The 56,730-nt window shown below is 66.0% G+C and carries 55 protein-coding genes (1 of these 55 only partly in view); 24 read left to right on the top strand and 31 right to left on the bottom strand.

Annotated features, from left to right (window positions below; all coding sequences use genetic code 11):
• Positions 1–816: the 5' portion of an AAA family ATPase gene (locus tag ACQP1G_RS45630; RefSeq protein ID WP_433196927.1), read on the bottom strand. 366 nt of this gene lie to the left of the window's left edge; 816 of the gene's 1,182 nt are visible here — the first part of the coding sequence; its start codon is at positions 814–816; its stop codon lies beyond the left edge, outside the window.
• 207 nt (positions 817–1,023) lie between these two features.
• Between ACQP1G_RS45630 and ACQP1G_RS45625 the strand changes: the two genes are divergently transcribed.
• The 3 genes from ACQP1G_RS45625 to ACQP1G_RS45615 all read left to right on the top strand — a co-directional run bounded on the left by ACQP1G_RS45625 (position 1,024) and on the right by ACQP1G_RS45615 (position 2,767).
• Entirely contained in the window at positions 1,024–1,293 is a 270-nt protein-coding gene (locus ACQP1G_RS45625) for a hypothetical protein (RefSeq protein WP_433196925.1), read from the top strand.
• A gap of 458 nt (positions 1,294–1,751) precedes the next feature.
• Positions 1,752–2,357 (top strand): C40 family peptidase, encoded by a 606-nt coding sequence (locus tag ACQP1G_RS45620; protein ID WP_433196923.1) that lies wholly within the window; start codon positions 1,752–1,754, stop codon positions 2,355–2,357.
• A 2-nt stretch (positions 2,358–2,359) separates the two neighbouring features.
• Positions 2,360–2,767 carry an RNA-binding S4 domain-containing protein gene (locus ACQP1G_RS45615; protein WP_433196921.1) on the top strand — a complete coding sequence of 136 codons (408 nt, stop codon included), beginning with the start codon at positions 2,360–2,362 and terminating at the stop codon, positions 2,765–2,767.
• A 108-nt stretch (positions 2,768–2,875) separates the two neighbouring features.
• Here ACQP1G_RS45615 and ACQP1G_RS45610 read toward each other — a convergent pair whose 3' ends face one another.
• The 5 genes from ACQP1G_RS45610 to ACQP1G_RS45590 form a co-directional block, all read right to left on the bottom strand.
• Positions 2,876–4,012, bottom strand: coding sequence for a cation:proton antiporter (locus ACQP1G_RS45610; RefSeq protein ID WP_433196919.1), 1,137 nt, complete (start codon positions 4,010–4,012; stop codon positions 2,876–2,878).
• On the bottom strand, positions 4,009–4,425 hold the full coding sequence (locus tag ACQP1G_RS45605; protein ID WP_433196917.1) for a hypothetical protein: 417 nt from the start codon (positions 4,423–4,425) through the stop codon (positions 4,009–4,011). The genes ACQP1G_RS45610 and ACQP1G_RS45605 overlap by 4 nt, the downstream gene beginning before the upstream one ends.
• 65 nt (positions 4,426–4,490) lie before the next feature.
• A complete protein-coding gene (locus ACQP1G_RS45600) occupies positions 4,491–6,176 on the bottom strand; it encodes a fatty acyl-AMP ligase (protein ID WP_433196915.1) in 1,686 nt (561 codons plus the stop codon).
• On the bottom strand, positions 6,173–11,536 hold the full coding sequence (locus tag ACQP1G_RS45595) for an SDR family NAD(P)-dependent oxidoreductase (RefSeq protein WP_433196913.1): 5,364 nt from the start codon (positions 11,534–11,536) through the stop codon (positions 6,173–6,175). Before ACQP1G_RS45595 ends, ACQP1G_RS45600 begins: the two co-directional genes overlap by 4 nt.
• Positions 11,533–11,802, bottom strand: a complete 270-nt coding sequence (locus ACQP1G_RS45590) for an acyl carrier protein (protein ID WP_433196911.1) — start codon at positions 11,800–11,802, stop codon at positions 11,533–11,535. Before ACQP1G_RS45590 ends, ACQP1G_RS45595 begins: the two co-directional genes overlap by 4 nt.
• A 190-nt stretch (positions 11,803–11,992) precedes the next feature.
• Here ACQP1G_RS45590 and ACQP1G_RS45585 point away from each other — a divergent pair, with 190 nt between their 5' ends.
• The gene (locus ACQP1G_RS45585; RefSeq protein WP_433196909.1) at positions 11,993–12,946 is read left to right on the top strand and encodes an MBL fold metallo-hydrolase; all 954 of its coding nucleotides are present in this window, start codon (positions 11,993–11,995) and stop codon (positions 12,944–12,946) included.
• 146 nt (positions 12,947–13,092) lie between these two features.
• Here the strand turns inward: ACQP1G_RS45585 and ACQP1G_RS45580 are convergent, their stop codons facing one another.
• Positions 13,093–13,731, bottom strand: a complete 639-nt coding sequence (locus ACQP1G_RS45580; RefSeq protein WP_433196907.1) for a Uma2 family endonuclease — start codon at positions 13,729–13,731, stop codon at positions 13,093–13,095.
• An 88-nt stretch (positions 13,732–13,819) separates the two neighbouring features.
• Entirely contained in the window at positions 13,820–14,797 is a 978-nt protein-coding gene (locus ACQP1G_RS45575; protein ID WP_433196905.1) for an NAD(P)H-dependent flavin oxidoreductase, read from the bottom strand.
• Positions 14,798–15,136: 339 nt separating this feature from the next.
• Between ACQP1G_RS45575 and fadD5 the strand changes: the two genes are divergently transcribed.
• Positions 15,137–16,708: a fatty-acid--CoA ligase FadD5 gene (gene fadD5 / locus ACQP1G_RS45570; protein WP_433196903.1), complete on the top strand. Its 1,572-nt coding sequence runs from the start codon at positions 15,137–15,139 to the stop codon at positions 16,706–16,708.
• Positions 16,709–16,766: 58 nt separating this feature from the next.
• Positions 16,767–17,372, top strand: a complete 606-nt coding sequence (locus ACQP1G_RS45565; protein WP_433196901.1) for a cysteine hydrolase — start codon at positions 16,767–16,769, stop codon at positions 17,370–17,372.
• A 17-nt stretch (positions 17,373–17,389) separates the two neighbouring features.
• Here ACQP1G_RS45565 and ACQP1G_RS45560 read toward each other — a convergent pair whose 3' ends face one another.
• Entirely contained in the window at positions 17,390–18,064 is a 675-nt protein-coding gene (locus ACQP1G_RS45560) for a TetR/AcrR family transcriptional regulator (RefSeq protein WP_433196899.1), read from the bottom strand.
• Positions 18,065–18,169: 105 nt separating this feature from the next.
• Between ACQP1G_RS45560 and ACQP1G_RS45555 the strand changes: the two genes are divergently transcribed.
• Positions 18,170–18,880, top strand: coding sequence for a methyltransferase domain-containing protein (locus tag ACQP1G_RS45555; protein ID WP_433196897.1), 711 nt, complete (start codon positions 18,170–18,172; stop codon positions 18,878–18,880).
• Here the strand turns inward: ACQP1G_RS45555 and ACQP1G_RS45550 are convergent.
• Positions 18,877–21,249: a flippase-like domain-containing protein gene (locus tag ACQP1G_RS45550; RefSeq protein WP_433196895.1), complete on the bottom strand. Its 2,373-nt coding sequence runs from the start codon at positions 21,247–21,249 to the stop codon at positions 18,877–18,879. The genes ACQP1G_RS45555 and ACQP1G_RS45550 overlap by 4 nt on opposite strands.
• A gap of 324 nt (positions 21,250–21,573) precedes the next feature.
• On the opposite strand from ACQP1G_RS45550, the gene ACQP1G_RS45545 reads away from it, so the two are divergent.
• Entirely contained in the window at positions 21,574–22,422 is an 849-nt protein-coding gene (locus ACQP1G_RS45545; protein WP_433196893.1) for an SDR family NAD(P)-dependent oxidoreductase, read from the top strand.
• 1 nt (position 22,423) lies between these two features.
• On the opposite strand, the gene ACQP1G_RS45540 is transcribed toward ACQP1G_RS45545, so the two are convergent.
• The 3 genes from ACQP1G_RS45540 to ACQP1G_RS45530 form a co-directional block, all read right to left on the bottom strand.
• Positions 22,424–23,200, bottom strand: coding sequence for an SDR family NAD(P)-dependent oxidoreductase (locus ACQP1G_RS45540; protein ID WP_433196891.1), 777 nt, complete (start codon positions 23,198–23,200; stop codon positions 22,424–22,426).
• Positions 23,184–23,963, bottom strand: a complete 780-nt coding sequence (locus tag ACQP1G_RS45535) for a 2OG-Fe(II) oxygenase family protein (RefSeq protein ID WP_433196889.1) — start codon at positions 23,961–23,963, stop codon at positions 23,184–23,186. Before ACQP1G_RS45535 ends, ACQP1G_RS45540 begins: the two co-directional genes overlap by 17 nt.
• A 238-nt stretch (positions 23,964–24,201) precedes the next feature.
• Entirely contained in the window at positions 24,202–25,686 is a 1,485-nt protein-coding gene (locus ACQP1G_RS45530) for an ABC1 kinase family protein (protein ID WP_433196887.1), read from the bottom strand.
• A gap of 109 nt (positions 25,687–25,795) precedes the next feature.
• Between ACQP1G_RS45530 and ACQP1G_RS45525 the strand changes: the two genes are divergently transcribed.
• A complete protein-coding gene (locus ACQP1G_RS45525) occupies positions 25,796–26,575 on the top strand; it encodes a FadR/GntR family transcriptional regulator (protein WP_433196885.1) in 780 nt (259 codons plus the stop codon).
• A 249-nt stretch (positions 26,576–26,824) separates the two neighbouring features.
• Positions 26,825–27,775 (top strand): oxidoreductase, encoded by a 951-nt coding sequence (locus tag ACQP1G_RS45520; protein ID WP_433196883.1) that lies wholly within the window; start codon positions 26,825–26,827, stop codon positions 27,773–27,775.
• 69 nt (positions 27,776–27,844) lie between these two features.
• Here ACQP1G_RS45520 and ACQP1G_RS45515 read toward each other — a convergent pair whose 3' ends face one another.
• The 4 genes from ACQP1G_RS45515 to ACQP1G_RS45500 form a co-directional block, all read right to left on the bottom strand.
• Positions 27,845–28,969, bottom strand: a complete 1,125-nt coding sequence (locus ACQP1G_RS45515; RefSeq protein WP_433196881.1) for an NAD(P)H-dependent flavin oxidoreductase — start codon at positions 28,967–28,969, stop codon at positions 27,845–27,847.
• Between the two features lie 205 nt (positions 28,970–29,174).
• Positions 29,175–30,530 carry a WS/DGAT/MGAT family O-acyltransferase gene (locus ACQP1G_RS45510; protein ID WP_433196879.1) on the bottom strand — a complete coding sequence of 452 codons (1,356 nt, stop codon included), beginning with the start codon at positions 30,528–30,530 and terminating at the stop codon, positions 29,175–29,177.
• A 142-nt stretch (positions 30,531–30,672) separates the two neighbouring features.
• Positions 30,673–31,326, bottom strand: a complete 654-nt coding sequence (locus ACQP1G_RS45505; protein ID WP_433196877.1) for a class I SAM-dependent DNA methyltransferase — start codon at positions 31,324–31,326, stop codon at positions 30,673–30,675.
• 7 nt (positions 31,327–31,333) lie between these two features.
• Complete coding sequence (locus ACQP1G_RS45500; protein WP_433196875.1) at positions 31,334–31,927, bottom strand: TQO small subunit DoxD; 594 nt, start codon at positions 31,925–31,927, stop codon at positions 31,334–31,336.
• A gap of 55 nt (positions 31,928–31,982) precedes the next feature.
• On the opposite strand from ACQP1G_RS45500, the gene ACQP1G_RS45495 reads away from it, so the two are divergent.
• On the top strand, positions 31,983–32,477 hold the full coding sequence (locus ACQP1G_RS45495) for a MarR family winged helix-turn-helix transcriptional regulator (protein ID WP_433196873.1): 495 nt from the start codon (positions 31,983–31,985) through the stop codon (positions 32,475–32,477).
• 9 nt (positions 32,478–32,486) lie between these two features.
• Here the strand turns inward: ACQP1G_RS45495 and ACQP1G_RS45490 are convergent, their stop codons facing one another.
• Positions 32,487–33,386, bottom strand: coding sequence for a DMT family transporter (locus ACQP1G_RS45490; protein ID WP_433196871.1), 900 nt, complete (start codon positions 33,384–33,386; stop codon positions 32,487–32,489).
• 282 nt (positions 33,387–33,668) lie between these two features.
• Between ACQP1G_RS45490 and ACQP1G_RS45485 the strand changes: the two genes are divergently transcribed.
• Complete coding sequence (locus ACQP1G_RS45485; protein ID WP_433209426.1) at positions 33,669–34,697, top strand: alpha/beta hydrolase; 1,029 nt, start codon at positions 33,669–33,671, stop codon at positions 34,695–34,697.
• 129 nt (positions 34,698–34,826) lie between these two features.
• Complete coding sequence (locus ACQP1G_RS45480; protein WP_433209423.1) at positions 34,827–35,471, top strand: arsenate reductase ArsC; 645 nt, start codon at positions 34,827–34,829, stop codon at positions 35,469–35,471.
• Positions 35,472–35,579: 108 nt separating this feature from the next.
• Here the strand turns inward: ACQP1G_RS45480 and ACQP1G_RS45475 are convergent, their stop codons facing one another.
• A complete protein-coding gene (locus ACQP1G_RS45475) occupies positions 35,580–36,020 on the bottom strand; it encodes a MarR family winged helix-turn-helix transcriptional regulator (RefSeq protein ID WP_433196869.1) in 441 nt (146 codons plus the stop codon).
• A 90-nt stretch (positions 36,021–36,110) separates the two neighbouring features.
• On the opposite strand from ACQP1G_RS45475, the gene ACQP1G_RS45470 reads away from it, so the two are divergent.
• Entirely contained in the window at positions 36,111–37,058 is a 948-nt protein-coding gene (locus tag ACQP1G_RS45470; RefSeq protein WP_433196867.1) for a quinone oxidoreductase family protein, read from the top strand.
• Between the two features lie 41 nt (positions 37,059–37,099).
• Here ACQP1G_RS45470 and ACQP1G_RS45465 read toward each other — a convergent pair whose 3' ends face one another.
• On the bottom strand, positions 37,100–37,240 hold the full coding sequence (locus ACQP1G_RS45465; RefSeq protein WP_433196865.1) for a hypothetical protein: 141 nt from the start codon (positions 37,238–37,240) through the stop codon (positions 37,100–37,102).
• 66 nt (positions 37,241–37,306) lie between these two features.
• On the opposite strand from ACQP1G_RS45465, the gene ACQP1G_RS45460 reads away from it, so the two are divergent.
• Positions 37,307–37,435 (top strand): hypothetical protein, encoded by a 129-nt coding sequence (locus ACQP1G_RS45460; RefSeq protein ID WP_433196863.1) that lies wholly within the window; start codon positions 37,307–37,309, stop codon positions 37,433–37,435.
• Between the two features lie 4 nt (positions 37,436–37,439).
• On the opposite strand, the gene ACQP1G_RS45455 is transcribed toward ACQP1G_RS45460, so the two are convergent.
• Together ACQP1G_RS45455 and ACQP1G_RS45450 are read right to left on the bottom strand one after the other, a co-directional pair.
• Positions 37,440–39,119 carry a cutinase family protein gene (locus ACQP1G_RS45455; RefSeq protein ID WP_433196861.1) on the bottom strand — a complete coding sequence of 560 codons (1,680 nt, stop codon included), beginning with the start codon at positions 39,117–39,119 and terminating at the stop codon, positions 37,440–37,442.
• Between the two features lie 93 nt (positions 39,120–39,212).
• Positions 39,213–39,524, bottom strand: a complete 312-nt coding sequence (locus ACQP1G_RS45450; protein WP_433196859.1) for a hypothetical protein — start codon at positions 39,522–39,524, stop codon at positions 39,213–39,215.
• 45 nt (positions 39,525–39,569) lie between these two features.
• On the opposite strand from ACQP1G_RS45450, the gene ACQP1G_RS45445 reads away from it, so the two are divergent.
• From ACQP1G_RS45445 to ACQP1G_RS45435, 3 genes are all read left to right on the top strand, one after another.
• Positions 39,570–40,415: a helix-turn-helix domain-containing protein gene (locus ACQP1G_RS45445; protein WP_433196857.1), complete on the top strand. Its 846-nt coding sequence runs from the start codon at positions 39,570–39,572 to the stop codon at positions 40,413–40,415.
• Positions 40,416–40,576: 161 nt separating this feature from the next.
• Positions 40,577–41,602 carry an alpha/beta hydrolase fold domain-containing protein gene (locus tag ACQP1G_RS45440; protein ID WP_433196855.1) on the top strand — a complete coding sequence of 342 codons (1,026 nt, stop codon included), beginning with the start codon at positions 40,577–40,579 and terminating at the stop codon, positions 41,600–41,602.
• The gene (locus tag ACQP1G_RS45435; RefSeq protein WP_433196853.1) at positions 41,599–42,369 is read left to right on the top strand and encodes a class I SAM-dependent methyltransferase; all 771 of its coding nucleotides are present in this window, start codon (positions 41,599–41,601) and stop codon (positions 42,367–42,369) included. Before ACQP1G_RS45440 ends, ACQP1G_RS45435 begins: the two co-directional genes overlap by 4 nt.
• A gap of 107 nt (positions 42,370–42,476) precedes the next feature.
• Here the strand turns inward: ACQP1G_RS45435 and ACQP1G_RS45430 are convergent, their stop codons facing one another.
• The 4 genes from ACQP1G_RS45430 to ACQP1G_RS45415 all read right to left on the bottom strand — a co-directional run bounded on the left by ACQP1G_RS45430 (position 42,477) and on the right by ACQP1G_RS45415 (position 45,063).
• The gene (locus ACQP1G_RS45430; protein WP_433209420.1) at positions 42,477–43,655 is read right to left on the bottom strand and encodes an RNA polymerase sigma factor; all 1,179 of its coding nucleotides are present in this window, start codon (positions 43,653–43,655) and stop codon (positions 42,477–42,479) included.
• On the bottom strand, positions 43,655–44,062 hold the full coding sequence (locus tag ACQP1G_RS45425) for a YciI family protein (protein WP_433196851.1): 408 nt from the start codon (positions 44,060–44,062) through the stop codon (positions 43,655–43,657). Before ACQP1G_RS45425 ends, ACQP1G_RS45430 begins: the two co-directional genes overlap by 1 nt.
• A 201-nt stretch (positions 44,063–44,263) precedes the next feature.
• Complete coding sequence (locus ACQP1G_RS45420; protein WP_433196849.1) at positions 44,264–44,704, bottom strand: hypothetical protein; 441 nt, start codon at positions 44,702–44,704, stop codon at positions 44,264–44,266.
• 95 nt (positions 44,705–44,799) lie between these two features.
• Positions 44,800–45,063, bottom strand: coding sequence for a hypothetical protein (locus ACQP1G_RS45415; protein ID WP_433196847.1), 264 nt, complete (start codon positions 45,061–45,063; stop codon positions 44,800–44,802).
• Positions 45,064–45,442: 379 nt separating this feature from the next.
• Here ACQP1G_RS45415 and ACQP1G_RS45410 point away from each other — a divergent pair, with 379 nt between their 5' ends.
• The 6 genes from ACQP1G_RS45410 to ACQP1G_RS45385 all read left to right on the top strand — a co-directional run bounded on the left by ACQP1G_RS45410 (position 45,443) and on the right by ACQP1G_RS45385 (position 50,932).
• On the top strand, positions 45,443–46,138 hold the full coding sequence (locus ACQP1G_RS45410) for an alpha/beta fold hydrolase (RefSeq protein WP_433196845.1): 696 nt from the start codon (positions 45,443–45,445) through the stop codon (positions 46,136–46,138).
• A 660-nt stretch (positions 46,139–46,798) separates the two neighbouring features.
• Positions 46,799–47,371 carry an NADPH-dependent FMN reductase gene (locus ACQP1G_RS45405; protein ID WP_433196843.1) on the top strand — a complete coding sequence of 191 codons (573 nt, stop codon included), beginning with the start codon at positions 46,799–46,801 and terminating at the stop codon, positions 47,369–47,371.
• Between the two features lie 27 nt (positions 47,372–47,398).
• Entirely contained in the window at positions 47,399–47,584 is a 186-nt protein-coding gene (locus ACQP1G_RS45400) for a hypothetical protein (RefSeq protein ID WP_433196841.1), read from the top strand.
• Positions 47,585–47,621: 37 nt separating this feature from the next.
• Positions 47,622–49,010, top strand: a complete 1,389-nt coding sequence (locus ACQP1G_RS45395) for a mercuric reductase (protein ID WP_433196840.1) — start codon at positions 47,622–47,624, stop codon at positions 49,008–49,010.
• Positions 49,011–49,459: 449 nt separating this feature from the next.
• Positions 49,460–50,221 carry an SDR family NAD(P)-dependent oxidoreductase gene (locus ACQP1G_RS45390; RefSeq protein ID WP_433196839.1) on the top strand — a complete coding sequence of 254 codons (762 nt, stop codon included), beginning with the start codon at positions 49,460–49,462 and terminating at the stop codon, positions 50,219–50,221.
• Positions 50,222–50,401: 180 nt separating this feature from the next.
• The gene (locus tag ACQP1G_RS45385; RefSeq protein ID WP_433196837.1) at positions 50,402–50,932 is read left to right on the top strand and encodes a dihydrofolate reductase family protein; all 531 of its coding nucleotides are present in this window, start codon (positions 50,402–50,404) and stop codon (positions 50,930–50,932) included.
• Between the two features lie 91 nt (positions 50,933–51,023).
• Here ACQP1G_RS45385 and ACQP1G_RS45380 read toward each other — a convergent pair whose 3' ends face one another.
• The 5 genes from ACQP1G_RS45380 to rpsF form a co-directional block, all read right to left on the bottom strand.
• Positions 51,024–54,122, bottom strand: a complete 3,099-nt coding sequence (locus tag ACQP1G_RS45380) for a replicative DNA helicase (protein ID WP_433196835.1) — start codon at positions 54,120–54,122, stop codon at positions 51,024–51,026.
• Positions 54,123–54,844: 722 nt separating this feature from the next.
• Positions 54,845–55,297, bottom strand: a complete 453-nt coding sequence (gene rplI / locus ACQP1G_RS45375) for a 50S ribosomal protein L9 (protein ID WP_433196833.1) — start codon at positions 55,295–55,297, stop codon at positions 54,845–54,847.
• A 16-nt stretch (positions 55,298–55,313) separates the two neighbouring features.
• Entirely contained in the window at positions 55,314–55,565 is a 252-nt protein-coding gene (gene rpsR / locus ACQP1G_RS45370) for a 30S ribosomal protein S18 (protein ID WP_040697505.1), read from the bottom strand.
• 88 nt (positions 55,566–55,653) lie between these two features.
• Positions 55,654–56,193 carry a single-stranded DNA-binding protein gene (locus ACQP1G_RS45365; protein WP_433196831.1) on the bottom strand — a complete coding sequence of 180 codons (540 nt, stop codon included), beginning with the start codon at positions 56,191–56,193 and terminating at the stop codon, positions 55,654–55,656.
• 86 nt (positions 56,194–56,279) lie between these two features.
• A complete protein-coding gene (rpsF, locus tag ACQP1G_RS45360; RefSeq protein WP_433196829.1) occupies positions 56,280–56,567 on the bottom strand; it encodes a 30S ribosomal protein S6 in 288 nt (95 codons plus the stop codon).
• Positions 56,568–56,730 lie beyond the last annotated feature (163 nt).

The following is a 56,730-nucleotide window of genomic DNA, read 5'->3' as shown; positions in this document are numbered from 1 at the left end:
GCCATCGGCCCTCTGGTACAAGGCATCCAGGGCTTCCTCGGTGAATTTCACCTCCTCGCGCTCGGCGGGCGCGATGAGGGCGAGGTCAGCGGATTCGCGGTCCAGCCGGTCGATACGGTGGTAGCTGAACAGTCGCTCGGAGTAGCTCTTCGAGGCCGACAGCACGGCGGGCAAATGCGGCAGTCCGGCGCCGACCACGATCAAAGGTGCGGCGTCCTGGCTCAATTCGTGACAGGCGCCGCAGATCGCGGAGATATCGGCGGGACCGAGATCCTGCATCTCGTCGATGAAGACCGCGATGCCGACGCCGATATCGCTGGCCAGTGCGGCCGCCTCCTTCAGCAGTTCGATCAGATCGATCTCGATATCGCCGGAGTCGGCGCGACCGGTCACCGCGGGTACGTCGATACCGGGCTGCCAGCGCTCTCGCATGCCCTTATCGGCGGTGGAGCGCAGCGCGAAAGCCTTGAGTATGCCGAGGAAGTCGTCGACGCGCTCCTGGTTGCGGTGCGCCATGGCGATGGCACGCACGGCCATATGCAGTGCCGAGGACAGCGGGCGGCGCAGTTCCTGATCCGGTCGCGCCTCGATTTTGCCGGTGCCCCAACCGCGGGAGATGGCGGCGGAACGAAGTTGGTTGAGCAGCACGGTCTTTCCGACCCCGCGCAGTCCGGTGAGCATTACGCTGCGCTCCGGCCGGCCTCGCGCGACCCGCTCCAGCACGATGTCGAAGGCGTTGAGTTGCTTATCGCGCCCGGCCAGTTCGGGTGGGCGCTGTCCGGCTCCGGGAGCATACGGATTCCGCACGGGGTCCATGCCCAGACACCGTAGCGCGTCTCCTCAGCCGAATCTGGCCGTATATACGGCGTGTCCTAGATATTGCTAGCGAACTATCGCAGTGTTGAATGGAGACCTGCGAGTAGTCGCTCGCGACATCGTTATTGCACTATTGCTATCGCCACGAAAATCTCTACGCTGGTGGCGGTTCGGTGAACCGTCCGGTGTTGGATGGAACGGAGGGGCATGTCCGAGGAATCCACCCCAGCGACCACCGCCGAGGTGGTCGAGTCGTGGAACGTTCCCGCCGGGGCTACCGTGGCCGGACGCATCCGCTCCAACATTCTGGTCGCGATCGAACGTGGCTATGACGATCCGCAACTCGTCGCCGATCTCGCGGTCGGGCCGCTGGTGATGGCGCTCGGTCAGCTAGAGGTCGACTTGGCCGATGCGCAACGCCGGATCGATGAACTCGAGCGCGCGCTGGCGCAGCGGGACGCCGGGTCCGGCGAATAGTCGGGTGCGAATCCCGTGGGCGCGGCGTCGGATCCGGTCGGCACTCTCGATCGGATAACTCGCACGGCGCCGCCGAGACCGTGTCGTGACCATCTGGGCGTGTCGCAATTCCGCCCGCTCGTCCTGGGGTTTTCCGATCATCTGAGAACAAGCTGGTCTGTGCGCTGGACAACACCGCGTCCGGGTCGTAATCTCTTCGTGACTTAGTGGAGTCTGTCGGTTCGTCAGAGAAGCGGCGCCACTGAGTCACCGTCAAACGGCCGTCGGGGCCAACAGATCTCGACTGTCGTGACCGGGACCCAGAGATTCAACTGGGAGTCGGGGCCGATCTGCCGGACCCGACCGACAGCTGACCCGGTCGACGGAAAGAGCAGAAAGATCGGAGATACGGCTCGGTGGGTAAACACAGCTTGCAGCGGGAATCGCGGCTCCCCAATTCAGTCAAGGGTGCTCTCGTCATGGGCGCAGTGGCCGCATCTACCGGTGCGATGCCCGCGATCCCCGCGATGGCAGCCACCATCAACATCCCCGGTATCGGTGACTTCGACGTGCCGGTTCCGCAGGAATTCGAACAGCAGGCACAGGATCTGGGCCAGCAGCTCACGCAGGCACTCGCCTCGATGCCCGCCGCGCCCGCGCCGCAGGCCGCCCCGCAGGCTGGCGTGCCGCAGGTCCCCGGCTTCTTCACTCCGGGCGTGCCGCAGATGTTCCACCAGAACACCGTCAGTGACGTCGCGCTGGATGCCGCCAAGACCAAGGTCGGCGCGCAGTACTCCTGGGGTGCCTCCGGTCCGTTCAGCTTCGACTGCTCGGGTCTGGTCCAGTGGGCCTACAAGCAGGCCGGTATCGAACTGCCGCGCACCAGCTTCGAACAGTCGCACGTCGGTGCACCGGTCGCCTTCGAGAACCTGCAGCCCGGCGATATCGTCGTGACCAACGGCGGCGGCCACGTCGGCCTGTACGCGGGCGACGGCAAGCTGCTCAATGCGGTCCAGTCCGGTCAGCCGGTGTCCTACACCTCGCTGCGTCCCGACATGGTTGTGACGGCACGCCGTATGGTCTAAGGGTGGCACCCGCCCAACCGACTACCAAGAACACCGCCCCGACACAAGCCCGTGTGGACTCGTGGACGTGGGCGGTGCGTCTTTTCAAGACCAGGTCCGCCGCCGCGGAAGCCTGTCGCGGCGGGCATGTCCGGGTGAACGGCGTTGCGGCCAAACCGGCCCAGCATGTTCGCCCGGGTGACGAGGTGCGGATTCGCGCCGGTGGTATCGAGCGCATCGTCATCGTGGAGCGCATCGTCGTCAAACGCGTCGGCCCGCCGATCGCCGCACTCTGTTTGATCGACCGCAGCCCGCCGCCGCCGTCCCGGGAGATCCTTGCGACCATGCCGCGCCGCGACCGCGGCTCCGGTCGGCCGACCAAACGCGAGCGCCGCGACACCGACCGTCTGCTCGGACGCACGGAAGACTGAGGCTGCACCCGAGTCTCGCCGGTACCGTAACGCGCTGATTTGATTCCGGCTCTATCCAGGTGCTCGCGAAATCAGCTGTTGCCTCGCGGAGCTGGTGGATGTGTGGCGCTATTCGGTGTGGGCGCTCGCGGCCGCGATTCGGCTGGCCGCGAACGCTGCCGCCGTGATGGTGCACAGTGCGCCGAGCATCATGGCCGATGCCTCGCCCGGCACCAGGACGTGCAGTTGCGAGCCGACCGTGACGGCTGCGACCGGGACGCCGACCTGTGCGGCGGCCAGGGTGCCGAAGGCGATCGGCTGTCCTGCGACGCGGGTCGTGAAGTGCACCAGTACCGCCCCGATGCCGAGCACCAGGCCGAGCAGGATGAGTCGCGGATGCTCGCCGAACTCGCGCAGGTTGAGCCTGGCACCCAGCCAGACGAAGAACAGTGGGCCGAGGAAGCCGTCGTTGATGGCGAAGAGTTGGCGGGCGACGCGCCGCGGCTCGCCGATCCCGGCGACAGCGAGTCCGGCGGCGAATCCGGCGAGCATGATCGACACCCGGGTCTGAGTCGCCAATGCGCACAAGGTGAACAACACCGCGAGACTGACTCGCAGCTCCAATGCGAACGCCCGATCCTCGGACAACCGATGCACCCGACGCCGCCGACCCGACGACTCCAGTTTGCGCAGCACGAAGAACAGGACCGTCGCTGCCGCCGCCACCGCGACGGCGCCGAGTGCCGCACGACCGGCGTTCGCTGGATCGATCACCAGTGGCAGCGACAGTACGCACGCGGTGTCGGCGATCGCGACTTGGGCGGTCAGCGCGAGCACCGGATTACCCCGCAGCCCCAGCGAGTCGATGATCGGCAGCACCAGCGCCGCCGACGAGGATGCCATCAGCACCGCGTAGACCGCGCCGTGTCCGGTATCGAACCAGCGGGCTATGCCGAAACCGGCTGCGGTCGCGAGTAGTCCGACCAGTACGGCTCGCACCGCACCGCGGCCGAGTGCGGTGCGGACCGCCGGATCACGTACCGGGACGTGGGTACCGGCGACGAACATGACCAGGGCGAAACCCATATCGGCGAGGAAGGTGAAGATCGGGTCGGAGGGGTGCAGGACGCCGAATCCGGTGGTGCCGAAGATGATGCCCGCGATCAGTTCGCCGAGGATCACCGGGATGTGCCAGGTCTGTGGAAGCGCGAGTAGCGGGCCGCTCAGTCCGAGCACGATGACCAGGGCGAGGGTGGAGAAGGTCATCGGTGGCGACTGCTCCCGGGCCACTCGGGCATGGGGGCGATCTTCGCCGGAATGGCAATATTCTCATCCGCCCAGTGCACAGCGCAGACGCGGTGGTAGCCGTCGGCGATCACCATCGGCACACCGGTGCGGAAGTCGCCCCGTACCAGCAGGATCGGCGAGAGCGCCTTGCGGGTAATGATCTTGATCAGATCGCGGCGGACATACGGATTCTCGGCCGAGACCAGCTCCAATCCGGCGGCCCGCAGGATGTCCTTGGCCTTCTTGTGCACGATCGGAGCGGTGCGCAGATCCGCGACCACCGCGTCGACCACATCTGGTTCGGCAAGAAGTTCCAGATAGTCCGCGGCCGCCGGGTAGTCGTGCTCCTCCGGCTCGTCCTTCCAGGTCACGGGGATGATGTCGGTCGCCATCCGCCCATCATCGCGCTCGATGCGCGCGAGCAGGGGGACATCGGCGGGTGTTTCCGGTATGAGCCCTAGACCAGGCGGCCGGCGCCGTAGAGCGCCCGGCATTCGCCACGGCGCAGTTTGCCGCTGGAGGTCTTGGGGATTCGGCCCGGTCCCACCAGGACGACGTCGCCCGGTGTCACCTCGTGCGCGGTCGCGATGGCATTTCGGATCCGGCGGGTCAGCGCGGCCAGCTCCGGTGATCCGGTGGCCGTCGGATCGGCGAGTTCGGCGACCACCACCAGATCCTCGCGGCGGCCGTCATCGTGCCCGAACGCGGTCACGTGCCCGACCCGGACCTCTGGTGCGCAGTCGGCCACCGTGGTCTCGATATCGGCCGGATAGTGGTTGCGGCCGTCGATGACGATGAGGTCCTTGAGTCTGCCAGCGATATAGAGCTGGCCCTGGTACCAGAAGCCGAGATCGCCGGTGCGCAACCATGATTCGTGGCTATCGGACAGTGTGGCACCGAAGCTCGCCGCGGTCGCGACCGGATTGCCGTAGTACCCGGCGCAGATATTGGGGCCGCTGACCCAGATCTCGCCGACCGCGCCTGCCGCAACCTCGATCCGCTGGGTCGGCTCCACCACCGCAACCTGCTGGCCAGCGGGAACGCCGCAGCCGACGAGTGGAACACCTTCTTGCGCGGGCTGTGCCCTGCCCTGCGCCAAGGCCGCTCGATCGAATCGGTGGGAGACGGGCTCGTCGAGCACACCGCAGATGGTGACCGGCAACGTGGCCTCGGCCAGACCGTATCCCGGGGTGTGGGCCCGATGCCGGAATCCGTGGACGGCACAGGTTTCGGTGAAAGTGGTCAGTACATCGGCGCGGATCGGTTCCGCACCGTTGAGCAGTGCGTCGAGACCGGACAGGTCCAAGCCTTCGCGCTCCTTGGATGTGGTCGCCGAGATCGCCAGGGCCAAGCCGAAATTGGGGCTGCCGCTGGTACCAGCGCGGTAGTCGCTGAGCGCGCGCAGCCAGCGGATAGGGCGCTTCACGAATTCCGCGGGTGCCATCGTCACACCGTGCACCCCCGAATAGAGCGGTAGCGACAGGGCGAGCACCAGACCCATATCGTGGAAGAACGGCAGCCACGACACCACCGGTTTGGTGCGTACCGCGGGCACGGCTGTCCACAATTGATCCAGTGCCGCGGCGAGATTCGCGTGGGTCACCTCGACTCCGGCCGGAGCCTTGGTCGATCCGGAGGTGTACTGCAGGTAAGCGGGATCCGTTCGGATGGCATCGACAATCGGTTCGCCCGATCCGGTGGCACCTGGTCCGACCTCCAGCACTCGGCCCAGTGACCGGCCCAAGATATCGCCGGTCGTGGTGTCGGCGGCCGAGATCAGGCTGACTGTCGGGCGGGCATCGGCGAGCACTCCGTCGAGCCGGGACCGATTTCTACCTGCGGTGGGTGGAAACAGCGGTACCGCAATGCGGTTGCTGTAGAGGCAAGCGAGAAACGCTAGGACATAGTCGATTCCATGGGCGCAGAGGATTGCCACCCGATCGCCGGGATCGCTGGCAGCCCTGAGTGTTCGGGCCAGTGTGCCCGCCGCGATGTGCAGTTGTCCGTAGGTCAGTGTGACCGGCTCGCATTGCTGTCCGCGGTAGCGCAACTCGGTATACGCAGCGCCGTCGGGCCGAGTCCGTGCCCACCCGGCGATGCGGTTGGCGAGTTCGTCGGGTGGGGTGACGTGCGGTGCAGTCACGGCAGCTCGGCGGATTTCGCGGCGACACGGTCGGCCAGCGCCGCACCGAGTGCGGTGATGGTCGGGTGTTGGAACAGTTCGGCGGTGGAGATCCGGATATCGAGGCGGGATTCGAGGTGGCGCCGCATCTCTATGCCGAGCAGCGAACTCAGGCCCAAATCGTTGAAATCGGCTTCGGGATCCAGATGTTCGGAGGCCAGGTGGAGGGTAGCGGCGAGAACAGTGCGGATGGTCGTGGTGAGCGGTTCGGCCGGATGATGTTGCGGGGGTGTTGGGCTCGGCTGTGTAGGGGAGGTTGTCGACCGGTCGGTGAGCAGGTTGCGCAGGCGGGTAGCGACCGGAGCCGGATCGGTGGTCGGTGTGTAATCGAGGGCGAGCAGGTACGGCTGGTCGTAATGCATTGTCTGGGCCAGCAATTCGATGCCGCGCGGGACAGTGAACGCGGTAATTCCGGCGCGTCGCAAATGGCGGGCGCCACCTGCGACTTCGGCGAGTCCCGAATCCCAGACGCCCCAGCCGATGCTCAGTACCCGCCGATCCGGATGTGCGCGGGCGAGCGCGTCCATCGCGGCATTGGCGCTGGCATACGCGGCTTGACCCGGCGCGCCGAGTGCGCCGGTGGCCGAGGAGAACAGCAGCACGAAGTCGGTCGGATCGGTAGCGGTGAGCTCGATGAGGTTGCCAGCGGCGATCAGTTTGGGCGCGAACATGCGGGCGAGCTGACGCACGGTGACGGCGTCGAAGGTGGCATCCTCGAGTGCCCCCGCGGCGTGGACGACGCCACGGATGGTGGATCCGCACTCCCGAACGTCATCGAGCGCGTTGGCGAGATCGCTGCGGTCGGCGGCGTCGCAGCGCACCACGACGATTCGGTCCTCCAGTCCTTCCAATAGCGCGGGCACCGGGCGGGGTGCGCGGGTGAGTACCACCACATCATGGGCACCGGCATCGAGCAGCCAGCGCACCACGACCGAACCGAGCGCACCCAGGCCGCCGGTGACCACATAGGTGCCGTTGGGGTCGATGGGTGTCGGGGTGGTCGACCGGGGTCGGGCGGGGACGAAACGGCGTACGGCCAGGGTGCCGTCGGAGATGCGGATCTCATCAGGAAGCACCTGGGCGGCGGACGCCGTCGTGGCCGTGTCGACGATGAGGTCGCTTAGGCGGGGCACGGCGGTCTCCACCGCATCGGTCCACACCAGCCGCACCGCACGGCCCGACTCGAGCTGCATCGATCGCACCAGTCCGGCCACCGCCATCGGCACGGTGCCCGGCGGTTTCGACCCGAGCTGTCGGCTTGCCGACGGTGTCGTGCGGTCGCCGAGTCGGTGATCGGTGCGGCCGTCGTGGGGGAGCACGACCGTCAAAGATGCTGTGGCGTCTTCGGAATGCACGCGTTGCAGCAGATCCAGCACGCGCGCGGTAATGGTCACGGTGTCGTTCGCGGGCCCGGCGTCGCGGTCGGATTCGTCGGTCGAGTCGACCTCGGCGGGCCAGACCACGACCACCGCGGTGCGGGCGGAGTCGGTGCGTGCGGCGAGGACGGCGGAGACGATCGGACCGGCGGCATCCGGTTGGCGGGCGACCCGTTCGGTGGGCAGGGTGCGGTCCAGTGCCGTGGCCAGCCGGACGGCGATCGGAGATTCGCCGATCACCAAGGCGCGCTGTGCATCAGGGTGGCGCTGTGCTCGGTCGCCGTTGTCAACCGAGAAACGGTACGCGAACGGTATCCACATTTCGTGGTGGAAAGAACCGACGTGCGTGGTGGATTCGGGCCGCGTGGGCAAGGCCGCGAAAGCGATCTGGACACCCGACAGCGCGAGGACCGGGACGCCGTGCTGATCGGTGCCGATGATGTCACCGGTCAGACCGTCGGCCGATCGATCGTGTACGAACGCATGGGCTTCCAGCAGTACTAGCTCCGGTTCGGCGGACAGCCAGGCGGATTCGATGCCGATCGGCAGCGGGATGGCGTCGTCGGGCAGGTGGCCGTGGCTCGCGGCGGCCAGCAGGTGTAGGCAGCCGTCGAGGGTCGCCGCGCTGTGCGGTGATGCGGAGTCGAACGACCCCACCGCACAATCGGGCCCGGCCTCGATCCCGCGCAGCGTCCGGAAGCCGGGACCGTATTCGAGGTGACGTGCGCGCAGCGAGTCGTAGAAATCCGCTGGTGCGAGCACCCGCATCCGTCTGCGCGCGGCCCGATTTGCGTCGACCACCCGCATCCATGCGACGATATCCCCGGGTGTGGGGTCACCGGCCAGCCGTGCCGAAGCCAGCGTCCCGGCGCCTGTGACCTCCGCCTGTAGCTTTCCACCTCCGGTGTTCCGGTAGGTGACCGTGGCCAGCGCCGCGAGATCGGTCCGCTCGTGCACCACGAAATCGGCGATCGCGGTCGATATGTGCCCCGCCCGCGCCAGCTCGAGCAGTCTGAGCAGCCAAAAGACCGCGGGGACGGTCGGTATGCCCTGCACCACGTGATCATCGAGATCATCGGTGGGGAACTCGGATTCGGCGAGGGAGACCTTGGATGCGCTCGCATCGTCGGTATCTCGGCTGTCCGCGATATGGATATCGGCGGCGAGCCGGTCGGTATCAGGATCCGTAGCGGTGCCGTGGTTGGCGTTCATGCCAGGAGCGGTGCCGCTGTTGACACCGGGACCGATTGCGGTGCGCCGGTATCCGGCACCTCGAGCATCGAGTGTGGTGACCAGAGGAAACTGGCGTCTGGCCCATTGTCTCGGTGGCGGTGCTGCCGTGAACGGTCCGTTCGCAGCCCAATTCAGCTGTCGGCCTTCGAGGTAGAGCTTGCCGATGCAGGTCAGGAATGCACCGGGCTCGTCGTCGCGGGTGGCCACCGCATAGGCCGCATCCGCGAAATCGGGATACTCCCGAATCGCGGCTATCAGCACGGGATGTGGGGCGATCTCCACTACCGATGCGAAGCCGTCCTGAGCGGCTTGCTTCAATGCCGCGGCCAGTTCAACGGCCCCCGAAGCGTTGTCGGCCCAATAGGCGGCGTCCATCGCGGCCGTGGTGATGGTTTCGCCGCGCCGCGCTGTGGAATACACCGGCACGGATGGCACCCGAGTGGTGAGTGCGTCGAGCGTATCGAGGAATTCCGGACGCAGCGCGCCGACCTGTGGACTGTGGGCGGCGAAGTCCACGGCGATCCGCTGCGCGAACATCTGTCGCCGTCTGGCCCGCCGGATCAGCGCGTCGATATAGCGCGGCGCGCCGGAGATCACGACCGAACGCGGGCCGTTGATCGCGGCGATCCGCACCGTCGCGTGCAGTGGTTCCACCAGCCGTGCCGCCTCATCCGGTGTCGCCTCCAGCACCGCCATCGCGCCGTGTCCGTCCAGACGCGCCAGAATCCTGCTGCGCTGCACCGCGACTCGCGCCGCATCCGCGAGCGATAACGAACCACTCACCGCCGCACCGGCGACCTCGCCGAGACTGTGCCCGACCACCGCATCCGCCTCGACGCCCCATGAGGCGAGCAGTTCGGCCAGCGCCACCTGGAACGCGAAGATCGCCGGTTGTACGAGTTCCGTGGCGCTGGTGGCGTTGCTCGCGGCACCACTGAGCGCGAATCCGTTGCGCGGGGTCCACACCCGGGCTCCGCCCGCCGCGACGATCGCGTCGGCGGCCTCGGTCACGGCCTCGGCGAATACCGGATAGCGGGCTGCCAGTGCCCGTCCCATCTTCGGATACTGTCCACCCTGCCCGGAGAACACGAACAGCACCCCGCCCCGTCGCCGCACCGAACTCGTACCGATTACCCCGGCAGCGGAGTCGCCGTCCGCGAGTGCCCGCAAGTGAGCCACCGCATCGCTCGGGCTGTGGGCGAGGACCGCGGCTCGGGCGGACTCCGGTGTCAATCGTGCGGTGGCAGCGGCGAATTGCCGAAGGATGTCTCTGTCCTCGACGGAGTTCGTCGCAACCGCGCCGACATCTGAGTCCGCGCCATCCCGCGATACGTTGCTCGTCTCAGCGCCGTCTAGCAACTCGGCCCACTGCCGTGCCCGCGTTCGCAGCTCCGCGACGTCGCGGCCGGTAACCGGAATCAATACCGGCGGTTCATAACCGCGATGACGTTCGGGTTCGATCCCGCGCAGCACCACATGCGCATTCGTCCCCCCGAATCCGAATGAGCTGACTCCGGCGCACCGCGCACCCACCGGCGTCCCGGTCCAGTCGATCGGCTCGGTCGGCACCCGCAGTCCATGTTCGTCGAGCCGCAACAATGGATTTTCGGTGTGGAAATTGATGGTCGGGGCGATCACACCGTGCCGGATGGACAGCGCGGCCTTGACCATTCCGGTGACACCAGCGGCCGCCTCCAGATGGCCGATATTGGATTTGATCGAGCCGATCCAGGTCGGGGCGGCGCCGTCTCCGACGACGGCTGCGAGCGCGCCGACCTCCACGGCATCACCCAATGGCGTTCCGGTGCCGTGGCATTCGATATATCCGCCACTGCGCGGCTCGAGTCCGGCTCTGGCCCATGCGGTTCGGATGATGTCCTGCTGGGCGCGGCCATTCGGCGCGTACAGACCATTGGAGCGTCCGTCCGAACCGACCGCAGCGCCGAGTATCTCCGCATACACCCGCTGCCCGTCCCGCAGGGCATCGGCGGTGCGCCGCAGCACCACCACGGTGCAACCGTCACTGCGGGTATAGCCGTCCGCCGTGGCGTCGAATGGTTTACAGCGCCCGTCCGGTGCGAGAAAACCACTCTCCGCCAGGTACTCGGAGGTATGCGGCAGCAGTGTGAGATTCACCCCGCCGACGATCGCGAAGGGCACCGCGTCATCGGCGAGCAGACGCAGTGCGAGATCCACCGCGGCCAGCGAGGACGAGCACGCGCTGTCCACCACCAAACTCGGTCCGTGCAGGTCCAGGACATAGGAGAGCCGATTGGCGATGATGCTGAGCGCCGATCCGGTGACCGCGTACGGCGCATCGTGCCCGCCGCCGCTCAGTACCGCGATCCCGTGATCGTAGGCGCAGGCGCCGAACACCACCGCGGCCCCGGAACCCCTGGTGCGGTAGCCGATTCCGGCGTCGTCGATGGCCTCGACCGCGACTTCGAGCGCCAGCCGCTGCTGGGGATCCATCAACGCGGCCTCTCGGCCGGAGATGGCGAACCAGTCGTTATCGAACGCGTCGACATCCGCGAGGTAACCGGCATGCCGAGTGCCGAGCCGCCCAGGCGGGGGTGCGCCGGTGGCGTCCCGGCCCGCTAGAAGCATGCGCCAGAATTCGGTCACTCCCGCCGCGCCGGGCACCCGGCAGCCGATTCCCACGATCGATACCGGCGGATACGGCCGGACTGAGGCGGTATCGGTGGTGGTCATCGCATCGCGAGATGCTCGACAAGCTGCTCGATGTCCGGATGGTCGTAGAGGGCGGTGAGCGAAACCTCAACTCCCATGGCATCTTCTAGATGCGCCGTCAGCCGGGCCAATTGCAGCGAGCTCAGGCCGAGGTCGCTGAACGGCGCGTCGGTGGATACCGTGGCGGCGTCGACATCTAGTAGTTCGGCGACGGCGGTGACGGCAGCGCTCAACAGCGCCGCGTGCCGCGGGACAACACTCTGCCCGTGCGGAAGACCAAGCCCCATCTGTCCTCCTACCCCGTTGCCCGAGGGCTGGTGCCCCCGCGCGGTACCCCCTGCGATTATGCCGTAGATATCGACGCGAGCAAGGTCTCTGCGCCGACCACGATAGGCGGGTGAATTGTCCTGATTTGTCCGGAACTGTGCTGGTTGCCCGGTTCTTTCGCCAACCGCCGTGATCGCTTACGGTGACACCGTGCCCGAATCAGGAACCGAGCGGACGCCGACCCTGCCCACCGTGCTGCGATGCTGCGCCGCATTGGCGGCCACTCCGGGACGGTTGCTGCGCCCGCGTCGCCCCGATGCCGCGCTGCTGGCCGGACTCGACCCGGCGCCGCTACCACGGGCCGAGGCGAGCGTCGGGCTCACCGTGCTGATGCAGGCCCGCATGGCCGTCCCGACCACGATCGTCGCGGAGGGTGTGCGCAGCCTGCGCGAACTGCCGATGACCATGGCCGCCTATCTGATCGAGCATCCGAAGGCGCGATTCCTGGTCGATCCCGCCCTGTGTTCGGGTGTGCACGATCGCGTACTGCCGGAGCTGCCGTTTCCGATTCCGCTGCTGGTTGCGCCGGATAAGCCGGTGCTCGGCCTCTCCGATGCGCTCGCCGCCCGCGATATCGCCGTCGAGGCCATCGATTTCGTACTGCCGACCCACCTGCACTGGGATCACATCTCCGGCCTGCTGGAACTGCCCGATTCCGTGACGGTTCGGCTGCCCGCGGCCGAACGCGCGTGGGCACTCGACGGTCCACACGCCCCCGTCGGCGTTGCTCGTGGGCCCCTGCACGGGCGCACCTTCGACACCTTCGAACTCGACGGTCCTCCGGTGCTCACGTTCCCACGCAGCCTGGACTTGTTCGGTGACGGCTCAGTGCTCCTGGTCGACCTCGCCGGACATACGCCGGGCAGCATCGGCGTCCTACTCGCGCTGGACGACGGCACTCGCGTCCTACTCGCGGGCGACGCGGTATGGAACAAACTGCAGGTGCAGCTGATCCGCGAGAAGGCCCCCATGCCCGGCCAGTTGTTCGACGCCGATCGCGATGCCGCATTCGCCGTCATCCACCGACTACACGCCCTGCCCGAAGGCATCGAGATCGTCGCGGCCCACGACTACGCGGCGGTCGAAGCCCTGGCGGCCCGTTAGCCGTCCGGAACGCGGCTCCGCCCGCGAGGTCCGATTTCCTCTTGCCGATCTTCGGTGCCGGAACCGAGCGTGTCCGGGCAGCGTGCGCGGTTCGAGCGGCGGCTGTGCGGGTTCGGTGTTCAGGGCCCCGCCTGATCGGGCGGAATTCAGTCGATACCCTCGTCGAGTTGCTGCCAAGTGGCGTGAACTTCGAACGGAACCAGCGAATCGATCGCGGGAGCAGAACTGTCCGATCGGGTGCGATGCCCGGCCGAGACGTATTCTCCGGCAGAGTTGAGCGTCAGCATCTCGATCGAAACCGCAGGACCGTCCTCATTGGCCATCCGAACGATCCAGTAGTTCTGGATCCCGAACCGGGCATATTCGGCACGTTTGTCGACCAGGTCAGCGGTGATCGTGGTCGGCGAGACGACCTCGACTACCAGCACGGCGTCCGCGGCCATCGGCTTCCTCCGCCATTTCGGTCGAGGCTCATCGATGCAGCGGTAGACAATGACATCAGGCCGCTTGTAGTGGAAGGGGACCTCCGAGACCAACATGTCCACATCCCGGTTGACCCGCAGGCACAGCTCCGCCGAGCCGCGTTTGGCATGCCCATCCAACAGCGCACGTTCGATATTGCGCGCTATCGCGTTGTGATTTGGCGACGCAGATTCGCAATGGATGATCATTCCGTCTCTGATCTCGACATTGCGCGCCATGTCCTCTGGCATGGACAGGTAATCGTCTATATCCACCGGCAGGATGTAAGTCTTCGGTAGAGACCAGTCGAACGCTTCCGACACGATGACCGTCCTTCGGTTGGTAGTCGAGGTCATCGTAGGTCAGCCGGTCGCTGGGCGGCAGGCTGACCTACGACGATCGCCGCCTGCGTTAGCCGACGACCACCGCGTCGGCCAGGCGGGCGGTGATCAGTTCCGTGGCCTCGGAAACCATTCGGTCGATGAGTTCGGCACAGGACGGAATGTCGTGGATCAAACCCTGGGCCAGGCCGGCGGACCAGATGCCCGCGTCGAGATCGCCCTCATCGAAGACGCGGCGCCCGCGCGCGCCAGCGACCAGATCCCGGACATCATCGAAAGTGCCTCCGGCCTTCTCGATTTCGACGACCTTGCGGCTGATCTCGTTATCCGCGACGCGCGCGGTATTGCGCATGGTCCGGAAGATCAGCTGGGTGTCGAGTTCGGAGTTGGCGACGATCTGCTCCTTGACCTTCTGATCGATCGTCGACTCCTGGGTGCACAGGAAGCGCGTGCCCATATTGACGCCGTCGGCGCCGAGGGCGAGCGCGGCCACCAGACCGCGGGCATCGGCGATACCGCCGGAGGCGATCATCGGAATATCGAGTACCCGCGCGGCGGCCGGAATCAGGATCAGGCCGGGAATATCGTCTTCACCCGGATGTCCCGCGCATTCGAAACCATCGATGCTGACGCCGTCGACGCCGATCTTCTGCGCCTTCAACGCATGCCGCACGCTGGTGCACTTGTGCAGCACCTTGATTCCGGCCTCCCGGTAGTACGGCAGGAAGGGCTCTGGATTGCTGCCCGCGGTTTCGACGATCTCGACGCCGCTGTCGATGATCGCCTGCACGTATTCGGCGTACGGCGGCGGGTTGATCGACGGCAGGATCGTGACGTTGACGCCGAACGGTTTATCGGTCAGCTCTCTGGTGCGCGCGATCTCCTTGCGCAGGTCCTCGGGGGTGGGCTGGGTCAGTGCGGTGATGAAGCCGAGGCCGCCCGCATTGGCGACCGCCGCGACGAGTCCGGCCCGGCCGACATGCATCATGCCGCCCTGCACGATCGGGTGTTCGACGCCGAACATCTCGGTGAACCTGGTACGCAGCATTGCGCTTCTCCTATGCGTTGCGGGGCGAGCCGGTCCGCCCTTACGCAGTGATGGTGACACGAGAATCACCCGCGGTTCAACTCGTAAGTAAGCCGGGATTCGCATTATAAGGCCGGGTTTGCGCAATCGAATCGTCGGAGTAATCGTTGCGATCATCGGTAAATGTGCAGCTAGAAGATCTTTTTGACCGCCAAACCCTCCGCTGGGGCAATTAACAGCGATTCATATCTTGGTCTCTTGCCCGCCGAAGAAGTTAGTTGTTATTCTGCTCTCGAGTCAGCCCGTCGACGCCGTCGGATACACCGGCGCACGCTTGGCGGTCCGAGAGGAGTTCGTGGCATGACCACCGGTGCAGAGGCGCTCGATGAGCCGCTCAGGTCGCGGCGCAACCATTGGAACAACCAGATCGCGTCGCATGCGCAGATGCGCCCGGATGCGGTCGCCGTGCGGTTCCGTGGTGGGGACACCACCTGGCGACAGTTGCACGAGCGTTCGCTGAAATTCGCCGACGCACTCGCCCGGCGCGGTATCGGCTTCGGTGATCGGGTGCTGATCCTGGCGCTGAACTATCCCGAATACCTCGAGGCCGTCTTCGGCATCAACGCACTCGGCGCCATCGCGGTCCCGGTGAACTTCCGACTCACGCCACCCGAGGTCGGCTATATCGTCAGCGACTCCGGCGCCAAAGCAATCGTCACCGACACCATGCTGCAGCCGCTGGCCACGGCCGTACAGGGCCAGGCACCCGAACTGGCGACCTGCATCGTGATCGGCGGCCAGAGCGCCGACGGCGTACTCGGCTACGACGATGTGCTGGCCGAGGGCGGTGCACCGCATACACCCCTCGACATTCCCGAAGACACTCCCGCGCTGATCATGTACACCTCGGGCACCACCGGCAGTCCGAAAGGCGCGGTGCTCTCGCACGCGAATATGAATGCCCAAGCGCTGACCTGTATTCGGGCCACGGATATTGCTCCGGACTCGGTCGGCTTCTGCACCTCGCCGCTGTTCCACATCGCCGGAATCGGCAGCCTCGCACCGTATTTCCTGCTCGGCGGCAAGACGGTACTGCATCCGCTCGGCGCGTTCGACCCCACCGAATTCCTCGATGCCGTCGAGCGCGAGCAGGCGACCACCGCCTTCTGCGTGCCCGCGCAGTGGCAGATGATCTGCGAGGAGCCGACGGTCAAACAGCGCGAACTCGCGCTGAAGATGCTCAGCTGGGGTGCCGCACCCGCCTCCGATACCGTGCTGCGGGCCATGGCCGACTGCTTCCCGGACGCGGTCAATGTCGCGGTCTTCGGCCAAACCGAGATGTCGCCCATCACCTGTGTGCTGGAGGGCAAGGACGCGATCCGCAAGCTCGGCTCGGTCGGCAAACCCATCCCGACCATCCAGGCCCGCGTCGTCGACGATGAGATGAACGATGTCGCGCCCGGTGAGATCGGCGAAATCGTCTATCGCGGACCGACTCTCATGCAGGGCTACTGGAATAAGCCGGAGGCCACCGCCGACGCCTTCGCCGGCGGCTGGTTCCACTCCGGTGATCTGGTCCGCGCCGACGAGGAGGGCTTCCTCTGGGTGGTCGACCGCAAGAAGGACATGATCATCTCCGGCGGCGAGAACATCTACTGTGCCGAGGTGGAGAATGTGCTCTTCGCGCATCCGAAGATCCGCGAGGCCGCGGTGGTCGGCCGGGCACACGAGAAGTGGGGTGAGGTGCCGGTTGCCGTTGTCGCCCTTGACGATCCGGACACAGAACTCACCCTGGACGAGCTGACGCCGTTCCTCAACGAGAATCTGGCGCGCTACAAGCACCCCAAGGATCTGGTGATCGTGGCCGAACTGCCGCGCAATGCCAGCGGCAAGGTCGTGAAAGTCCAACTGCGCAAGGACTATTCATCCTGAGTGCGGGTTTGCGACGAAATCGTGGACAGCGGCGGCGCGAATGCGTGAAGATCACTGCATGGCGATCCCACGCATCCGCGCCGCCGTCCTTGCGCTGCATTGGCAGGTAAATGTGATTCGGCCCGAAGGGTTCTTCGGGCCGATGCTGGCCGGTCCGGTCGCGGCCAGCGGCGTCGTACCGCGAGCGGTGCGCTTCCACGCTGCGGTGGCCGAGCGGGGACTGCCGGTGGCGTTCCTGCGGTTCACGATTCCGGTCGGCGAGGGTGGTCTGGTCCGCAATACCGGATTCATGCGGTCGGTGGCCGCGGCGCAGACCGAGTTCCGGCCGGATTCGCCGGGCACCCAGCTGATCCCGGAGATGATCGAGCAGCCGACCGCGGTATTCGACAATCAGAAGCTGTCCGGGTTGGCGGGTTGCCTGCTGCCGGAATGGCTCGACGAGCACGGCATCGACACAGTATTCGTGACCGGTGTCGCGACCAACCTCGTCGTCGAGCAAACCGCGAGGAACGCAACCGATCTGGGTTTCACCGTCTATCCGATCTCGGACTGCGTCGCTGCCGTGAGTCCCGAAACGTCTGCGGCATCGTTGGCGAATCTCGAACTGACCACGGCCGGTTGCCGCACCGCCGACCAAGCGCTCGAACTGATCGGTCCGCGATGACGTGATTCGGACCCTGGTTATCGGCCCGCGCGCCAACTGACTTCGCCCGCACCGAAGGCCGCCTTTCCGCCCGTGGGAAGGCGGCCTCCCATGCGTGACGGGTCCGCTGGTCGCACGACCCGGATTTCCAGCCCGGGGCCGACCAGATCCGTCAGCCGCCGGTAGGTCTCGGCTGCGGGCAGCGGTGGCTCCGCGTCCGCGATCGAGCCGAGCAGGCCGACCACACCCCAGGACAGGAATGTCATCGTCACCGCGAATTCTTCGTCGTCCATATCCAGCCGACCCGAGAGCTGTTCGGTGAGAATCTCTTCCACCATTCGCCGCGTCGAACGCAACAACACCCCGGTCGCCCTTCGCCCCAGCAGTGCCCGATAGACCTCGGGATTCGCCGATGCCAACCGGAACAGCGTGTACAGCGGCGCGAGTGGTGCCGAGTACTCCGGTGCGTCCGGGTCACCGGCCGCCGAACCGGCATCGGCAACTGCGGCGCGCAGATATTCGGTGCTGCTGACCAGCAGCAGATCGTCTTTATCGCGGAAATGCGCGTAGAACGTCGAGCGACCGACATCGGCGCGATTCAGGATGTCCTGCAAGGTGATCCGGTCGTAGCCACATTCGATCATCAGCTCGATCAAAGCCCGATGCAGCAGACTCTTGGTTCGCCGGACCCGGCGATCGGTGCTGCCGCTCATCTCGTCCTCACGTTTCCGTACAGATGGTGCGAATCCGTCCCCAACGGTACAGATTCCGCTGATTTGCTTCTGGTTGTTCCGGGTACCGAGTCCGATTGTGAACACATGACCGGAAACAGACAACAGTCCATTGCCGCACATGCTGACCCGAACTCCGAGATCGGCATCCTCATCACCAAACCGCGTGGCTATCTCGCGGTCAAATCGGCCTTCCTGCTCGGCCGGGTCGGTGCACTGAATACTCGGCTCGTCGAGCTGACCGGTGCCGCCGCAGGCGAGCAAGCCGTCGATATCGGTTGCGGTCCAGGCCAGCTCGTCCGAGCGCTCGCCGAACGAGTCGGTCCGTCCGGTCGCGTGCTCGGCATCGACCCGTCGGCGCAGATGATCGACTATGCGACCGGCCGCGCCGAGACCCTGCCCAATTGTCGATTCGAGGTGGGCGCGGCGCAGTCGCTGAATCTGCCCGATGCCTCGGTCGATGTGGTGACCTCGACCTTCGTCATGCATCACATTCCGGAGGCCGAGCGCGCCTCATCCCTGGCGCATATGTTCCGTGTGCTCCGTCCCGGCGGCAGACTGCTGCTCGCCGATACCCACCCGACCGGGCTGGTGCTGCCCGCGGTGGTCCGGATCATGTCCCGATTCGCGGCACACCGCACCGATGACCCGCACGCGGCCGGACACCAGGCGGACCCGTTATCGGCCATCGACATCCGCCGTTATCGAGAAGCGTTGCGGGAAGCCGGATTCAGGACGGTCGATTTCACGGCGATCGCGCCGACGACCGGCGTGCTGCTGGCGACCAAGGGCGCCTAGATCATGTCCTTCGCGGTCATCCAGCGCATGGTGAACCAGCCGCAGAACACCGGCAGCCAGCAGGTGAGCACGCGGTAGAGCAGCACCGACGGCACCGCGATAGTCGCGGGCAGGCCGAAAGCCCCCAGACCACCGATCAGCGCCGCCTCGACCGCGCCGACGCCGCCGGGTGTGGGCGCGGCCGAGGCGAGGGTGCCACCGATCATCGTGACGATGGTGACGGTGATGAACGACGCGCCCCCACCGAACGCCTCGACGCTGCCCCACAGCGCCAGCGCCTGGCCGAGCGTGATGGCGCCACATCCGAGCACGATCACCAGGAAGCGCTTGGGATCCCGGGCCAGATTGCCGAGTTCGCCGAGCACCTCCTGCAATTGCGGGCGCACCGAATTGTGCAGCCAGCGGCGCAGTTTCGGCACGAACATGAAGGTGCCGATGATGCCGACACCCACACCGGCCGCCAGATAGAGCACGGTGGCGTCGGGCACGAAATGCGAAAGATTCGCCGAGGTGCCCGCCGCCACGCTGAACAGGATCAACAGGCTGATGTGGGTGATCACCTGCACCGCCTGCTGCAGTGCGACCGCGGCGGTGGCCCGCACCGCGCCGAGTCCGCCCTTCTGCAGGAACCGCACGCTCAGGGCCAGACCGCCGACCCTGGCCGGTGTCGTCGTCGCGGCGAAGGTATTGGCGATCTGCATGATCACCAGATTGCGGAAGCTGACCAGGCCGGAGGCGCAGGCCCACAGTGCCGCCGCCGCACCGACGTACGTCAGCGCCGAAACCGCCAATCCGAACAGCGCCCACCACCAGTTGGCGGTGCGCAGCTGTGAGAAGAAGGTCGGCACCGCACTGATGAACGGATAGGCGACGTAGACCAGGCCGATCAGCAGTACCAGCTGGATGATCTGGTTGCGGCTGAACCGGGTGATCTGCTCGGCTTCGATCTTGTCCTGCCCGGTTTGCCTGCGCACCTCGTCGTGGGCCGAGGAGACCATCTCGCCCCAGTCCGGAATCGTTTTCTTGATCCCGGCGGGCATGGCGGACTTGGTGAGTCGGCTCGCCGCGGTCAGCACCGTCGGCTCGCCGAGCGTGTCGATGGCGGTGCGTACCGCGGCTTCCTTGCCGAAGACCGCCGTGGTCGACACCAGCAACTGGGCGACGTCGGACTGCCGTTGCTTAGCCGAGGCGCCGAACTCCGCGCTGGCGAAGCCGCCGAACAAGGTGGCGCCGTTCTCGATTCGGATCTCCGCCGGCCGCAGGTCACCGTGCGAGATCTGGCCGCGGTGCAGTGCCGCGAGCGATTTCCACACGCCGGTGAGCACCTCGTCGGAGTGCTCGGCGAGCGGCGTACCCCGGGGCATGGTGTGCGCGTACAGGATCCAGCCGCGCTCCAGCGCCGCGACGGCGACCTGCTCCATGGCGGCGAGCTCCAGTTCGCCGACCGCGACGGCCATCAGCGCGCGATGTTCGACGGCGCGATGCATGGAACCGTGCAGCGCGGCCGTTTCGCTGGTGCGGAAGGTGAGCCAGCGCCACAGTTGGCGCAGCGCGCCGAAGCTGCGCTGGTTCTTGCCGTACATCTCGACGGTCAATTCGCGTTCCGGACCGTCGATGGCGGCGGCGAGCACCAGCGGACCGCGTCCGGCCGGATGCACCACGGTGAACGCGGTAACCGTATGTCCGCGCTTGGCCAGCACCCGCACCGCCGCGTCCAGCGGCACCTCCAGCGCCGGTGTGCCGACGACCAGCACGATCACCGCGCCGACCAGCCAGCCGACGGCGAGTCCGAACATGGCCCGCGCGGGCACCACCGTGCTGACCACCAGATGGATCGGCGCGAACGCCAGCAGCAGGAACCACAGCCAGCGCCGCGCCCGGGTCGGCAGCCAGGGACTGGAGACGGTCAGCACCGCGGCCAGCATCGCGATCCAGCGCGGATCGTCCAGGAACTGCGACAGAAAGGTATCGAGCCGGTCCGGGACCTGCAGATGCCATTGCGGCGCAGACAGTCCCGTGCCGGTGATCGATAGCAGCAGACCGGCGACCAATCCTGCCGCGGCATAGCCCGCCAGCAGTTTCCACTGCCTGCCGATGATCAACTCGATGAGAATCGCGAACGGCAGCGCCAGAATCGCCATGCCGTAGACCAGATACACCAGATTGGACTGGTCCGGATTGAGGAACCCGACGATATTCGAGACCGACCGCTCCAGCGCCAGCCATTCCGGCCGGGTGATCAGCGAGGCGGCGACGACTACACCGACCCACAGGGCCGCCAGTACGACGCGGATGATGTCACTGGTCCGTCGGATCAGCGGTTGCAGCAGGCTCCCCGCGACCGGGATCTCCCGCCCATCGACTCGCATCTCGTGGCGCTCCTCCGCCTCTCCGGGCCTTGTGCCGGTCGTAGGGTGTCCCTAACCTACCGTTGCGGGCCGGCGGTCCCCGAAATGGCCGGGTTCTGGGCGTCCCCGGCGAGTTACCCGTGTTCGTTCTAGATCAGTTGTTGCGTACGCAGGCACGATACACAGCAGCGCGGTGGTCGGGTTCTCGCCGATCCGACTTGTGCGCCGCTCGCCCGACCGGTGGGTCTTGCCGAATCCGTGCAACCCGATGACGATCAGGTCGGATAAGTCGGCAGCCGGGCATTGTCCGAGTGCCGGGCACGACGACCAGGAGGCAAGCAGGACATGGCAGCACAGGATCTATCCGGCAAGACAGTGGTGGTGACCGGCGCCAGCTCGGGCATCGGCGCGGAAGCGGCGGCGAAGCTGGTGGCGCGCGGCGCGACCGTCGCGGTGGTCGGGCGCTCGCCGGAGCGTACCGCCGAGGTGGCGGCGCGGGTCGGCGCCGAATCGTTCATCGCCGATTTCGCCCGCTTCGACGAGGTGCGCAAGCTCGCCGATCAACTCCTCGACCGCTATCCGCGCATCGATGTGCTCGCGAATAACGCGGGCGGCGCGTGGGCGAAACGCACTGTTACCGATGACGGCAACGAACTGACCTTCCAGGTCAACCACCTGTCGCCGTTTCTGCTGACCAGTCTGCTGCTGGAGCGGTTGGTGCAGTCGCAGGCCAGGGTCGTCAATACCGCGAGCACGACCTACCGGATGGCGAAGCTGGATCTCGACACCGTCAATGCCTCGACCGGCTCGTTCAACCAGTTGGCCGTCTACGGCACCTCCAAGCTCGCGAATATCATCTTCACCAGGGAACTGGCCCGTCGCACCGAGGGCACCGGGCTGGTCACCGCCGCCTTCCATCCCGGTGTGGTCGCCACCCACGTCTACGACAACGCCCCGCTCGGCATCGGCGCGTTCATCCGCTCCCCGCTGTCGCGGCCCTTCTTCATCCGGCCCGATAAGGGCGCGGATCCGCTGGTGCACCTGGCGACGACGCAGGACGACATCGGCGGCAAGTACTTCCACCGGTTCAAGGTGGAGGAGCCGCGCAATAGGCAGGCGGTGGATCCAGATCTCGCGCAACGGCTTTGGGTGATGTCCGAGGAGATCACCGGCGTGCCGAGTTCGGCGACGTAGGTCAGCTGGCGTCCGCACCGAGTGCGTGACGCCCGCCGCCGGCATCCTCGACTTCGACACCGACGCTGAAGACCTCGCCGGTCATATCGCCGCGATCGAGTTCGACGATGGCCCGCACCACTTGTTCGGTCGGCACGATCGAGGGAAAGCCGTGGGGCGCGATCGCATTCGCCCGCACCCCGAACTCCTCGAATTCGGCGGCGATATGCCGGGTCAGCTGGTTGAGCGCCGCCTTGGACGCCGCGTAGAGCGCCTGTCCGCCGGGGTACACCCGCGAGCCCGAAATGCTGGAGACATTCACGATATTGCGGTTGCGCGCCCGATTCTCATCCAGGGCGTGCACCCAGCCACGCTGGGCCAGTCGGGCCGACAACCGTAGCGGCACACCGACATTGACCGCGAAATGGGATTCGAATTCGTCTGATGTCGTGTCGCCGTCGACGATGCCGCGCGGTTGAAATCGGCTGTGTGCGGCATTGTTGACCAGCAGATCGACGTGACCGAACCGGGCCAGGGCGAGATCGACGACGCGCTCGATCTCGCCCTCTTCGGCCAGCTCCGCCTTGATCACAAAGATTCTCGAATCATTCTCCGGCACCGGCATTTCCGGTTCGAAGGGGTCGACGAACCATTCCAGCTGTGACGGTGCGGCGGGTGTGCGGTTGCGGCACACCGCGATGATGTCGTAGTCGGTGTACAGACCGCGGCAAAAGGTATCGCCGAGCACGCCACCGGCTCCGGTCAGCAGACATACCCGGCGTTCAGTGCCACTGCGCAATGCTGTTTCCTCCCCATCGCCGCACCACGTCTTCCTTCGGTCGGTGCAGCCACATCACCACGCAATTGCGCGCCACGGTGTTACCGCCGATGAACCCATGCCACGAACGCGGTGTGCATTCGAACAGCAGCAGCGAATTATCCATCGGCGGAATCGTCAGTGCGGGAACCGGATTCGCACCGAGCTGCGCGTACAGCGCGGTCTCGCCGCCGTCGCCGGGCCGCCAGTCCGGATTGCCGAAATAGAACAGCACCGCCACCGCGCGCACGGTCTCCCGTGCGAAGACCTCCGGCGTCCGCGCGCCGGTCTTCAGATCAACCTCCGGAGTCACCGTCCCGACCTCGTCGAGACCGGGCGCCGGATCCTTGAACCAGGCCGGATTCAGATCGTTGTGCGGCCACCCCTGCGGGCTGCCCGGCGGATGATGGTGCACGGACCCCTCGACATCGCCGGTCGTCGCCACCCCGGCGATACGGGCGATCAGATCGTGCCATTCCCGGGACAGGAACAGCGCCAGCGGTCCGTCCCGCAACTCGGCCAGCTGGGCCCCGACCGCACCGTAATCAACGGCCACCGATCCGAACGCTTCCGGCCGCTCCCGGCGCACCCGCGCCAGCTCGTCGGTCAGCCGCAGATAGAACTCCGGCACGAATACATCCCTGGCATAAACATGCGGAAACGGGTCGACCCGGCGAATCCAGCGCCGATGCGCGAACAGTTCCGCGAACCACTGCGGCACCGCGGACTCAGCTACCCCAGACAACGTCAAATCCCTCCCGAATAACCATCGCGATCCTAACGGGTAGGTCCGGAGTCCATGCGCCGCCGGGCAATTGCGAAGATCGCCGGGTGTGGAACGACCTTCGCGTGTGCTTCATCGGTGATTCCTTCGTCGCAGGTGTCGGCGCCCCGCGGCGGCTGCCCGGTCGTACAGACTCAACTGTCTGAGACGACACTGTCGTAGATAGTGCGTCGTTGCAGGTCAGAGCAGTTGTGGCAGGTCAACCGACCGACATGCGATGTGCGGCCTGCTCGGCTCGCTTGCGCCGCGCCACCGCCAGATCGACCGGCGGTGCGCCCTCCTCGACGGGCCGGGTGACCAACTCGTGCAGCGTCGGATGCCAGCGGCCGACCTCGTCGCGGAACGGGCCCTCGGTCTCCAGCTGGCCGATCGCACCGATCAATGTGAGCATCGAGCGCGCGAACGGTGTGTAGTGCGCGGGCATAGTGGCCTGGCGCAGCGCATTGGACAGCCGCGGGTTCGTCACTCGCAACACCTGTTTGCGCAGCCATCGCGTGGTGAACCGATAGGTCGCGTGTTGGAAGGGCTCGATGCACGGCACGACCATGTCGAACAGGTCCTCGGCATCGAGTGTGCGGCCGGGTTCGCAGAAGCCGTGCCGTCGGGCCGCCGCCTCCAAATCCGTTGGCCCACCGTTGAACAACGCATCGCAATAGTCGAACGCCCACTCCTCGAAACCCTCGGCCGGCCACGGCGCACACGCCCCGAAGTCGACCACGCCGAGTCGCCCGTCCGGCAGCACCCGGAAATTGCCGGGATGCGGATCGCCGTAGAGCAGACCGCTGCGGATCCAGCTGGATGCCATGAACCGGACCAGCTGCATACCCACCCGATCACGTTCGGCGCGCGTTCCGGCGGCGATGATGCGCGGCAGGGGTGTGCCGTCGAGCCATTCGGTAATGAGCACATCGCCGCGCTGTTCGACCACGCGCGGAATGTAGAAATCCGGATCGTCGGCATAGGCTGCCGCGAATGCCCGCTGGTAGTCGGCCTCGGCCGCATAGTCGAGTTCGTCGAGCACGCAGGCGCAGATCGCCTCGGTGACACCCTTGACGTCGGCGCCCGGCACGAAAACCGTTGCCAGGGTAGAGATGCGGCGCAGCTGGTCCAGATCGTTCGCGACCGCCTGCTTGCCACCGGGATACATGACCTTCACCGCGACGGGCGTGCCATCGTGCCATACCGCGCGGTGCACCTGACCGAGCGATGCGGCGGCTGCCCGCCGATCGTCGAATTCCCGGAACTGCGAACGCCAGTTCTCCCCCATATTGGCGGCCATCGCCGCGTGCACCGAGCGCGGCAGCATCGCGGGCGCGGAATCCTGCAGTTGGCTCAGCGCGATCTTGTACGGTTCGGCGAGTTCCCGCGGCAGCGCGAGTTGGTAGATGGCGAGCAGCTGGCCGAGTTTCGTGGCGCAGCCCTTCAGCTCGCCGAGTACCTCGAAAATGTGCTGGGCGGTGCGCATTTGAATTTCGCGATCGACCTCACTGGCTGGTCTGCCCAGCGCGCGCTTGCCGACACCCGCGGCCCGGCGACCCGCGAAGGCGACCGGCAGTGCGGCTAGCTTCGCATTGCGAACTGCGGTGCGAACTGGGGGTTTGCCGTTCGGATTCGCCGCGAACAGGCGTGCACTTCTAGTCGTCGAACTCTCGGTCGGCCGACCGTTGCCACGCTGAATGGCCATGACTCACCTCACACTGCACGCCGACAAGTGTTACACAGGTGCAGTCTCGCACAGCAGGGCTTAGACTGTCTGGGACGTATTCGGAACCGAGTCGAAAGGTGGCATCTCGATGGGATCCCAGACGGTAGTCGCCGACGTTGCCGATGAGCTGGCACGCCGGGTTGCCGCGGGGGAATATCAGCCAGGGGATTTGATGCCGTCGGTGCGTCAGGTCGCGGAGGAGTTCGATATGAACCGCGCGACCGCACAGCTGACCCTCGGTCGGCTGGAATCGTACGGATTCGTCGAGGCGCGACGCGGCAAGGGGTTCACGATCCGCGATGTCCGTGAGGCGGGCGGCATCGATGTGTATCGGCACCTGTTCCGGTTCTCGGTTCCGATGCCGGATGTGGCCAATGAGATGTTCCGCGACATCGTCGAGGTGGAGCGCGGCATCGTGATGGAGGCGCTGCTCGCCTACACCGGTAGCGAGCAGGAGATCGACCCGGCCGAGCTCAAGGCTGAGATCGATGAAATGGAATCGCTTGCCCGGCAGGATGTTCCCGACTTCCGGCAGATTCTGGCCATCGAGGTCGGCCTGGTCCGCCGCTTGCTCACCGCACTCGGGCTGAGCATGCAGCGCGCGATCATGAACTCCATCGGCGAGATGGTGCTCGAGGTACCCGAGGCCGTCGAGGCCTACTTCGCGGGCGCTGCCGATCTGCATGTATTGGTATGGCGTGCGTTGGTCGCGGTATGGGACTCCGGTTCCGGCCCGTCCGATGCGCAGCTCGCGCTGTTCGAGGATCTGTTCGGGCTGTATCACGAGAAGGTGATCAACCGGTTCGAGGAGTTGCTCGGTGTCGCGACCGACGGCCACGAGGATGCGGCGCACGCGGCGACGGCCTGATCGCTCCCGACTCCGCCGATTACACTGTCTGGGTCATTGATGTATCGACTCGATTCAATGCCGCCCGAGGGGTGCGGTGTTGCGGAGGCCGGACAAGATCACCGACCCGGTCCGCCTGTCTGAGACGTTGGTGGGTCCGGATGACATCCCTTCAATGACGAGCGCAGCCTCCGATGACTGCGGGGCTTGGTACGCAACGATGAAGCGGCCTAGTCCGCGAGCCGATTCCTTTCCGACCGGGAGGTCTCTGTGACATCGATACCAATCCTGCCGCGCCGCTGGACCGTTGCCGATATCGCCGATCAGTCCGGTAAGACCGTCGTGGTCACGGGGGCGAACAGCGGTCTCGGCCTGCGCACCGCCGAGGCATTGGCGGGCAGGGGCGCGCATGTGCTGCTGGCCTGCCGCAACCAAAGGAAGGCGGCCGCGGCGCTGGACGCCGTCACCGCGGTGGCCACCGGGCCGAAACCCGAAGTGCTGCAGCTGGATCTGGCCGATCTGGCTTCCGTCCGGCGGGCCGCGGCATATGTCAACGACACCGTCGGCCGGATCGATCTGCTCATCAATAATGCGGGCGTGATGGCGGTGCCGCGCTCGCGCACCGCCGACGGATTCGACGCCCAATTCGGCACCAACCACCTCGGGCACTTCGCATTCACCGGCGCTATCCTGCCCGCACTCTTACGTGCCGGCCGGCCGCGAGTGGTGACGGTATCGTCGGTGGCCGCATGGGGTGGCGCGATCAACTGGCTCGACCCGAACTGGGAGCGGGTCTACCTGCGCTGGCCCGCATACTGCCAGTCCAAGCTGGCCAATCTGCTCTTCACCGCCGAACTCGATCGCCGGGCCCGCGCGGCCGGGACAACTCTGCATGCCGTTGCCGCGCATCCCGGAATATCGGCGACCCATCTCTACGACTTGAACGGTGAGAAGGGGGTGCGCGGCATATTGGCGGCGATCCCGCAGACGATCCTGTTCGCGCTCGCCCAGTCCGACCGAATGGGCGCGCTGCCGCAGCTGTATGCCGCGACGGTGCCGGATCTGCGCGGAAACTCTTATGTGGGACCGGGATTCGAGGTCGCCGGATATCCGCGGCGGGCACCGCGCAATCCGCTGGTCAACAGCCGCTGGACCGCGCGCAGACTGTGGCGGCTCAGTGAGCAACTCACCGGTGTGCGATACGACTTCTCGACGACCTGATCACCACGCGCGCAAAGACGGCCACCCGCCCCGGCTGGTCCGCTGGGGCGGGTGGCACCGATCTGTCTCCTAGAGCGCGCTATTGAGCTTGTTGAGGCGATCGCACGCCTCGACGTACTCGTTGATCAGCCGCGCCATCACGTCGGCAGAGCGCTCCACCTTGTTCATCATGCCTACGACCTGGCCGACCGGGTTGAAGTTCACGTCCTTGGCGGCCTCCGGATAGCGGTGTCCGCGCTTGACGCCGTCGAGTGCCACCATCATCTGCAGCGGCATGGGCAGCGGGTCCGGATTCTCCGGCGACTCCCATGCCTCGGTCCAGTCGTTCTTGAGCATGCGGCACGGCTTACCGGTCCAGGACCGCGAGCGCACGGTGTCGTGGCTGGAGGCATCGATGTAGGTCTGCATCTGCGCGGGTGGCACATTCGCCTCCTCGACGGTCAGCCACAGCGAGCCGGTCCACGCGCCGGCCGCACCCATCGCCATGGCCGCGGCGACCTGACGGCCATTGCCGATGCCACCGGCGGCGAGCGCTGGCATATCGCCGATCGCATCGATCACCTGCGGCCAGAGCACCAGCGAGGAGATCTCACCGCAGTGGCCGCCGCCCTCGGTACCCTGCATGACCACGAAGTCCAGCCCGGCCCGCTTGTGGTTGAGTGCGTGCTTGACCGATCCGCAGAGCGCGCCGATGAGGCGGCCGGAGCCCTGGATCTGCTCGATCACGTCATCCGGCGGGGTGCCGAGCGCATTGGCGACCAGCTTGGCCTTGGGGTGGCGCAGGATCACCTCGATCTGTGGCGCGACCGTGGTAGCGGTCCAGCCCAGCAGTTGGTTGTGATGCTCCTCCGCGGGCAGATGCGGGACATTGTGGTCGTTGAGGAGCTTCTCCGCGAAATCCCGATGGCCTTGCGGAACCAGTTCCGCCAGTTTGGCTTCCAGCTGGTCCGGGCTCAGATCATCGAGGCCCTTGCCCTCGTACTTGGACGGAATGACGAGATCGACACCGTAGACGCCGTGCACATGCTCGTCGAGCCACGTGAGCTCGACCTCCAGTTGTTCGGCGGTGAAGCCGACCGCACCGAGCACGCCGAGACCACCGGCATTGCTGACCGCGGCCGCCACATCGCGGCAGTGGGTGAAGGCGAAGATGGGGAATTCGATCCCCAGCCGGTCGCAGATTTCGGTACGCATGGCGTGCTGGTCTCCCTACTCGTCCCACAGCCGGAGCGACCGGCTGGAGAGGTGCTGGAACGGGTTACATATTTGGTTACCGGCCCGCGCTGCCGACTCGGCCGTTCACCGCAGATATCGCCATGACGCGATGATGGCTTCGGCAACAGGCGCGGGCGCCTGAATTCGAATGTAACACGTTCTAGTTTCTTTAGGGATAGCCGTTTCAGACGGCCGCCTGCTCCAGGTCGGTGAGCGAGTTCTCCAGGTGGTCGAGCAGGCTGTGCAGCCGCGGCACGCTGCGGCGGCAGCCGACGAGTCCGAAGTCCAGATTGTCGCCGTTGGTGGTGAGGGTGATGTTGACGGCCTGTCCGTCGAACGGGATCGACATCGGGTAGGTGGCGTCGAGGCGGGCGCCGTTCCAATACTGGGGTTCCTTGGGGCCGGGAACGTTGGAGATGACGATATTGAACGGCGGGTTGGCCAGCGACAGCATGCCGGGCAGGAAGGTCAGGGCCAGCGGGCTGAGCATCAGCCCGGATAACGCCATCGTCTGTATGGGCGAGAGCGAGTTGTAGACCTCTTTGCTGCGCCGCATTGATTCGCTCACCACGCGCAGTCGTTCGATCGGATCGGCGATATCGGTGCCGAGGTTGCACAGGATCGCGCCCACCTTGACACCGCTGGTGTCCCCGGCGTCCTCATCGGCCCGCAGTGAGATCGGGACCATGGCGATCAATGGTTTGTCGGGCAACGCATTCTGTTCGATCAGGTATCCGCGCAGCGCACCGGCCGACATCGCCAGCACCACATCGTTGACGGTGGTACCGGTCGCCTTCTTGACCTGCTTGACGCGTTCGAGCGGCCAGGACCGCACCGCGCAACGCCGAGCGCCGCCGATCGGCACATTGAACATCGAGCGCGGCGCCTCGAACGGCATGGTCAGTTGTTGTTGCAGCAATGCGGCGCGGGCCACCCGCAGTGCGGCGGGACCGGAATTGGCCGCCGACAACAGATTTCGCGCGATCCCGCCGAACAGGGATCCGGACGGCTTCGGCGCGCGCTGCGACCGGGGCAGGTTCCACGGCACGCGCGTATCGGTCGCCGCGGGGTCGTTGGTGAGCGTGCGCTGCAGCAACCGCTGCGCGGTGACGCCGTCGATCAACGCGTGGTGCATCTTCGAGTAGAGAGCGAAACGGCTGTCGCTCAGCCCCTCCACCACATGGATCTCCCACAGCGGGCGGTACCGATCGAGCAGGGTGCTGTGCAGGTCGGAGGCCAGCGCGAGCAACTGGTCGAAGCCGCCCGGGCTGGGCAACGCCGAGCGGCGCAGATGGTAGGCGAGCTCGACGTTCTCCGCCTGCGTCCATGCCAATTGCGGTGTGCCGAGCCATTTCGCCGGTTGCTTGCGGAAGGTGGGGTGGAACTCGTTGTCCGCCAGCAACTTCTCATAAGTCATCCGGGCGTATTCGGGTCCCGCGTCTTCGGGCGCCTCGAACAGTTGTAGTGAACCCACATGCATTGGGTGCTCGCGGGATTCGGCGAGTAGAAATACGGCATCGATCGGAGAAATGAGCTCCATAGTGAGTCGCCCCCTGACGACGGTGTGGTGTGGAGGTCTTTGATAAGAGGAATCGACCACGATGTCGGAAGGGCTCGCGCAGCCATATCCCCTGCGCGGTGCTCACAACCTTACTGAAAGGTACTGATCCGCGTTCGCCGAATCAGTGATCCTTGACCAGCAGCAGGTAGGCCTGGCGGCCCCGCTCGCCGGGATCCGGCTCCCGCACCAACCGGGCGGTCGCGGTGAAACCGGCCTGGTCGGCCAGCGCGGCGAGCCGATCCGGTGACCAGCGATAGGACCGAATCACCTTGTGGTCGAACGGTTCCACATCCTGGCCAGCGGTGGCCTGGAAGGCGAGTAGGGCATGCCCTGAGTTATCGAGTACCCGATGGAATTCGGTCAACACATCGGGTATCCGCTCGGGCGGCAGGTGGATGAACGAGTACCACGCGAGGACGCCCGCGAGGGTCCCGTCGGCGATCTCGAGGTGCTCCAGCGTCCCCTCGTCGAAGGTCAGTGCCGGATACTGCGCTCGCGCATGTGCGATCAGCCGCGGTGACAGGTCGATTCCGAAGCTGTCCAGACCGAGTTCGGACAGGTGTGCGGTCATTCGACCCTCACCGCATCCGAGGTCGGCTACCCGGCCGGAACCATTGGCTCGCACCAATTCCGCGAACACGCCGAGCATGGCGCGGTCGAAAGGTTGGGCCGCGAGATGATCTCGGGCGAATTCGGCGTAGACGTCCGCGAGGTCGTCGTATGCGGTGCGGGTGTGTGCCACATCCGCGGGTTCGGTCCGACTGTGTGCTGCCACCCGGACATCATTGCACCGCCGGACTCGGCAGGGTCCGACGCCGGAACATGTGGTCGAGATTCCATGCGGTATCGCCGGTGCCGAGGAGCGCGGCGCCGCCCGCGACGACGAGGACTCCGTAGGAGCACATTTCGTCGAAACCCACCGATGTCCACATCGCCGCCGCGAAGCCGATCAGCAGGGCGGTCGCGACGCGGGCGGTGGTTCTCGCGGCGATGCCGAGGATCAAGCCGATACCGCAGAGGGTTTCGAGTACCGTCGCGATGGCGGCCAGGGTCGGCGCGGACCAGTCCAGCACCTCGGGTACCAACGAGCGCGTGTAGTCGGTGAACGCCGAGTAGCTGCCCCAGGAGACACCCGATGCGCCCGGCGCGCCGAGCAGGCCGAAACGGTCCGCCACCGATCCTGCGAACAGGGCGCCCAACAGGATTCGCACGACGGTATTGATGGCGACGACGCGGGCCGCGGTCACCGTCAGCAATGCGATGCTCGCGAGCACGGCGGCCGTGATCGATCCGACCGATCCCGCCGCGAATACCAGCCATCCGAGTTCGACCACCAGGGCCAGCACCGCGAGCCCGACGACAACGTGCCTATTCATGTGCACCCTCCGAAAGTAGTAAGGTCCCTGACTAAAGGTACGAAGGAGTCGGAGAATGGTCAAGAGCCTGACTAATCCATTGGCGGATCGGCCGCCACCGCTCGGGAATCTGCTCAGCGCCGCCGCGAGAACGCTTGCGGCCGAACTGGATGCGGGTTTGGCCGCGGCCGGATTCACCGACCTGCGCGCCGCGCACGCGCCGGTATTCCAGATGATCGATCCCGAGGGCATGCGGCTGATCGACCTCGCCGCTCGGGCGGGCATGACCAAACAGGCGATGGGCGAACTCGTGCGGCACCTGCAGGCGCGCGGTTATGTCGAGGTGGCTCCCGACCCGACCGATCGGCGGGCCCGGTCGGTGCGCCTGACGCCGCTCGGCTGGTCCGTACTCGAGGCCGGACTCGATGTGGTCGCGCGGTTCGACGCGCACCTGGACGCGATAATCGGTGCGGCCGAAGTGGTTCGGCTGCGTGCGGTGCTGATGAAGATCATCGGCGGTGCCGGTCTGACCTTCAGTGCGGGCGCGACCGAGGCGATGCGCACCGACTGAGCGCGGTGCTCAGGCCGGGCTCGATGATTGCGGCACCGGCGTCGAATCCGGCTGCTCGGCGGTGCGGGTGCGTGCGGTGCCGAGCACCGAGCCGAGAATGACCAGCGGGAAGCCGATGCCCATACCGATGGTCAGCGGCTCGTCCAGCAGGGTCACGCCGAGCAGGATGGCGACTGCGGGGTTGATATAGGTGATGACCGTGGCGCGGGCCGGGCCGACCTCGCCGATCAGCGCGAAGAAGACCAGGAACGCCGCGGCTGTACAGATTACGGCGAGGCCGAGCACCGACCACGAGGCGTCGGCGGTGAAGTGTGCTGGCCAGCGCAATGCCGCGAACGGTGCGTAGATCACCGCCGCGAGGATCAGCGATCCGGTGACCACGCCGAGCGGCGGCAGATCGGCGAGTGCGCGATTGATGATGATCGGGCCGACGGCATATCCGATGGTGGTCAGCCCGATCGCACCGATGGCGGCGGGCTGGGTCAGGTCGATATCGAAGCCGACCAGTGCCGCCACCCCGGCGAATCCGACGATCAGACCGATGGTGCGGCGCGCGTCGAAGCGGTCGTGGCCGAGTTTGGTCACGATGACCACCGCGATCAGCGGTACGGCGGCGATCAACAGGCCGACCGTCGAGCTGTTCAGTGTGGTCTCGGCGAACCCGATGAGCAGCCACGGGCCGGTGATCTCGACGAGGGTGTACAGCAGCAGCGGCCGCCAGCGGCGGAAGACCGGTGCCAGCGCATTGGTGTAGAGCGCGATCGGCAGCAGGATCAGCGCGCCGATAAAGGTCCGGCCGAAGGCCACCACGATCGGGTCGAAATCCTCGACGGCGATCCTGATCATCGCGTAGGGCACGCCCCAGATGACGCCCATCGCCAAGAACAGCGCCCAGCCACGCCTGGTCATCGTGGGACCTCCGATCCATTCCTCGCACCGGAGCATATATGGGTTCATCCCATGATTCGAGCGGCGAGTGATGGTGGCCGAGCCACGGGAACCGGGGGCTCGACGGCGGCAGCCGGATCGGTTTCAATCGGCCTGCCGCACAACAGTTTCAGCTGTGCACGACAGGTTGTCGTAACGAGGCCCGTCCGGTTCTCGATCAACTGCCCGGGCTGTGCATTGGGCCGGGCCGGAACGAAGGGGTGGGTGTTGAACCCTCGAACGAAGCGTGTGGTGCTGGCGGCGATGTCGGTGTTGCTCGGTATCGGTGCGATTCCCGCGCATGCGGAGCCGAGCACGGGCTCCGGATCGGGATCGACGCAGCCCGCCATTGTCCTGCCGTCATCGGTGCAGTCGCCGGACGGCTCTTTCATCGAGAAGGTCGAGGCCAAGGACGCACGCAACGTCCGGCTCGCTATCCACTCCGCCGCAATGAATTCGACGATCCCGGTCGACGTGCAGCGGCCGAGTGACACCTCGTTGCCGCGCCCGACGCTCTATCTGCTGAACGGTGCGGGCGGCGGGCAGGACGATGCGTCGTGGAAGCGCAATACCGATGCCATGGAGTTCTTATCGGACAAGAACGTCAATGTGGTCAACGTTATCGGCGGGCACTGGAGCTTCTACGCGGATTGGATCGCGCCGGATCCGGTGCTCGGCACCAATAAGTGGGTGACCTTCTTCACCGAGGAACTGCCGACCCTGATCGATACCGCGCTCGGCACCAATGGCGTCAATGCCATTGCGGGACTGTCGATGGCGGGCACCTCGGTGCTCAACTTCGAGATCGCGAAGCCCGGCCTGTACCGCAGCGTCGCGGTATACAGCGGCATCGCTCAGACCAGTGACCCGATCGGTCAGCGCATGGTCAAAGTGACCGTGGAGACCTACGGCGGTGGCGACACTCGAAATATGTGGGGCCCGACCGACAGCCCGCTCTGGGCTGCGAACGATCCCATCGTCAATGCCGAAAAACTGCGTGGGCCGAACCTTTTCGTCTCCACCGGCAATGGCGTCCCGGGCGTGTACGACCAGCCGGGAGGCAAATTCCGGCTGGAGAAGCCCGAGGACAACGCGCAGACGGTCGCGGTCGGTGCGGCGATCGAGGCCGGGGTCAATTGGTCGACGCACAACCTGCAGAACCGGCTGAACCAGCTCGGCATCCCCGCCACCTTCGTCTACCGCGACAGCGGCACTCATTCCTGGGGTTACTGGCAGGAAGATCTGCACACCTCGTGGCCGGTGCTCGCGCAGGGGCTGTTTTCCGCTCCGTAGTTCTGGCGCAGGTCACGCGGTGTTCGTTTGGCGGGGCATTCGACGAGCTGTCAGGCTGGAGGAGTGTCTCAGCCTGAACAGTCGGATGCGACCGAACGCTCAGCCGCCTCTGCGACGACCAACTACCGCCTGCTCGAGCTCGATCATGAGACGGCCCTCGGAAGTGCTGAGGTCCGGCTGCAGGACGAGTTCGCGACCCTGTTCGACTTCGAAACGGTGCACCGCTACCTCTACGACTCGTACGACGATTACGTCGCTCGCGCCACGGTGACGTTATATCTGCCGACGCTGGCCGAACGCTTCGGCCGCCAGCGCCTGTATGCCCTGGCGAAGGTGCAGGGCAAGGTCGCCCAGCCCAAGCCAACCGTGCTGTTCCTGTGCACCCACAACGCCGGACGCTCGCAGATGGCGCTCGGATTGTTCACCCAGCTGGCGCAGGGCCGGGCGATCGCCTGGTCCGGCGGCTCCGAGCCGAGCGCGGCCCTCAACCCGGCCGCGGTCGAGGCGATGGCCGAAATCGGCATCGATATCGCCGACGAATACCCCAAGCCGTGGACCGACGAAATCATCCGTGCCGCCGATGTCATTGTCAGCATGGGTTGCGGTGACATCTGCCCATTCGTCCCCGGCCCGCGCTACGACGAATGGATCATCGAAGATCCGGCAGGCCTCGGCGTCGACCAGGTCCGCCCCATCCGTGACGATATCGCCGCCCGCGTCGAGAACCTCCTCGCCGGTCTCGGCATCCCATTTACCGACAGTCTGCGCAGCTAGCGGGGTCGGCAGCGACCGGAACGTTGTGCTCATGCCACGAAGCACGCGGCACCACGCACGACGCCGCACCGAGCGTTCATCGCCGAATCGACGGAATCCGGCAACGGATTACGGTGTCTGCTCGATCAGAATCTTCGTCGCACGGTCGAGCAGTTCACAGAACTGGCGGTGTTCGGCACCGGTGAATTGTTCGGTGAGCGCGCGTTCGAGCACGATGACTTCCTGATAGGCCCCGTCGAGGACTTCGCGGCCCGCGTCGGTGAGCGTGGCGATCATGACCTTGGCGTGCACCGGCGACGGCCGACGGTCGATCAACTGCTTGTTCTGCAGGCCGTTGAGCACGCTGGCCATGCTCTGCTGGGTGACGCCGCAGGCTCGGGCGAGTTGGGCGCCGGACAGGCCGTCCTCGCGCGACAGTGTGAGCAGCACCGTGTATTGGGTCATGGTGAGCCCGTATCCGCGCAGTACCGCTTCGTGGTGGGCCATCAACGCCTGTTCCGTGCGGCGGATTCGCGTGCACAGGTATTCCTCGACGGGCACCTCACCCATGTAACAGCTCCCTAAGTTGACTCAGCTACCTGATACCACGTAGCGTCCTGAGTCTCAGGATACTTAGTCAACCAAGAAGGCTGAAACACGATGAAGGCAGTTCTGCTCGACACCGACGACCAGTTCCATTTGGCGGAGATCGACCCGCCCGTCCCGGGTTCGGGCGAGGTGGCGATCCAGGTCGCGTACGCGGGGGTGCAGTGGGGTGATGTGCTGGTGCGGGACGGTCATTTCCCGATTCCACGCCCGTTCGTGCCGGGGTTCGAGGCCGCAGGGCGGATTGTGGCCGTCGGTGCGGGGGTCGATCCCGCACGAGTGGGGGAGGAGGTCACGGCCCTGATCGGAGGTGGCGGCTACGCGGAGGTCGTTGTCGCGCCCGCGGTTCTGGCCGTGGCCGTGGCCGGTCTCGATGTCCGCACCGCCGCCGCGTTCGGGTGGGTCACGCCCACCGCCTATGACCTGATCAATACCGTCGCCGCCGTCCGGCCGGGTGACAGTGTGCTCATTCACGCGGCTGCCGGTGGTGTCGGCTCGCTGGCCGCGCAGTTCGCGGTGGCGGCCGGGGCGGCGCGAGTGGCGGGTGTCGTCGGCAACCCCGGTCAGGTCGACTATGCGCGGCAGTTCGGCTACCAGGAGGTGTTCACTCGCGAAGACTTCCCCGATGCGCTGGGGGAGCAGCAGTTCGACGTCATCCTCGATCCGATCGGCGGTCCCACCCGGCTGGCCGCTCTGGAACGGCTCGCCCCGCACGGGCGGCTCGTCGCCTACGGCAACATCGCCACTTTCGAGCCGGTGCACGTTTCGGTCAACGATCTCCTGATGCACGGTCGTTCGTTGCTGACCTACAACAGCAACCTGCTGAGCCAGACCAACCCCGACCGCTTGGCCGACTCCGCTCGTCGCGCAGTGCAACTGGTGGCCGACGGCTCGGTGCGCATCGATATCACCGCCGAATACCCGCTCGCTGACCTCGGTACCGCCGTCGCGAATCTCGCCGACGGCGTTACCCGAGGTAAGAGCATCATCCGGATCGGATAGGCGGACCGATGCCGGTCAACTGACGGCGGCGTCGGCCGCGGTCATCGGCACTGTCCGGGCAGCTCGGCCGCGACGACATCGGTGTACTCAATGGCGGGCGGCTCGCTGAGCAGCTCCGGGGCCGCTACCAGCAGCGCGCCGAGATGGGCTTGCCGACCCAGGATCGCCACCGCCATTCGCATCGGGGAACTGCCCGCCGATACCGACGTCCATGCGCTGCGACCTTCTATGCGGCTGTCCTACAAGGAATGTCGGCACAAACCCGCGACGGCGCCACCCGGGCCGAGCTACACGAGATCGCCGCGGCGGCGCTGCATGCCTGGCCGCAAGGCGCGGCAAGCAGCGATGTCGTGGCCCGCACCGAAAACCGGCGGTAACTACCTACCGCGCAGCGGTGGTGGTCGGTGCCGCGGAATGCGTTGTCGTGGTGGTCGATTCGGTGGTGGTCGGCTTCGTGGTCTGCGCGGGTGTCGTCGGAGCCGGTGGCGTTGTCGTCACCTCCGGGGTGACGGCCGCACTCGACGTTGTGGTCGGCGGCGTCGTCGTCGGTTGCGAGCTGACCTCGGTCTTCGCGGGGGAAGTGCTGGTGGTGGTCGGCGATGTGGTGGTCGTTGTCGTGGTGGTCGGTGACGGGGTCGTTGTCGTGGTCTTGGTCGGTTCACTCGTCTTGGTCGTCGAGGTCGCCGCCTGATACGCGGCCGCGAGATCCGCTGGCTGCGGCTTGGCGCTGGTATCGACCGGCTGACCCGCCTGCGCCTGCTGCGCCAGATGGGTGAGCCAGGCGGCCGCGTACTCGGCGGATGTCAGCGGCTTACCGTCGGTGGCATCACGCCAGTAGTCGAAGTGGTGACCGGTCGCGTTCGGCCCGAGCGTGAGCTGGTACGGGTCGCTCATGATCACGGGGATCGTGTTCTGGTTCGTCACGATGAGACCGATGATCTCGTTGAATACCTTCTGCGGCAGGTAGGCCAGCGGCGACATATCCTTCGTCGAGATCGCCGCCGCCTGCGTCGTGGCCTGCGGTGTCTGCCCCGGCTTGTATGTGGGATCGGAAACCTTCAGCAGCACTTGGAGAAAGGTTTCGTTGCTCTGCATCCAGTTCGGCTGCGACTGAATATCGGCGAATGCCGCCAATGCGATCCGGCCGAGGACTACGGCGACATCCTGTCCGGTCGCCGGGGTGAGCCCATCGCGTTCGAGTGCGTCGGCATTCAACTGGCGACCCACATTGACCGCCAGCTGCAGCAGTGAAATATTCTGCGGCGCCGCACAGGTGAGATCACCATCGGAGCAGAACGACGCGATCTTGCCGTTCAGCGCGCCGAAGTCACCGCTGTTGCCGGGCAGCGCACCCTGACCCGATACCGCTTTCGTGCCGTTCTGATATTTCTGGTCGAAGCCGTCGGGGTTGCTGAACGGGTCCTTTGCGCCAGGGAACGGCCCATCGCCCGCCGAGCGTCCGGAGTCGGCGAGGATGACGACACCGACGACATCGGCCGGATCGACGACCCCGTAGCCACCGTTCTGGTCGGGTGTCTGATGTCCGACGGTCATGGCGACGCGGCGCACGACATCGGCGCCCTCGCTGTATCCGACGATCGAGAACTTGGTGTCCGGGCAGGCCTGGCTGATCTCCCGCATCACCTGCTCGGTATTCGCGACACCGGTGTTGACGGCGTCTTCGTAGGTGGCCATATCCGCCGGATACGCGATGTATACGGCGGCGTACGAGCCGGGATCGACATTATCGGCAGGTGCGTTGACGACGGGGTCGACCCACTCGCTGTGATAGTCATCCGACAGCGCGGCGGGCAATTCTTCACCGTTGGCCCCGACCAGCAGCTTCGTGGTGCCCGCGACCGGAGTGTCCCGGCGCCCGGCCACAGAGATGGTCACCATATCGTGGCATTCCGTCACCGACGCCCTGAGCTGGGTATCCACGGTTTGCGATGTCGATGTCAGTGCCCACGAAGCGGCGACGATCGCCACCACCCCCAGCACTGCGGGCGCGACGACGGCCGAAGCCATCCGATGGCGCGCGAAGAACTCCCGAAGAGCCATGTCCCGATCCCCATTCAATAACCGATAAGTGGATGGACAGGCCCCCCGACAGGCCATATGTCACGAGGGATGTCGGTGATCGGGATGTTTTCGTTACCGCGGAGCCGCCGAGGCGAAAGAACTGTTGTAGGAATCGAGCAGGTTTCCGATCGGTGTTGCTGTCGCGTTGCGGACATTGTCGATCCACTCATCGGTGGTGCTGACCGCGGCGAACTGGGCATGCATCACGACATTGAGGACGCGGTGGATCTCCGCTGCCGTCGCCTGCCCGGGGGCATTGGTCAGCGGCACGGTTCCGGTCGCGTCGCTGAGATGTTCGGTGGCGAATCCGGCGTCAGCGGTGCTGCCGGAGGTCAACGACGCCGAAGGCGCGGTCCACTCAACTGTGTGGCGACCAGTACCCACACCGCATCGACACGCCACTGCCCGAGTGGCTCGTAGCATGGCGTCATGCTCGTCGAGCCGGTTCGTGTCACTGGGGCCGTGGTGGATATCGCGGTGCCGTCACCGTCACGCCGGGTGACGGGTGTCGGCATGGCAGGGTTCCGCGGTCGGACGACGAGCCTGGTCGATCTACAGATGGTGCCCTACCCGGCTGTCACGGTGTTCATCGATTTCGGTGACGTGCTGTTCGTGGATGACGTGAGCGGTGTGCGGATGCAAGGCTGCGGCGTCGTCGGCCTAGCCCCGGTCAGCGTTCGAGGGTGTGCGCGACATGTCGACCTGCTGCAGGTACGGCTGTCGCCGGTGGTCGCGCATGCGGTCCTGGGCGGCTCGTCGGAGTTGGGCGGGTCGGTGGTCGCCCTCGACGAACTCTGGGGACGCGACGTCGGGCGAATCCAAGAGCAACTGCACGCTGCCCGTTCGTGGGACGACCGCTTCGCGATCGCGGAGACCGAACTCACTCGACGGCAGGAGGCGGGCCGGGCGGTCGATCCGGAGGTTGCCTTCGCCTGGGGGCGAATCGTGATGAGCCGTGGGCAGATTCGGGTCGAGCGGTTGGCGGCCGACGTCGGATGGAGCCGCAAGCGGTTGTGGTCCCGGTTCCGGTCCCAGATCGGTCTGACACCCAAGCGGGCTACGCAGCTGGTCCGTTTCGACTACGCGGCGCACCGCCTGGCCGGGGGTGAGGGTGCCGCTGTGGTGTCGGCCGAGAGCGGCTATGTCGATCAGTCGCACCTCCATCGGGATGCCATGACCTTTGCCGGGCTGACACCCACAGCCCTTGCGGTCGCGCCCTGGCTTGCGGTCGACCCCGTCGCGTGGGCCGCCCCAGCGTACGCACCGAGGGCGTGACTCGAGCCGATGCCCTTGGCCGACGCGGATTCTCGCGGCGCCAACCAGCAGAACGGGAACATTTCTCCAAGACATCCGGCGATGTGCTGTCGATGCTGGCAGTGATGTACGCAAACGCGCTGCCGGGCCCCGCTGGCGCGGTGCGATCGAGGAGGAACGATATGAACGGCGCAACTGGCATCGAACGACCGCCGCTCGGTATCCGGCTGCTGCATGCCCTGCAGAAGGAGCCGGACTGGCCGACGATGACGGCCGAGGACTTGGTCGCCTACCGCGACGCGGCGAACCGCCGGGCGGCCTCCCGCCTATTTCGGGTGATCACCGGTTCTCCCGATCGCCGCGCCGCGGTCTGTTGGCAGGAGGTGCGGCTGTCCGACCGCGTGCTCCGGGTCCGGGTGTACCGGCCGTCACCTGGGCGCGGCGGCAGCGCCGCCCTGCCGCTCGTGCTGCACGTGCACGGCGGAGGATTTGTGGGCACAGCAGCACAGTGCGACTGGGCCAACAGTCATCTCGCCGCGCGGCTGCCTGCGGTCGTCGTCTCGGTCGAGCACCGTCTCCTGGCGCAGGGGACTGCGCTGTCGGACGCTGTCGAGGATGGCTGGGACGTGTTGCAACACATGATGCAGCATGCCGCGGAATGGGGAATCGCCCCGGAGCGGACCGCGGTCGCCGGTGAGAGCACCGGCGCGCTGATTGCCGCACTGGCCGCGATCCGGGCCAAAGCGGCTGGCCTGCACGTGCAGGCGCAGGTGTTGATCAATCCCGTTGCCGATCTGACCGAGACGATGTTCGACTACGCCTCGATGGCCGAGCACGCGCACAGCCCGACTCTGTCCGTGACGAAGCTGCGGCTGTTCCAGCAGTTGGCCGTGCCGCCGGGAACAGATCCCGGTGCGGTGTCGCCCCTGCATGCCGCCGACCTGAGCGGGCTGGCCCCGGCACTGGTGGTGGTGCCGACCCTCGACCCGCTGGCCGATCACGGCCGTCGTTACGCCGAACGGCTGCGCGAATTCGCGACGCCCGCACGGCTTATCGAACATCCCGGAGCAACCCATGCATTTCTCACCCTGCCCGGGGTGGTGCCACAGGCCAAGGCCGCGCGTGCGGAGATCACCGAGTTCCTCCGCGGTCGCCTCGCCGGCTCACGGTCCGCCGCGGCGCGTCCGACGAAGGCCGAAGCGCGATGACCATCAATCCACCGGATCTGTGCCGCCGCCGCGGTGACTACGGCATCGACGGAGACTTCCGTGTGATTCCAGCACGGTGGCAGGCCATGATTGCTGCTGCGATCGTCGCCGCACTCATAGCGCTGACGGTGCGCAACATCGCGGCAGGCGCCGTCGTCGGCGCCGTGGTCACCGGCTCGCTCACGCTGGGGCTGGTGCTGTTCCAGGGCTCGTACCTATATACGACGCGAGTCGGCAAGTTCGAGGTGTGGTCGCGGCTCCTCACCGATCTGCGGCTGCGCGGTGACGAGCAGGTGCTGGATCTGGGTTGCGGTCGCGGCGCGCTGCTGCTGATGGCTGCCGAACTGCTGCCTCGTGGGCGTGCGGTCGGCATCGATCTGTGGCTCGCCGACCAGACCGGCAATAGCCCCGAAGCCGCCCGGCGCAACGCCGAGCGCGAAGGTGTGGCCGAGCGGGTCGAGCTGGAAACCGGTGACATCACGCAGTTGCCGTTCGCCGACAACACCTTCGACCTGATCGTCAGCAATCTGGTGCTGCACAACATCCCGTCTCCCGCAGACCGACGCGCCGCCATCGACGAAGCGGTCCGGGTGCTGCGACCCGGCGGGCGACTCGCCATCGCCGATCTGATGGCCACGAATGGCTACCGCGCACGCTTGCACGAACTCGGGCTGACCGACGTGCGGCGACGCAACCTCGGCTGGCGCATGTGGTGGGGCTGCCCCTTGTTTCCCACCAGACTCGTCACGGCAACCAAGAAGATCTGACCCGCACGATGCCGTACCGCTCACGCCCGGGCCCCCGCCGAGTACAGCACCACCCCGACTGACTGCCGGAACACCCACGCCTGTCATTCCGAACTCTCCTGCCGCGGTCAACCGCGAACCCCGCCTTCGCCGGAGAGGTGGTGGCGGAGGGTGGCCGCCCGAAGCGTGAGGTGGTTGCGCTCGGCGAGGTTCTGCGCCTGTGCGGCGGCCTCCACATAGAGCTGCGCCGCCGTGGCGATATCGCCCGCCTGCTCGTGGAGGTAGGCGGCCGACGCGGTGTACCGCGGGAGCATCGGGTCGAGTTCGGCGAGTTCGGCGAGCCCCGCCTGCGGTCCGTCCGCCGCACCGACAGCGACGGCGCGATTGAGCCGCACAACCGGGCTGTCGGTGAGGCGGACCAGCTCGTCGTACCACTCGACGATCTGCACCCAGTCGGTCTCGTCGGCGGTCTGCGCATCCGCATGCAGGGCGGCGATAGCGGCCTGCGCCTGGTACTCCCCGAGCCGGTCGCGGGCCAGCGCGGCCTGGAGCACGGCCACGCCCTCGGTGATCAGGTCGCGCCGCCACAGGTCGCGGTCCTGATCGGAGAGCGGCACCAGGCTGCCGTCGGCGCGCGTCCGGGCCGGACGTCTCGCGTGGTGGAGCAGGAATAGGGCGAGGAGTCCCGCAGCCTCCACGTCGTCGGCAGTCGCGGCCAACTGCCGGGCCAGCCGGATCGCCTCCGCGGCGAGGTCGACATCGCCGCTGTACCCCTCGTTGAACACCAGGTACAGAACCCGAAGCACGGTGCGCAGGTCTCCGCGACGATCCAGCCGGACATTGCGCACGGTGCGTTTGGCCCGGCTGATCCGTTGGGCCATCGTCGCTTCGGGCACGAGGTACGCCTGCGCGATCTGGCGGGTGGTGAGGCCGCCGACGGCCCGCAGTGTCAGGGCGACGGCCGACGCGGGGGTGAGGCTCGGGTGCGCGCACAGAAAGTAGAGCTGCAGCGTTTCATCCACGGAGGCGGTCGGTCCGGGCGGTGGCTCGTCGGTGACCCGGAGCTCGCGGCGGCGCCGCGCGATATCGGATCGGGCGAGATCGACGACGCGACGCCACGCCGTGGTGATCAGCCAGCCCTTGGGGTCGTCGGGGCGCTGGTTCGGCCACGTCTCGACAGCCCGCACCAGTGCCTCCTGGACGGCGTCCTCGGCGGTCGCGAAGTCCGCCCCGCGGTGGACGAGGGCCGCCAAGACGCCGGGGATCAGGTCCCGCAGCCCGGCTTCGTCCACCGCATCGGCCGCCATCACTCGGTGAAAGTAGGCAGCGCGGTCAGGAAGGGCCGAACTTCGAGCCACTCGCGGATCGGCTTGCCGCCCGCACCGGGCGCCGCGGACAACTCGCCGGCCAGCTCGACGGCGCGCTCGTACGAGTCGACGTCGATGATCACCCAGCCCGCGATCAGGTCCTTGGTCTCCGCGAACGGGCCGTCGGTCACCGGGGGCTTGCCCTCGCCGTCGGAGCGGACCCAGGCCCCCTCCGGCGCGAGCGCCTGACTGTCGACGAACTCGCCACTGTTTTCCAGACGCGCCGCGAAATCGTCCATGTACTGCACATGCGCCTCGATCTCGGCAGGCGTCCACTGATCCATCGGCACGTCGCTGACAGCCGCCGGGGCACCTCGGTAATGCTTGAGCAGCAGGTACTTGGCCATGACATTCTCCCTTCGGGACTTGCGACCCTAGTTGGTCGTTCACCCCTGGGACGGAGCCGCCACGACGTTCTCGACATCCGCCGCCGAACTTTCTCGGGCCGGTGGCGTTGCCCGGGTGCTGATCGATCGAATCCGGTCGTGGGTCCTATTCAGTGCGGACCTACTCGAACCGATCCCACGGTGTGGCCGCCGCAATCTGTCTCAATGTCCCGGCATTTCCTCAGCCGACATCAGGATGTGGGCCGGGGGTTGCTCCAGTACGACACTGCGAGGGGCTGTGTCCGCGTGGCTCCGCCGCAACAAAGCGATCGGAAAGTAGCCCATGGACAGGGCAACCACCGGCGCGGCGAGCACCGCACAGTAGAACGCCATCGCCGGTGGCCAGAACAGTGCGTAGGTGGCGAACAGGGCGAGACAGACAACCGGCGTGGCGAAGATCGCCGACTCGAGGATCGCCCAGTCCTTCGCCACGTGATCCTCGCCGGCCGCACTGGATCGAAGACGCAGGGCCATACACGCCAGGAGCAGAACTACAGTCTCGGCGGTCAACGCCGCGAGGGGCAGGTCGACCCGATCGACGAGTGCGGTGCCGACAAGGATTGCGACGAGCAACCCGAGCGCACCCGCCACGCGCGCGCCCATGGCAATCGCCGGCTGGTCGAGAATCGATGACCTCGTCGGGCCCTTTCTTGAAATTCATGTCGGCCCACCAGATGGCCGACCTCGTCGTTTTCGGTTTATCGCGCGCCGTGGCGACGTTGTCGGTCTGAATTCGGTGGCATTTCCGCACCGTCCGTGGTCACGACGTCCTGCCGGGCATCGACACCTCTCCAACCCGCCGGGCGATCGCTCGATATGCGGCTGGTCGAGTCGATGGAGGCCGTGGCGCGGACACCGTGGCGTCCGGCACCGACCTTCTTCAGCATGACGGCGACCTCTATGGCCCGGCCCGCACCGAAGCCCTCGGCGGCGCCGTGCGCACGGTCGAAGGTGAACAACACACCATCGCCCTGTCCGGCAGCAGCGGCTGCGTGGCGACGCAGTCGGCACCTACCTGACCACCCTGAAATCCCCACCGGCCGGAACCCGCTGCACTCTCTGACAAGACGCAATGATCGTGGTCCGATACCGTCGCCGGACCGGCGCAACGTCGGATCTGACCGGACCGGCCACCGGCGGTGATGGGGCATGACAAGCTCGCGCTTACTGGCGATGCAACGGCTTCGAGGGACTGAACCTCGCGAAAGTTCGGCCCCAGTGCGGGCCGTGGGAGGACGATGATGGCTGTGGGGGTCGATCCGGCCGTCACGGTTCGAAGACGGAGATCCAACCTAGTGCGGTGCGGATCCGGCTGATTCGTGCCGAGGAAGGGTGCGCATCATGTCGACGCCGACCACACCGAGCATTGTATTCGCTCACGGCTTGTGGGCCGATGGGTCCTGCTACAGCAAGGTGATTCCCACATTGCAGGCAAAGGGACACGAGGTGGTGTCCGCGCAGAACAGCCTCGACACCTTGGAAGGTGATGTCGCCGCGGTCAAGCGGGCGTTGGGCCGGGTCAGCAGCCCGGCCATCCTCGTCGCTCACTCGTACGGCGGCAGCGTCATTACGGCCGCGGGGACCGATGACCGTGTCGCGGGACTCGTCTACATCGCCGCGCTCGCCCCGGACGAGGACGAGACGTCGCAGAGTCTGCAGGCCAAGTTCCCCACAACGGATGTGTTCGCGCACATCGAGATTGCCGAGGGTCGAATCTGGTTGCGACCGGACGGTATCGAGTGCTTCGCGGGCGATCTCTCCGAAGCGGAGCAGCAACTCGTGCTGGCGACCCAGGGCGTGCCCGCCGCGGACCTCTTCGACCAGAAGGTCGCGGGCACCGCATGGAAGTCGAAGCCGAGCTGGTACATCGTGGGCAGAAACGACCGTACCGTGCATCCCGAGCTGGAGCGCTTCTGTGCGAAACGCATGGACGCCAGCACCTACGAGGCGGACAGCAGCCACGTCCCCATGCTGTCCCAGCCCGGCCTGGTGATCGACGTGATCCTCACCGCGGCGAAATCCTGCCAAGGGGCATAATCGGCCTCGAACAGCGGGAACACCCTTCACCAGGGGTTTGACAAGGAATTCAAGTGGCTGCACCACTTTTGTCGTGCGGGCGGCAGTCAGCTGACTCGACCTACCGTCGACACCGGGTGCGCACCTTCCACGAAGGCGCGCACCTGCTTGTCTGCCCCGAATATCCCGGCGGCACAGCTGCTTCCGACGTCTGAATTGTTTTGGGGAGAGGTTTGTTGGGCCTGGTCGGACGGTGTGCTCATGCCCGTGGGACGCTCCGGTCGGAAGTGACGCAGTAGTAGCCGTCGGCGCTCTGGATGTGGGCCGGCAGCGTCAGCGCGTCTTCACGGCGTCGGGAACGGGGAAGATCCGGAGCAGGACCCGGGGCATCCCGACACAGTGGAGCCGCTCTGGACACTGTTCGATCTGGCCGCAACGCCCCGGTTCCGGCGATGGCGAGTTCGACACCTGCCCGCCAACTGGTGACGACGCCAACGGAGTTTGTGGCAAACATCGTGGCGATTCGGCCAGCGGAGGCCACCGGCACACGCGCCGCTACTCGGGCCACGCGACCACTGTGAAGTGCTAACTTGACCGTGCACTCTCGTCGAAACCGCCGCGCGTCGAGGACGCCTGGCACTCCGTACAACACCGGACACCCCTCTGGTCAGGAGGCAACGCGTGAGTACCTACACGGTCGGCTACATCGTCGGCAGTCTCTCCAGGGAATCCATCAACCGGATCCTGTCCAAGGCTCTGATCCGGCTGGCGCCACCACAGTTGACGTTTACCGAGATTCCGATCAAGGATCTGCCGCTGTACAACCGCGACTACGACGTCGACTACCCGCCGCAGGGTCGCGCGCTCAAGGCGGCCATCACCGCCGTCGACGCCGTGCTGTTCGTGACGCCGGAGTACAACCGCTCGATCCCGGGCGCGCTGAAGAACGCCATTGACTGGGCCACCCGCCCGTGGGGCGACAACTCGTTCACACTCAAGCCGTCCGCGGTCATCGGCGCCTCGCCGGGCAAGCTCGGCACCGCGATTGCTCAACTCAGTCTGCGCAGCGTCTTGGGCTACTGCAATTCCCCGCAGATGAATTCCCCGGAGGCCTACATCCAATTCCATTCGGACCTGTTCACCCCTGACGGCGATGTTCTCGACGACTCGACCAAGCAGTTCCTCAGCGGGTTCATGGCGGATTTCGCCACCTTTATCGCCCGCGTCCACAGCGTGGTCCCCCAACTCGACTGACCGATCCGCACGGCCGGTGGCGCGTGCGTGCCGTACCGGCGATTCGTCGCGCACATCGGCCAGAAAATCGACAGCACCGTGGCGGCAATCAATGCGGGACCGCAGTCGCAGAAGGCGGGCCGCGTCCGAGTGAGCAAGGTGGCGGTGATCGTCGATCGCGACCTGGCCCGGGGACCAGCCGATGATGTGGGTTCGCCCCACGACGACAGCTAGTGACGGATGCAGAAGACGGCACGGGGAGAAGAAGTAAATGGCCGATCAGCACTACGACGCTATCGTGATCGGGACCAGCCAGGGCGGCCGGTTCCTTCCCATCGAGCTGGCGAAGGCCGGCCGAAAGGTGGCGCTCATCGAGCGTGACCAACTCGGCGGCGTTTGTGTGAACAGGGGGTGCACCCCAACCAAGACGATGGTCGCCAGCGCGCGCCTCGCCTACCAGGCGAGCCGGGGCGCGGAGTACGGCGTGCGTATTGGTCCGGTATCGGTGGACCTGGCCGCGGTGCGAGAGCGCAAACGGGCCATGGTCGCCGGGGCTCGGCAGAACTACGCGAGCCGCCTGACGCAGGAGGGGCTCGACCTGATCGAAGGCGAAGCTCATTTCACGGGGCCGAAGTCGGTCGAGATCGCCTTGCCGAACGGCGGGACGCGGCAGATCAGCGCCCCGCTGGTCGTCATCGACACCGGCGCCCGGCCCAGGCCGCTGGCGATCACCGGCGCGGGCGAGGTCCCCGTGCTCGATTCGACGTCGATCATGGAGTTGGACCAGCTCCCGGAGCACCTTATCATCCTCGGCGGCGGCTACATCGGGCTCGAGTTCGGGCAGATGTTCCGCCGGTTCGGCAGCGAGGTCACCATCATCCACAGGGCCGCGCGCCTGCTGAAGAACGAGGACGAGGACGTCTCGGACGAGGTCGCCATCATCTTGCGCGATGACGGGATCACGGTCTCGACCTCGTCGACGCCGGTCCGGGTTGATCCGGCTGATGGCGGTCGCGTGCGGCTGAGCATTCGCACGGAGAGCGGTGAGCGACAGCTCGAAGGCTCGCATCTGCTGTCGGCCATCGGCCGCGTTCCGAATACGGAGGCGCTCACCGCCGAGGTGGCCGGCATCCGTCTCGACGACCACGGCTTCATCGAGGTCGACGAATACCTGGAAACCAGTGTCCGTGGCGTCTACGCGATGGGGGACGTCACGGCCGGCCCGGCCTTCACCCACTCTTCCTACAACGATTACCGCATTCTGCACGCCAACCTCATCAGGAACGAGAAGGCGAGCACGCGGGACCGGATCGTCCCCTACACGGTATTCATCGACCCGCAGCTCGGCCGCGCCGGCATGACTGAGCGCGAGGCCAGGGCGCAAGGGCGAGCGATTCGGGTGGCGAAGCTCCCGATGAGCGCCGTCATCCGGGCTATCGAGACCGGGGAGACGCGCGGCTTCATGAAGGCCGTCATCGACGCGGACAACGGGCAGATCCTGGGCTGCGCGGTCCTGGGCAGTGAGGGCGGCGAGATCATGACGATGATCCAGGTCGCCATGCTGGGCAAGCTCACTTACACCGCCATGGCGGACGCGATCTTTACGCACCCGCTCCTGGCGGAAGGCCTCAACACCCTCTTCGCGATGTTCGACACCTGAGGCGGCACTTGTCTCGCAGCCAGCAGCGCAGGCCGCTCGACAGCGAAAGCTCCGGTTGGGCACCGGCAGCAGCGCACCGGCGCCGGTTCGCTCCACCCGCTAGCGGTGCGCGCACCAGCCGATCAGGGACACCGCCACGCCGTCGACGGTGTAGGGCGGGCGGTAGGCGTCGTTCGCGGTCGGAGGCCGGCACACCGATACCCCAAACGCCGGATCGAATACATGGTCCCTACGCCTCTGTCGTCTTTATTCGGCCTGACCTGGGTTTCTGCCGTGCATGGTGTCTTCGTCGCAGTGATCTGATCGGCTCGGCGCTGGCAGTGGGCCAGCGCGGGCTGTGTTCGAAGGGCTTTGATCTCCTCGGTCAATTCGCAGGTTGGCGAGCTTGGTGAGCAGATCTGCGAAGGTTGACCACCGAAGGCTCGCCATTATTGAGGAAGGACACTGAGATGTCGGGTCGGCTTGCGGGAAAGATCTGCGTGATCACCGGCACGGGCGGAGCCATGGGGCGCGCCACCGCCCTGGCGTTCGCCCGGGAAGGAGCACTGATCGTCGGGTGTGACGTGGCAGTCGAGGCGGCGGCGGAGACCGCCGAACTGGTGCGCGCCGCCGGTGGCGAGATGGTGTCGCTGCAGCCGTGCCGGTTGAGCGATCCCGCCGAATGCGCGCGGCTGGTGAAATTCGCAATGGACCGGTTCGGCGGGATCGATGTGCTGTTCAACCTCGCCGGTCGGGCCTACTTCGACCGCCTCGAAGACATCAGCGACGCCGACTGGGACAGCGCGCGGCGGGACGAGGTCGACCTGGTTTTCTACCTCACTCGCGCCGCCTGGCCCTGGCTGAAGGCCAGCCACGGAGTGGTGGTGAACATGGCCTCGCTCAACGGCTCGCTCAGCTTCAAGCAGATCCCGTCTCTGTCACACACCGCGAACAAGGCGGCGGTCATCGGAATGACCCGCCAACTTGCGCTGGAGGGCAGCGAGCATGGGATCCGCGTCAACTCGATCTCGCCCGGCCTGATCGAGAGCAAGGCCACCGAGGCGCAGTTGGCGGACGCCGAGTGGACCAGCGCCATGGTCGGCCGGACGCTGCTGGGTCGGTTCGGTCGGCCCGAGGAGGTCGCGAACGTCGCGCTTTTCCTCGCGTCCGACGAGAGTTCATACGTGACCGGTGTCGACCTCGTCGTGGACGGGGGCATGCGGGTTTGGTGACTGATTCAACAACGCCACCAACGCTTCTCGTGGATCGGTCATCACAGATCAGCGCCCCATTCGGTTGGGAAGACGGTCCCGGATCTGTTGAACGATCCCGGTCAGGCTCTTCCCCTTGCCGCCGATGAATTTCGACGGTAGGCATCGTCTCTTCTGTGACTCGACAGAAGGGATGAACTCGTGCGGATCCTGGCTCGACTGTGCATGACTGCCGACGGCTATGTGACGACTCCGGACGGCTGGCCGCCTCAGGTAATCGATCCGGTGCACTCTCCGGGCAGTCACGGCATCGCCGACTTCCTGCGGACCTGTGAGGCCGCCCTGATGGGCCGCACCACTTTCGAACCCGCGCTCACCGCCGATCGCTGGCCCTGGCCGGATCTGGAGGTCTTCGTGCTGGGCTCGCACCGGCCCGAGGGAACCCCCGACGATGTCACCGTCGACGACGATCCGGTGCGGCTACTGGAGAAGATCCGCGCGGCCAATCGCGGTGGCGATATCCATCTCATCGGCGGGCCCGGCACGATCGAGACCTATCGTGTCCTCGGTGTTCTTGACAAACTCGAGCTCGTGGTCCTGCCGTTCTTCGTCGGCAGCGGCATGCGCCTGACCGAATCGCTGAATCCGCAGACCGACCTGGAATTCGAAAGTTCGCGGCCGTTGGACGGTGGTGCGGTGGAGATTGTCTATCGAGTGCGGCCGCAGCACTGACAGTGCTGTCTCACGCCGCGCTTCATGCATGAAGTCGACACGAAATCGACCATGAGATTATGCAGCGCGGCTCGAGACCTACACTTTCCGATCAGCCGCGAGCCATGTCGACGAAACGGGACAGGTGCAGCTGATGCGCGACGGTAATGGTCGCGGTCGGTCCATTACGGTGCTTGCCGACGATCAGGTCGGCCTCACCACCGCGGGGGTCGTCGCGTTCGAACGCATCCGGGCGATGCAACAGGATGACCATATCGGCATCCTGTTCCAAACTATTGTGTACTGAAATCCCTTGTGCCACAAAGTTATGTGTTCCCGGAACGGTTCCGTCGTAGACGTCTTGTTCACCTGTGCTGGTGATTTCTACGACTTTGTCCCAGAACACGTCATTAGTGGCGAGCATCTCGATATCGGCGTCGTCGAGGACGGCGGCCACCCGGGCCAGGCGGGCACGGCTGGGTGAGCGCTTCCACATTGTGGAGCCGCAGAAGCGGGACCCGATGGCAGCCGAGAATTCGCGATGGGTCATGTGCTTGGTGGCGAGCAGGCTGCGGACCTGGGTCCAGACTTCCTTGGGGACGGTGTCGACATTTGTGTTGCGCACCATCGGTTCCAGCTCGGTGAGTGCCGATTGCGCGGAGCGTCCGCGTGCGCCATGGACGCCGATGTCGCGCAGGAAGGTGGTCTGGTTCTCCGACCCATCGATGGTGAGGTGCCAGCAGTCTCGGTAACCCGCCTTGCGGACGTTCTTGATTCGTCCATGCACGCCGAGACGCAGCAGCAGTTGTGCCACGTCATCGATGAGACGACGGCTTGTCGAGGCATAGTAGACGCGAGCCTGGCGCTCCTTGGCGTCCCAGCGCACCGAGCCGTCGGTGGCCCACAGGTGCTTCAGGAACAGCGCGATCTGATCGTTCGGCAGCGAGAACACCTGCTGCGGAACGAACTTCTCATAGCTTCGCAGCCCGAAGAGTCCGAGTTCGTCGAGCCACGCGGCGATCGGATTGCGCCTACCGTGCGTGAGTTGATAGGGCGCAGGCAACCGGAGTGTCGTGACACGGGCAGCCGCGTACTCGTCGCGGACCGCAGCCACGCCGAAGTGCCGGGCCGCCGCAGTCACCGCGTCGAGGTTCTCCTCGTCGATGCTGGCATAGCGGATCGGCTGGCGCTTGACGCATGAGCCGTCGCCGATCATGTGTGCCAACAGGATTACCTCGGCGTCCGCCATCCGGCTGGTATGCACGGGCCCGGGGACAAGGCGGGGTGTCGCGAGGCGGTCACCGACCGACAGCTTTTCGAGCGGGATCCAGCCATCGACTGTCAGGAACGGATGGTTGCCGGTGGCTTCGACCTGCCGTCCTGAGGCCAAGCGGAGACGGAACACCTCTTTGCGTCCGCTGGGGAAGACCTTCACCATTGGCCGCGCGACCATGCGCATGCGTTCATCCAGCGACCATACGAGGGGCTGTTCGCCGCTGGCGATCAACTCTCCCAGGGTGGTCTCGCCGCCGTTGTCCGCGCGCAGGATTCGCGTAGAAGCCGGGAGGCAGCCTGATTCGCGCAGGTCAGAGACCATGGGGCGCTTATCTGTTCGTTGTTCGGGGCCTCGGTTCAGCTGGCTGATCGCGATAACCGGGACTTCGAGTTCCTTGGCGAGGAGCTTCAGGTTTCGGGAGAAATCCGAGACTTCCTGCTGGCGGGATTCGACCTTTTTGCCCGAGGTCATCAGCTGGAGGTAGTCCACCACAACGAGTTTGAGGTCGTGGCGCTGCTTCAGGCGGCGCGCCTTGGCTCGGATCTCCATCATGGTGAGGTTCGGTGAGTCGTCGACGAACAGTGGTGCTTCGCTGATTTCGCTCATGCGGCGCGCCAGTTTCGTCCAGTCGTCATCGCTCATGCGGCCCGAACGCATATCGCCCAGTTTGATTTTCGCTTCCGCGGAGAGCAGACGCATGACGATTTCGGTGCGGCTCATCTCGAGCGAGAAGATGACGCTCGCCAGGCCGTGTTTGATCGAGCAGCTGCGCATGAAGTCCATGCCGAGCGTGGAGTTGTGCGTCGGCACCATCGTCGCGCCGGCGAGGTACAGGTGGTCGGTGTTGTCCACCTCGACGCAGCGCACAGGGACGGTGTCGATCTTTCGCACATCCACAATGTGGCGGGCGTTCGAGCGCGCGGTGGTCGGCACGAGATGGTTCGGGCTGTCGTCCGCGAGGTGCACACTGTGGACGATTTCGCCGGTAGTCCGTACGGCGGCGGCGCGCGCGCCTGCCGGCCCGGCAATGGTGAGCCACTGGTGCTGTTCGTCGGCGACTATCACGGTGCCGTCGGAGAATTCGACCTCGTAGCAAGGGCGTTCGGTCAGCACCTCGGTCGCGGCGAGCACGCGGGTGGGGCGGCCGTTGGCGTCGAGGAGTTCGTCGCCGATCTGGACCTCGCCCATGGTGGTCCAGCCCGTCGGGGTGGGCAGGGGCGTGTCCAGCGCGAGGGCCTTGCCGACACCGGGGCGGGCCGCGACGATGATCATCTGGCCGGGGTGTAGGCCGTTGGTGAGTTCGTCGAGTTCGGTGAAGCCGGTGGGGACGCCGAGGGAGATGCCGCCGCGGGAGGCGATGGAATCAATTTCGTCCATCGTGGGCTGGAGCAGTTCCTCGAGTGGCATGAAATCTTCGGTGGTGCGGCGTTCGGTGACCTCGTAGACCTCGGCCTGGGCGCGGTCGACGACCTCGGCGATGTCCTGGCCGTCGGCGCCCGCATAGCCGTATTGGACGATGCGGGTGCCCGCTTCGACGAGGCGGCGCAGGATCGCCTTCTCCGCAACGATTTCGGCGTAGTAACCGGCATTGGCGGCGGTCGGGACCGTTTGGGTGAGGGTGACGAGATAGGGCGGTCCGCCGATGCGCTTGAGTTCGCCGCGGCGGTCCAGACCGGCGGCGACGGTGACCGGGTCGGCGGGTTCGCCGCGGCCGTAAAGATCGAGGATGGTGTCGTAGACCGCTTGGTGCGCCGGGCGGTAGAAGTCGCCGGGGCGCAGCACTTCGACGACGTCGGCGATCGCATCCTTGCTCAGCAGCATGCCGCCCAGTACGGACTGCTCGGCCGCCATATCGTGCGGGGGCTGACGGCCGAAGTCTTCGCCGGGCGGTTCGGGCGGGTAGTCCGTGTGCCCGCGGTCATCGGTGGTAGTCACCTGACTCGACCGTCCTCTCTCACCGCTTGCGCGCCTGCGTGCAGATCGCTCGAAAACGCCGCCTACCGGCTGACCCTATTGATCACTCGTTGTACTCCCGGGTACCGACACGTCCGGCGTCGAACCACGGCGTGCGAGCCCCTGTCCACGGGCCTTCACCTGCGGTTCCAGCAAACCGGTGTGGCAGCTCCCGGATCATGACGATCCGGAGGTTCGTTCATGACAATGCGACGAACCTAGGCGACCCGATGGGGACTCGCCAAACCGCGCTGTGCACATACCTGTGGATAAGTTGGGGACTGTTTACCCAACGATGTGCACCCCCTGTGTACTACTTGGGGAAAACCCAGGTCACCCCATTCAAATGCGCTGATAGATATCGATTTCCTAATCTATCGACGTGTGGATGAATGAAGTGTCGGCGTGTCGGTCTAGTTGAACAGCCGGGCGTGTTGGGTAAACAGAGTGTGTACTACGGGTATGGACCGGATCACGTTGCGGCCGGTTGGTTTTCTCGACGATCCACAAGTCGAATAACAGGTGGTAGAGCCGATAGCAAGGTTTGCTGAGAATGGTCCAGATCACCGTTCCAGCCATTCGCTAACTTTTAGCTACCCAGCGTGCGGCATGGATGAATCCGGGCCGCGACCACGCTGTGGACCGACGCCGCACAGTCGAAGGCCACCCTTGTGCCGGAACACAAGAGTGGCCTTCGAATGAACTCAGTTCGCGGCGACCTGCAGGTCGAACTTCGCGACCACGTCGGGGTGCAGGTGCACCACGACGTTGTGCTTGCCAACCGTCTTGATATGCGACTTCGGCAGTTCGATGCTGCGCTTGTCGACCACCGGGCCACCGGCCGTCTTGATGGCGGCGGCGATGTCGGACTGGGTGACCGAGCCGAACAGCTTGCCGGTGCCCGCGGTCTTGACCGACAGCGAAACCGACTCCAGGCCCTCGATGGCCTGCTTCAGCTCATTGGCGTGATCCAGGTCGCGCACCTTGCGCGCGTCCTGGGCCCGACGGATGCCCTCGACCTGCTTCTGGGCGCCACGGCTGGCAACGATGGCCAGACCGCGCGGCAGCAGGTAGTTGCGGCCGTAGCCGTCCTTGACCTCCACGGTGTCGCCGGGGGCACCGAGGTTGTCCACATCAGCAGTCAGAATCAACTTCATGGCGATGTCTCCCTTCTCAGCGAGCCGTCGACACGTAAGGCAGCAGGGCCACCTCACGCGAGTTCTTGACGGCAACGGCGACGTCGCGCTGATGCTGCACGCAGTTGCCGGTGACCCGGCGAGCGCGGATCTTGCCGCGATCACTGACGTACTTCCGCAGCAGGGCGGTGTCCTTGTAATCGATATTGACGGTGCCGGACTTGGCTTCCTTGCAGAAGGTGCAAGCCTTCTTCTTCAGCACCTTTTCGCGCGCGGGCGCTTTAGGCATGGTTACTCCGTAATCAATGATGGGCCGATTGTTTCGAGCGATCTGCATGCAGTCGCTACGGAACAATTCGGGCCGATGTGAGCCGTTCTCAGAACGGCGGTTCGTCGTCTACGCGGCCGCCCCCGAAGGAGCCCGCCGCAGGTGCGCTGCCCCACGGGTCTTCGTCGGCGCCGCCGGAACGGCTGCCGCCACCACCACCGGCAGGAGCGAAATTGCCACCGCCACTGCCACCGGAACCGAATCCGCCGCCGCCCCCGCCGCCGCGGCTGGCCTTGGCGACCTTCGCGGTGGCGTAACGCAGCGAGGGACCGACCTCGTCGACCTCGAGCTCGACGACCGTGCGCTTCTCACCCTCGCGGGTTTCGTAGGAGCGCTGCTTCAGTCGTCCGCTCACGATCACACGGGCGCCTCGGGTCAGGCTTTCGGCGACATTCTCCGCAGCTTCACGCCAGATGTTGCAGCGCAGGAACAGCGCTTCGCCGTCTTTCCATTCATTCGAATTACGGTCGAACACGCGGGGAGTCGATGCGACGGTGAAATTCGCCACCGCAGCGCCCGCGGGCGTGAATCGAAGTTCGGGATCGGCCGTCAAGTTTCCGATGACGGTGATGACCGTGTCGCCTGCCATGTGGTTCCTCCTGCTCGGTGTGCAGTCCGCAAGTGCACTCGCCTGTTGCGCTAGAGCCTAGAGATAGGCTCCGACGCAATCGAGGGTCACTTGCCGTGGCGCAGAACCTTGGTGCGCAGCACCGACTCGTTGAGGCCCAGCTGGCGGTCGAGCTCGCTCACGGTGGCGGGCTCGGCGGTCAGATCGACCACCGCGTAGATGCCTTCGGCCTGCTTGGCGATCTCGTAGGCGAGCCGACGACGGCCCCAGATATCGACCTTGTCGACCTTGCCGCCATCGGTACGAACCACGCTGAGCATGTTCTCCAAAGACGGACCAACGGTGCGCTCGTCCAGGCTCGGATCGAGGATAACCATCACTTCGTAATGACGCACGGACCAATCACCTCCTGTGGACTAGGAAACGGCCACGGACGGTCCGTGGCAGGAGGGTCGTTGCGTCAGCAACCCGACAAGGCTACATGAACGCCCACTCACCAGCGAAGCTGCCCTGCCTCCCCCGATCGGTGGCAGCGCCGAGAGTCTCGTCGCGGGTTGT

Source organism: Nocardia sp. CA-107356, assembly GCF_050946365.1.
GTDB lineage: Bacteria > Actinomycetota > Actinomycetes > Mycobacteriales > Mycobacteriaceae > Nocardia.
Note: the sequence above shows the minus strand (reverse complement) of the source record. Positions and strands in the feature narration are given on the sequence as shown.

Bases quoted from the DNA above. Each gene is read 5' to 3' on its own strand.
- ACQP1G_RS45625 (WP_433196925.1), top strand. From the start codon at position 1,024: ATGTCCGAGGAATCCACCCCAGCGACCACCGCCGAGGTGGTCGAGTCG.
- ACQP1G_RS45620 (WP_433196923.1), top strand. From the start codon at position 1,752: ATGGGCGCAGTGGCCGCATCTACCGGTGCGATGCCCGCGATCCCCGCG.
- ACQP1G_RS45610 (WP_433196919.1), bottom strand. From the start codon at position 4,012: ATGACCTTCTCCACCCTCGCCCTGGTCATCGTGCTCGGACTGAGCGGC.
- ACQP1G_RS45605 (WP_433196917.1), bottom strand. From the start codon at position 4,425: ATGGCGACCGACATCATCCCCGTGACCTGGAAGGACGAGCCGGAGGAG.
- ACQP1G_RS45595 (WP_433196913.1), bottom strand. From the start codon at position 11,536: ATGACCACCACCGATACCGCCTCAGTCCGGCCGTATCCGCCGGTATCG.
- ACQP1G_RS45590 (WP_433196911.1), bottom strand. From the start codon at position 11,802: ATGGGGCTTGGTCTTCCGCACGGGCAGAGTGTTGTCCCGCGGCACGCG.
- ACQP1G_RS45575 (WP_433196905.1), bottom strand. From the start codon at position 14,797: ATGCTGCGTACCAGGTTCACCGAGATGTTCGGCGTCGAACACCCGATC.
- fadD5 (WP_433196903.1), top strand. From the start codon at position 15,137: ATGACCACCGGTGCAGAGGCGCTCGATGAGCCGCTCAGGTCGCGGCGC.
- ACQP1G_RS45565 (WP_433196901.1), top strand. From the start codon at position 16,767: ATGGCGATCCCACGCATCCGCGCCGCCGTCCTTGCGCTGCATTGGCAG.
- ACQP1G_RS45560 (WP_433196899.1), bottom strand. From the start codon at position 18,064: ATGAGCGGCAGCACCGATCGCCGGGTCCGGCGAACCAAGAGTCTGCTG.
- ACQP1G_RS45555 (WP_433196897.1), top strand. From the start codon at position 18,170: ATGACCGGAAACAGACAACAGTCCATTGCCGCACATGCTGACCCGAAC.
- ACQP1G_RS45550 (WP_433196895.1), bottom strand. From the start codon at position 21,249: ATGCGAGTCGATGGGCGGGAGATCCCGGTCGCGGGGAGCCTGCTGCAA.
- ACQP1G_RS45545 (WP_433196893.1), top strand. From the start codon at position 21,574: ATGGCAGCACAGGATCTATCCGGCAAGACAGTGGTGGTGACCGGCGCC.
- ACQP1G_RS45530 (WP_433196887.1), bottom strand. From the start codon at position 25,686: ATGGCCATTCAGCGTGGCAACGGTCGGCCGACCGAGAGTTCGACGACT.
- ACQP1G_RS45525 (WP_433196885.1), top strand. From the start codon at position 25,796: ATGGGATCCCAGACGGTAGTCGCCGACGTTGCCGATGAGCTGGCACGC.
- ACQP1G_RS45515 (WP_433196881.1), bottom strand. From the start codon at position 28,969: ATGCGTACCGAAATCTGCGACCGGCTGGGGATCGAATTCCCCATCTTC.
- ACQP1G_RS45510 (WP_433196879.1), bottom strand. From the start codon at position 30,530: ATGGAGCTCATTTCTCCGATCGATGCCGTATTTCTACTCGCCGAATCC.
- ACQP1G_RS45500 (WP_433196875.1), bottom strand. From the start codon at position 31,927: ATGAATAGGCACGTTGTCGTCGGGCTCGCGGTGCTGGCCCTGGTGGTC.
- ACQP1G_RS45495 (WP_433196873.1), top strand. From the start codon at position 31,983: ATGGTCAAGAGCCTGACTAATCCATTGGCGGATCGGCCGCCACCGCTC.
- ACQP1G_RS45490 (WP_433196871.1), bottom strand. From the start codon at position 33,386: ATGACCAGGCGTGGCTGGGCGCTGTTCTTGGCGATGGGCGTCATCTGG.
- ACQP1G_RS45485 (WP_433209426.1), top strand. From the start codon at position 33,669: ATGTCGGTGTTGCTCGGTATCGGTGCGATTCCCGCGCATGCGGAGCCG.
- ACQP1G_RS45475 (WP_433196869.1), bottom strand. From the start codon at position 36,020: ATGGGTGAGGTGCCCGTCGAGGAATACCTGTGCACGCGAATCCGCCGC.
- ACQP1G_RS45470 (WP_433196867.1), top strand. From the start codon at position 36,111: ATGAAGGCAGTTCTGCTCGACACCGACGACCAGTTCCATTTGGCGGAG.
- ACQP1G_RS45465 (WP_433196865.1), bottom strand. From the start codon at position 37,240: ATGCGAATGGCGGTGGCGATCCTGGGTCGGCAAGCCCATCTCGGCGCG.
- ACQP1G_RS45460 (WP_433196863.1), top strand. From the start codon at position 37,307: ATGTCGGCACAAACCCGCGACGGCGCCACCCGGGCCGAGCTACACGAG.
- ACQP1G_RS45455 (WP_433196861.1), bottom strand. From the start codon at position 39,119: ATGGCTCTTCGGGAGTTCTTCGCGCGCCATCGGATGGCTTCGGCCGTC.
- ACQP1G_RS45445 (WP_433196857.1), top strand. From the start codon at position 39,570: ATGCTCGTCGAGCCGGTTCGTGTCACTGGGGCCGTGGTGGATATCGCG.
- ACQP1G_RS45440 (WP_433196855.1), top strand. From the start codon at position 40,577: ATGAACGGCGCAACTGGCATCGAACGACCGCCGCTCGGTATCCGGCTG.
- ACQP1G_RS45435 (WP_433196853.1), top strand. From the start codon at position 41,599: ATGACCATCAATCCACCGGATCTGTGCCGCCGCCGCGGTGACTACGGC.
- ACQP1G_RS45430 (WP_433209420.1), bottom strand. From the start codon at position 43,655: ATGGCGGCCGATGCGGTGGACGAAGCCGGGCTGCGGGACCTGATCCCC.
- ACQP1G_RS45425 (WP_433196851.1), bottom strand. From the start codon at position 44,062: ATGGCCAAGTACCTGCTGCTCAAGCATTACCGAGGTGCCCCGGCGGCT.
- ACQP1G_RS45420 (WP_433196849.1), bottom strand. From the start codon at position 44,704: ATGGGCGCGCGCGTGGCGGGTGCGCTCGGGTTGCTCGTCGCAATCCTT.
- ACQP1G_RS45410 (WP_433196845.1), top strand. From the start codon at position 45,443: ATGTCGACGCCGACCACACCGAGCATTGTATTCGCTCACGGCTTGTGG.
- ACQP1G_RS45395 (WP_433196840.1), top strand. From the start codon at position 47,622: ATGGCCGATCAGCACTACGACGCTATCGTGATCGGGACCAGCCAGGGC.
- ACQP1G_RS45390 (WP_433196839.1), top strand. From the start codon at position 49,460: ATGTCGGGTCGGCTTGCGGGAAAGATCTGCGTGATCACCGGCACGGGC.
- rplI (WP_433196833.1), bottom strand. From the start codon at position 55,297: ATGAAGTTGATTCTGACTGCTGATGTGGACAACCTCGGTGCCCCCGGC.
- rpsR (WP_040697505.1), bottom strand. From the start codon at position 55,565: ATGCCTAAAGCGCCCGCGCGCGAAAAGGTGCTGAAGAAGAAGGCTTGC.
- ACQP1G_RS45365 (WP_433196831.1), bottom strand. From the start codon at position 56,193: ATGGCAGGCGACACGGTCATCACCGTCATCGGAAACTTGACGGCCGAT.